At 73.1% G+C, this 54,193-nt stretch carries 68 protein-coding genes (2 of these 68 cut by a window edge); 11 read left to right on the top strand and 57 right to left on the bottom strand.

Annotation, left to right across the window (positions count from 1 at the left end):
* The 3 genes in view from tsaD to tsaB are tightly spaced (each overlapping or abutting the next) and all read right to left on the bottom strand, a layout consistent with a single transcriptional unit that may run on beyond the window.
* A protein-coding gene (gene tsaD / locus LY71_RS01825; protein ID WP_106275254.1) for a tRNA (adenosine(37)-N6)-threonylcarbamoyltransferase complex transferase subunit TsaD crosses the window boundary here: on the bottom strand, positions 1-225 show its 5' end (the start). 810 nt of this gene lie to the left of the window's left edge; only the first 225 of its 1,035 coding nucleotides appear in the window; the start codon lies at positions 223-225; the stop codon falls past the left edge of the window.
* Positions 222-686 carry a ribosomal protein S18-alanine N-acetyltransferase gene (gene rimI / locus LY71_RS01830; RefSeq protein WP_211297086.1) on the bottom strand — a complete coding sequence of 155 codons (465 nt, stop codon included), beginning with the start codon at positions 684-686 and terminating at the stop codon, positions 222-224. The genes tsaD and rimI overlap by 4 nt, the downstream gene beginning before the upstream one ends.
* Positions 683-1,321, bottom strand: coding sequence for a tRNA (adenosine(37)-N6)-threonylcarbamoyltransferase complex dimerization subunit type 1 TsaB (tsaB, locus tag LY71_RS01835; protein ID WP_106275255.1), 639 nt, complete (start codon positions 1,319-1,321; stop codon positions 683-685). The genes rimI and tsaB overlap by 4 nt, the downstream gene beginning before the upstream one ends.
* 66 nt (positions 1,322-1,387) lie before the next feature.
* On the opposite strand from tsaB, the gene LY71_RS01840 reads away from it, so the two are divergent.
* Positions 1,388-1,609, top strand: coding sequence for an antitoxin (locus LY71_RS01840; RefSeq protein WP_106275256.1), 222 nt, complete (start codon positions 1,388-1,390; stop codon positions 1,607-1,609).
* Positions 1,610-1,615: 6 nt separating this feature from the next.
* Positions 1,616-2,032, top strand: coding sequence for a TA system VapC family ribonuclease toxin (locus tag LY71_RS01845; protein ID WP_106275257.1), 417 nt, complete (start codon positions 1,616-1,618; stop codon positions 2,030-2,032).
* A gap of 129 nt (positions 2,033-2,161) precedes the next feature.
* Here LY71_RS01845 and tsaE read toward each other — a convergent pair whose 3' ends face one another.
* Positions 2,162-2,611: a tRNA (adenosine(37)-N6)-threonylcarbamoyltransferase complex ATPase subunit type 1 TsaE gene (gene tsaE / locus LY71_RS01850; RefSeq protein WP_106275258.1), complete on the bottom strand. Its 450-nt coding sequence runs from the start codon at positions 2,609-2,611 to the stop codon at positions 2,162-2,164.
* The gene (locus LY71_RS01855; RefSeq protein WP_106275259.1) at positions 2,608-3,249 is read right to left on the bottom strand and encodes a uracil-DNA glycosylase; all 642 of its coding nucleotides are present in this window, start codon (positions 3,247-3,249) and stop codon (positions 2,608-2,610) included. Before LY71_RS01855 ends, tsaE begins: the two co-directional genes overlap by 4 nt.
* A 70-nt stretch (positions 3,250-3,319) precedes the next feature.
* On the opposite strand from LY71_RS01855, the gene LY71_RS01860 reads away from it, so the two are divergent.
* Complete coding sequence (locus tag LY71_RS01860; RefSeq protein WP_281261576.1) at positions 3,320-3,904, top strand: TIGR04222 domain-containing membrane protein; 585 nt, start codon at positions 3,320-3,322, stop codon at positions 3,902-3,904.
* Positions 3,905-3,907: 3 nt separating this feature from the next.
* Here the strand turns inward: LY71_RS01860 and LY71_RS01865 are convergent, their stop codons facing one another.
* The 9 genes from LY71_RS01865 to LY71_RS01905 all read right to left on the bottom strand — a co-directional run bounded on the left by LY71_RS01865 (position 3,908) and on the right by LY71_RS01905 (position 13,093).
* Positions 3,908-5,113, bottom strand: a complete 1,206-nt coding sequence (locus tag LY71_RS01865) for an alpha/beta fold hydrolase (protein WP_106275261.1) — start codon at positions 5,111-5,113, stop codon at positions 3,908-3,910.
* Positions 5,113-6,252, bottom strand: coding sequence for an alanine racemase (gene alr / locus LY71_RS01870; protein ID WP_211297087.1), 1,140 nt, complete (start codon positions 6,250-6,252; stop codon positions 5,113-5,115). Before alr ends, LY71_RS01865 begins: the two co-directional genes overlap by 1 nt.
* Positions 6,249-7,715 carry an NAD(P)H-hydrate dehydratase gene (locus LY71_RS01875; protein WP_211297088.1) on the bottom strand — a complete coding sequence of 489 codons (1,467 nt, stop codon included), beginning with the start codon at positions 7,713-7,715 and terminating at the stop codon, positions 6,249-6,251. The genes alr and LY71_RS01875 overlap by 4 nt, the downstream gene beginning before the upstream one ends.
* Positions 7,712-8,089: a holo-ACP synthase gene (locus LY71_RS01880; protein WP_106275263.1), complete on the bottom strand. Its 378-nt coding sequence runs from the start codon at positions 8,087-8,089 to the stop codon at positions 7,712-7,714. Before LY71_RS01880 ends, LY71_RS01875 begins: the two co-directional genes overlap by 4 nt.
* Positions 8,090-8,216: 127 nt before the next feature.
* On the bottom strand, positions 8,217-10,091 hold the full coding sequence (gene glmS, locus LY71_RS01885) for a glutamine--fructose-6-phosphate transaminase (isomerizing) (RefSeq protein ID WP_106275264.1): 1,875 nt from the start codon (positions 10,089-10,091) through the stop codon (positions 8,217-8,219).
* 98 nt (positions 10,092-10,189) lie between these two features.
* Positions 10,190-11,533, bottom strand: a complete 1,344-nt coding sequence (gene glmM, locus LY71_RS01890) for a phosphoglucosamine mutase (RefSeq protein WP_106275265.1) — start codon at positions 11,531-11,533, stop codon at positions 10,190-10,192.
* 11 nt (positions 11,534-11,544) lie between these two features.
* Positions 11,545-11,964, bottom strand: a complete 420-nt coding sequence (gene rpsI, locus LY71_RS01895) for a 30S ribosomal protein S9 (protein WP_106275266.1) — start codon at positions 11,962-11,964, stop codon at positions 11,545-11,547.
* Positions 11,961-12,404 carry a 50S ribosomal protein L13 gene (gene rplM / locus LY71_RS01900; protein WP_106275267.1) on the bottom strand — a complete coding sequence of 148 codons (444 nt, stop codon included), beginning with the start codon at positions 12,402-12,404 and terminating at the stop codon, positions 11,961-11,963. Before rplM ends, rpsI begins: the two co-directional genes overlap by 4 nt.
* A 203-nt stretch (positions 12,405-12,607) precedes the next feature.
* Positions 12,608-13,093 carry a beta-class carbonic anhydrase gene (locus LY71_RS01905; RefSeq protein WP_106275268.1) on the bottom strand — a complete coding sequence of 162 codons (486 nt, stop codon included), beginning with the start codon at positions 13,091-13,093 and terminating at the stop codon, positions 12,608-12,610.
* A gap of 163 nt (positions 13,094-13,256) precedes the next feature.
* Here LY71_RS01905 and moeA point away from each other — a divergent pair, with 163 nt between their 5' ends.
* The 3 genes from moeA (at position 13,257) to LY71_RS01920 (ending at position 15,488) form a co-directional block, all read left to right on the top strand.
* Complete coding sequence (gene moeA, locus LY71_RS01910) at positions 13,257-14,450, top strand: molybdopterin molybdotransferase MoeA (RefSeq protein ID WP_106275269.1); 1,194 nt, start codon at positions 13,257-13,259, stop codon at positions 14,448-14,450.
* 73 nt (positions 14,451-14,523) lie between these two features.
* Complete coding sequence (gene moaC, locus LY71_RS01915) at positions 14,524-14,994, top strand: cyclic pyranopterin monophosphate synthase MoaC (RefSeq protein ID WP_106275270.1); 471 nt, start codon at positions 14,524-14,526, stop codon at positions 14,992-14,994.
* The gene (locus LY71_RS01920; RefSeq protein ID WP_211297089.1) at positions 14,991-15,488 is read left to right on the top strand and encodes a MogA/MoaB family molybdenum cofactor biosynthesis protein; all 498 of its coding nucleotides are present in this window, start codon (positions 14,991-14,993) and stop codon (positions 15,486-15,488) included. Before moaC ends, LY71_RS01920 begins: the two co-directional genes overlap by 4 nt.
* A gap of 46 nt (positions 15,489-15,534) precedes the next feature.
* On the opposite strand, the gene fdhD is transcribed toward LY71_RS01920, so the two are convergent.
* Positions 15,535-16,368 (bottom strand): formate dehydrogenase accessory sulfurtransferase FdhD, encoded by an 834-nt coding sequence (fdhD, locus tag LY71_RS01925; RefSeq protein ID WP_106275272.1) that lies wholly within the window; start codon positions 16,366-16,368, stop codon positions 15,535-15,537.
* 41 nt (positions 16,369-16,409) lie between these two features.
* Here fdhD and mobA point away from each other — a divergent pair, with 41 nt between their 5' ends.
* Together mobA and LY71_RS01935 are read left to right on the top strand one after the other, a co-directional pair.
* Complete coding sequence (mobA, locus tag LY71_RS01930) at positions 16,410-17,030, top strand: molybdenum cofactor guanylyltransferase (protein ID WP_106275273.1); 621 nt, start codon at positions 16,410-16,412, stop codon at positions 17,028-17,030.
* Between the two features lie 10 nt (positions 17,031-17,040).
* Positions 17,041-17,703 carry an NAD(P)H-binding protein gene (locus LY71_RS01935; RefSeq protein ID WP_106275274.1) on the top strand — a complete coding sequence of 221 codons (663 nt, stop codon included), beginning with the start codon at positions 17,041-17,043 and terminating at the stop codon, positions 17,701-17,703.
* On the opposite strand, the gene truA is transcribed toward LY71_RS01935, so the two are convergent.
* The 37 genes from truA to rpsL all read right to left on the bottom strand — a co-directional run bounded on the left by truA (position 17,704) and on the right by rpsL (position 40,836).
* The gene (gene truA / locus LY71_RS01940; protein ID WP_106275275.1) at positions 17,704-18,618 is read right to left on the bottom strand and encodes a tRNA pseudouridine(38-40) synthase TruA; all 915 of its coding nucleotides are present in this window, start codon (positions 18,616-18,618) and stop codon (positions 17,704-17,706) included. It abuts the gene before it with no gap.
* Complete coding sequence (locus LY71_RS01945; RefSeq protein WP_106275276.1) at positions 18,560-18,940, bottom strand: hypothetical protein; 381 nt, start codon at positions 18,938-18,940, stop codon at positions 18,560-18,562. The genes truA and LY71_RS01945 overlap by 59 nt, the downstream gene beginning before the upstream one ends.
* A complete protein-coding gene (gene rplQ, locus LY71_RS24595; protein ID WP_106275277.1) occupies positions 18,937-19,599 on the bottom strand; it encodes a 50S ribosomal protein L17 in 663 nt (220 codons plus the stop codon). Before rplQ ends, LY71_RS01945 begins: the two co-directional genes overlap by 4 nt.
* A 176-nt stretch (positions 19,600-19,775) precedes the next feature.
* Positions 19,776-20,852 (bottom strand): DNA-directed RNA polymerase subunit alpha, encoded by a 1,077-nt coding sequence (locus LY71_RS01955; RefSeq protein WP_106275278.1) that lies wholly within the window; start codon positions 20,850-20,852, stop codon positions 19,776-19,778.
* 128 nt (positions 20,853-20,980) lie between these two features.
* Positions 20,981-21,607: a 30S ribosomal protein S4 gene (gene rpsD / locus LY71_RS01960; RefSeq protein ID WP_089402122.1), complete on the bottom strand. Its 627-nt coding sequence runs from the start codon at positions 21,605-21,607 to the stop codon at positions 20,981-20,983.
* 35 nt (positions 21,608-21,642) lie between these two features.
* Entirely contained in the window at positions 21,643-22,050 is a 408-nt protein-coding gene (gene rpsK / locus LY71_RS01965; protein WP_012950456.1) for a 30S ribosomal protein S11, read from the bottom strand.
* A gap of 94 nt (positions 22,051-22,144) precedes the next feature.
* Positions 22,145-22,525, bottom strand: a complete 381-nt coding sequence (rpsM, locus tag LY71_RS01970; RefSeq protein ID WP_091108654.1) for a 30S ribosomal protein S13 — start codon at positions 22,523-22,525, stop codon at positions 22,145-22,147.
* A gap of 14 nt (positions 22,526-22,539) precedes the next feature.
* The gene (gene rpmJ, locus LY71_RS01975) at positions 22,540-22,653 is read right to left on the bottom strand and encodes a 50S ribosomal protein L36 (protein WP_012950458.1); all 114 of its coding nucleotides are present in this window, start codon (positions 22,651-22,653) and stop codon (positions 22,540-22,542) included.
* Between the two features lie 73 nt (positions 22,654-22,726).
* Positions 22,727-22,948 (bottom strand): translation initiation factor IF-1, encoded by a 222-nt coding sequence (infA, locus tag LY71_RS01980; RefSeq protein WP_012950459.1) that lies wholly within the window; start codon positions 22,946-22,948, stop codon positions 22,727-22,729.
* 251 nt (positions 22,949-23,199) lie between these two features.
* A complete protein-coding gene (map, locus tag LY71_RS01985) occupies positions 23,200-24,003 on the bottom strand; it encodes a type I methionyl aminopeptidase (protein WP_106275479.1) in 804 nt (267 codons plus the stop codon).
* 70 nt (positions 24,004-24,073) lie between these two features.
* Positions 24,074-24,664: an adenylate kinase gene (locus LY71_RS01990; protein ID WP_425433018.1), complete on the bottom strand. Its 591-nt coding sequence runs from the start codon at positions 24,662-24,664 to the stop codon at positions 24,074-24,076.
* 8 nt (positions 24,665-24,672) lie between these two features.
* Entirely contained in the window at positions 24,673-25,983 is a 1,311-nt protein-coding gene (secY, locus tag LY71_RS01995; RefSeq protein ID WP_106275280.1) for a preprotein translocase subunit SecY, read from the bottom strand.
* A gap of 179 nt (positions 25,984-26,162) precedes the next feature.
* Positions 26,163-26,606, bottom strand: a complete 444-nt coding sequence (gene rplO, locus LY71_RS02000; protein ID WP_106275281.1) for a 50S ribosomal protein L15 — start codon at positions 26,604-26,606, stop codon at positions 26,163-26,165.
* A gap of 12 nt (positions 26,607-26,618) precedes the next feature.
* A complete protein-coding gene (rpmD, locus tag LY71_RS02005; protein ID WP_091108658.1) occupies positions 26,619-26,798 on the bottom strand; it encodes a 50S ribosomal protein L30 in 180 nt (59 codons plus the stop codon).
* Position 26,799: 1 nt separating this feature from the next.
* On the bottom strand, positions 26,800-27,414 hold the full coding sequence (gene rpsE, locus LY71_RS02010) for a 30S ribosomal protein S5 (protein ID WP_072919083.1): 615 nt from the start codon (positions 27,412-27,414) through the stop codon (positions 26,800-26,802).
* Between the two features lie 64 nt (positions 27,415-27,478).
* Entirely contained in the window at positions 27,479-27,886 is a 408-nt protein-coding gene (rplR, locus tag LY71_RS02015; RefSeq protein ID WP_106275480.1) for a 50S ribosomal protein L18, read from the bottom strand.
* Positions 27,886-28,425 (bottom strand): 50S ribosomal protein L6, encoded by a 540-nt coding sequence (gene rplF / locus LY71_RS02020; protein ID WP_106275282.1) that lies wholly within the window; start codon positions 28,423-28,425, stop codon positions 27,886-27,888. The genes rplR and rplF overlap by 1 nt, the downstream gene beginning before the upstream one ends.
* Positions 28,426-28,439: 14 nt before the next feature.
* Positions 28,440-28,844, bottom strand: coding sequence for a 30S ribosomal protein S8 (rpsH, locus tag LY71_RS02025; protein WP_425433019.1), 405 nt, complete (start codon positions 28,842-28,844; stop codon positions 28,440-28,442).
* A gap of 139 nt (positions 28,845-28,983) precedes the next feature.
* Positions 28,984-29,169 (bottom strand): type Z 30S ribosomal protein S14, encoded by a 186-nt coding sequence (locus LY71_RS02030; RefSeq protein ID WP_012950469.1) that lies wholly within the window; start codon positions 29,167-29,169, stop codon positions 28,984-28,986.
* A gap of 19 nt (positions 29,170-29,188) precedes the next feature.
* Positions 29,189-29,773, bottom strand: a complete 585-nt coding sequence (gene rplE / locus LY71_RS02035) for a 50S ribosomal protein L5 (protein WP_106275284.1) — start codon at positions 29,771-29,773, stop codon at positions 29,189-29,191.
* 2 nt (positions 29,774-29,775) lie between these two features.
* Positions 29,776-30,117 carry a 50S ribosomal protein L24 gene (gene rplX / locus LY71_RS02040; RefSeq protein WP_281261577.1) on the bottom strand — a complete coding sequence of 114 codons (342 nt, stop codon included), beginning with the start codon at positions 30,115-30,117 and terminating at the stop codon, positions 29,776-29,778.
* 2 nt (positions 30,118-30,119) lie between these two features.
* Complete coding sequence (gene rplN / locus LY71_RS02045) at positions 30,120-30,488, bottom strand: 50S ribosomal protein L14 (RefSeq protein ID WP_072919076.1); 369 nt, start codon at positions 30,486-30,488, stop codon at positions 30,120-30,122.
* A gap of 219 nt (positions 30,489-30,707) precedes the next feature.
* A complete protein-coding gene (gene rpsQ, locus LY71_RS02050; protein ID WP_106275285.1) occupies positions 30,708-31,007 on the bottom strand; it encodes a 30S ribosomal protein S17 in 300 nt (99 codons plus the stop codon).
* Positions 31,004-31,237: a 50S ribosomal protein L29 gene (gene rpmC, locus LY71_RS02055; protein ID WP_073421354.1), complete on the bottom strand. Its 234-nt coding sequence runs from the start codon at positions 31,235-31,237 to the stop codon at positions 31,004-31,006. The genes rpsQ and rpmC overlap by 4 nt, the downstream gene beginning before the upstream one ends.
* Complete coding sequence (rplP, locus tag LY71_RS02060; RefSeq protein WP_012950475.1) at positions 31,237-31,653, bottom strand: 50S ribosomal protein L16; 417 nt, start codon at positions 31,651-31,653, stop codon at positions 31,237-31,239. Before rplP ends, rpmC begins: the two co-directional genes overlap by 1 nt.
* A 3-nt stretch (positions 31,654-31,656) precedes the next feature.
* Positions 31,657-32,565 (bottom strand): 30S ribosomal protein S3, encoded by a 909-nt coding sequence (gene rpsC / locus LY71_RS02065; RefSeq protein WP_106275286.1) that lies wholly within the window; start codon positions 32,563-32,565, stop codon positions 31,657-31,659.
* Entirely contained in the window at positions 32,565-33,044 is a 480-nt protein-coding gene (gene rplV / locus LY71_RS02070; protein ID WP_106275287.1) for a 50S ribosomal protein L22, read from the bottom strand. The genes rpsC and rplV overlap by 1 nt, the downstream gene beginning before the upstream one ends.
* A 26-nt stretch (positions 33,045-33,070) precedes the next feature.
* A complete protein-coding gene (gene rpsS, locus LY71_RS02075; RefSeq protein WP_091108665.1) occupies positions 33,071-33,352 on the bottom strand; it encodes a 30S ribosomal protein S19 in 282 nt (93 codons plus the stop codon).
* 23 nt (positions 33,353-33,375) lie between these two features.
* Positions 33,376-34,209, bottom strand: coding sequence for a 50S ribosomal protein L2 (rplB, locus tag LY71_RS02080; protein WP_089402108.1), 834 nt, complete (start codon positions 34,207-34,209; stop codon positions 33,376-33,378).
* 44 nt (positions 34,210-34,253) lie between these two features.
* On the bottom strand, positions 34,254-34,556 hold the full coding sequence (gene rplW / locus LY71_RS02085) for a 50S ribosomal protein L23 (RefSeq protein WP_091108667.1): 303 nt from the start codon (positions 34,554-34,556) through the stop codon (positions 34,254-34,256).
* A complete protein-coding gene (gene rplD / locus LY71_RS02090; protein WP_211297090.1) occupies positions 34,553-35,359 on the bottom strand; it encodes a 50S ribosomal protein L4 in 807 nt (268 codons plus the stop codon). The genes rplW and rplD overlap by 4 nt, the downstream gene beginning before the upstream one ends.
* The gene (rplC, locus tag LY71_RS02095; protein WP_106275288.1) at positions 35,356-36,021 is read right to left on the bottom strand and encodes a 50S ribosomal protein L3; all 666 of its coding nucleotides are present in this window, start codon (positions 36,019-36,021) and stop codon (positions 35,356-35,358) included. The genes rplD and rplC overlap by 4 nt, the downstream gene beginning before the upstream one ends.
* A gap of 16 nt (positions 36,022-36,037) precedes the next feature.
* The gene (gene rpsJ / locus LY71_RS02100; RefSeq protein ID WP_014742859.1) at positions 36,038-36,343 is read right to left on the bottom strand and encodes a 30S ribosomal protein S10; all 306 of its coding nucleotides are present in this window, start codon (positions 36,341-36,343) and stop codon (positions 36,038-36,040) included.
* Between the two features lie 165 nt (positions 36,344-36,508).
* The gene (tuf, locus tag LY71_RS02105; protein ID WP_091108670.1) at positions 36,509-37,702 is read right to left on the bottom strand and encodes an elongation factor Tu; all 1,194 of its coding nucleotides are present in this window, start codon (positions 37,700-37,702) and stop codon (positions 36,509-36,511) included.
* Between the two features lie 88 nt (positions 37,703-37,790).
* On the bottom strand, positions 37,791-39,890 hold the full coding sequence (fusA, locus tag LY71_RS02110; RefSeq protein ID WP_106275289.1) for an elongation factor G: 2,100 nt from the start codon (positions 39,888-39,890) through the stop codon (positions 37,791-37,793).
* Between the two features lie 99 nt (positions 39,891-39,989).
* Positions 39,990-40,460, bottom strand: a complete 471-nt coding sequence (gene rpsG, locus LY71_RS02115; protein WP_091108672.1) for a 30S ribosomal protein S7 — start codon at positions 40,458-40,460, stop codon at positions 39,990-39,992.
* A 1-nt stretch (position 40,461) separates the two neighbouring features.
* Positions 40,462-40,836, bottom strand: a complete 375-nt coding sequence (rpsL, locus tag LY71_RS02120; protein WP_012950487.1) for a 30S ribosomal protein S12 — start codon at positions 40,834-40,836, stop codon at positions 40,462-40,464.
* A gap of 629 nt (positions 40,837-41,465) precedes the next feature.
* On the opposite strand from rpsL, the gene LY71_RS02125 reads away from it, so the two are divergent.
* The 3 genes from LY71_RS02125 to LY71_RS02135 all read left to right on the top strand — a co-directional run bounded on the left by LY71_RS02125 (position 41,466) and on the right by LY71_RS02135 (position 43,931).
* Complete coding sequence (locus LY71_RS02125; RefSeq protein WP_106275290.1) at positions 41,466-42,431, top strand: chymotrypsin family serine protease; 966 nt, start codon at positions 41,466-41,468, stop codon at positions 42,429-42,431.
* A gap of 135 nt (positions 42,432-42,566) precedes the next feature.
* Complete coding sequence (locus LY71_RS02130) at positions 42,567-42,797, top strand: hypothetical protein (RefSeq protein WP_106275291.1); 231 nt, start codon at positions 42,567-42,569, stop codon at positions 42,795-42,797.
* Positions 42,798-42,887: 90 nt separating this feature from the next.
* On the top strand, positions 42,888-43,931 hold the full coding sequence (locus tag LY71_RS02135; RefSeq protein WP_106275292.1) for an LLM class F420-dependent oxidoreductase: 1,044 nt from the start codon (positions 42,888-42,890) through the stop codon (positions 43,929-43,931).
* A 132-nt stretch (positions 43,932-44,063) separates the two neighbouring features.
* On the opposite strand, the gene LY71_RS02140 is transcribed toward LY71_RS02135, so the two are convergent.
* From LY71_RS02140 to rplA, 5 genes are all read right to left on the bottom strand, one after another.
* A complete protein-coding gene (locus LY71_RS02140; protein WP_106275293.1) occupies positions 44,064-47,969 on the bottom strand; it encodes a DNA-directed RNA polymerase subunit beta' in 3,906 nt (1,301 codons plus the stop codon).
* A gap of 99 nt (positions 47,970-48,068) precedes the next feature.
* The gene (gene rpoB, locus LY71_RS02145; protein ID WP_106275294.1) at positions 48,069-51,578 is read right to left on the bottom strand and encodes a DNA-directed RNA polymerase subunit beta; all 3,510 of its coding nucleotides are present in this window, start codon (positions 51,576-51,578) and stop codon (positions 48,069-48,071) included.
* A gap of 585 nt (positions 51,579-52,163) precedes the next feature.
* Complete coding sequence (gene rplL / locus LY71_RS02150) at positions 52,164-52,559, bottom strand: 50S ribosomal protein L7/L12 (RefSeq protein WP_073421315.1); 396 nt, start codon at positions 52,557-52,559, stop codon at positions 52,164-52,166.
* Positions 52,560-52,576: 17 nt separating this feature from the next.
* Complete coding sequence (gene rplJ / locus LY71_RS02155; RefSeq protein WP_106275295.1) at positions 52,577-53,185, bottom strand: 50S ribosomal protein L10; 609 nt, start codon at positions 53,183-53,185, stop codon at positions 52,577-52,579.
* 401 nt (positions 53,186-53,586) lie between these two features.
* On the bottom strand, positions 53,587-54,193 hold the 3' portion of the coding sequence (gene rplA / locus LY71_RS02160) for a 50S ribosomal protein L1 (protein WP_106275296.1). It continues 113 nt past the right edge of the window; only the last 607 of its 720 coding nucleotides appear in the window; its start codon lies off the right edge, out of view; it ends in the stop codon at positions 53,587-53,589.

Consider the following 54,193-nt stretch of genomic DNA (forward strand, 5'->3'; position numbering starts at 1 on the left):
GACGTCGGACGCCGCCACCCCGGCCCCGGCCAGCGCGCGGTGCACCGTCGGGATCATGGCCTCCAGGTGCGCCCGCGAGGCGATCTCGGGCACCACGCCGCCGAAGCGCTCGTGCTCGCCCACGGAGGTGGCCAGCGCGTCGGCCAGCAGCGTCTGCCCGCGGACGACGCCGACCCCGGTCTCGTCGCACGAGGTCTCGAACCCGACGACCAGCGGCTCGGTCACCGCCGCACCTCCCGCCTCATCACGACCGCGTCCGTCCCGCTCGGCTGGTAGTAGCGGGGCCGCCGGCCGATCTCGGTGAACCCGCGCCGCCGGTAGAGCCCCTGCGCCACGGGGTTGTCGGCGCGCACCTCCAGCAGCACCACGGGGCTGCGCCGGTCGGCCTCCGCCAGCAGCGCGTCGAGCAGCTGCGCGCCGATGCCCTCGCCCTGCCGGGCCCCGGCGACACCGATCGTGGCCACGTGCGCCTCGTCGGCGTAGGCGATCAGGCCCGCGTAGCCGACGACGGTCTGCCCGTCCCCGTCCTCGGTGTCGACGGCGACCAGGTAGTGCCGGGTGTCGGTGCGGGAGAGCTCGTCGCGGTACATCGCGCGGGTCCAGGTGTCCGGCGCGAAGAGCTCCTCCTCCAGCACCAGCACGGCGTCGAGGTCGGCCAGCCGCATCGGCCGCAGCCGGACGGTCACGACGTCGTCACCGGCTTGAACGACGTCGGCGGGATCGCGTCGGGCCGGCGCAGGTACAGGGGCACCAGCGGTCCGGCGGACGACGGGTCGTCGAGCAGCGGCCCGGCCGCGCGCAGCAGGCCGGCCGTCGTCACCTCGGCGGCTCCGACCGGGGTGCCCAGCCGGTCGGCGAACCGCGGGTCGCCGACCAGCGGGCCGTCCGCGGTCAGGTCCTCGGGGCGGACCACGCCGGGGCCGCCGGTCCGCGCGCCGGCCGCGTCGTAGGCGGCCCAGTAGACCTCCTTGCGGCGGGCGTCGGTGACCACCGTCCGCCGTCCCGAGCCGACCGCGTCGAGCGAGCAGACGCCGACGGCGGGGATGCCGCGGGCGTCCGCCAGCGATGCGGCGGTGACCACGCCGACCCGCAGCCCGGTGAACGGCCCGGGGCCGAGCCCCGCGACCACGGCGCCGACGTCGGCCAGGGCCACGCCGGCCGCGGCGAGCGCCTCGCGCACCGCGGGGACCAGCAGCTCGGCGTGCCGGTTGCCCGAGGGCACCGCCCGCTCGGCGAGCACCTCGGCGTCGCCGTCGGCCGAGCGGCGGGCGACCCCGGCGACCAGGGTGGGGGTCGCGGTGTCGAGGGCGAGGACGAGCACGGGACGTCAGGTTAGTCCTGGCGCCGGCAGGCCCGGTGTGATGCGCTGATGCTCTAGCATCAGGTCGTGCGGACGACCCTCGACCTGGACGACGACGTCGTCACGGCGGCGCGCGAACTGGCCGCGGAGCAGCGTCGCTCCCTGGGCTCGGTCGTGTCCGAGCTGGCCCGCCGGGGCCTGACCCCCGCGCGAGTGGAGACCGAGGACGGTCTGCCCGTGGTCCGCGTCCCCGCGGGGAGCCCGCCCATCACCGCCGCGATGGTGCGCCGGGCCCTCGACGAGGACTGAGCCGGCGTGGCGCTGCTGGACGTCAACGCCCTGGTCGCGCTGGCCTGGGACTCGCACGTCCACCACGGCGCCATCCGTTCGTGGTTCACCCGCAACGCTGCGGCGGGGTGGGCGACGTGCCCGGTCACCGAGAGCGGCTTCGTGCGCGTCTCGTCCAACGCGAGGGCCCTGCCGAGCGCGCTCCCCCCGGCGGTCGCCCGGGAGGTGCTCGCGGGACTGCGCCGGGCTCCGGGCCACCGCTTCCTCACCGACGACGTGTCGATGGTCGACGCCGACGTGCCCCCGGTGGCCGGGCACCGCCAGGTCACCGACGCCCACCTGCTCACCCTCGCCCGACGGCACCGGACGGGCGTGGTCACCTTCGACGCGGGTCTCGCCGCGCTGGCCGGTCAGCGGGACGTCGAGCTGCTGACCGCCCTGTAGCCCCGACCAGGCGCGCGACCGGGTCGGCGTGGTCCCGGACGTCGGGCTACCACCCGCGGCCCGGCGACCGGTGACCGAGCAGCACCCGCGGCCCCCGGACCAGCGCCCCGGCCACGACGTGGTGGGCGCTCACCCCTCCAGCCGCCGCTCCCAGCCCGGGCCGTGCGGCACGAGGACGGCGGTGCGGACGTCGTCCTCGCGCCGGTCGAGCCGGACCTCGAGGTGCTCGTCGGCGAGCTGCTCGACCAGCCCGGCCCCCCACTCGACGACGGTCACCGACTCCTCGGCCGAGGCGTCGAGGTCGAGGTCGTCGACGTCGGCCACGCTGCCCAGGCGGTAGGCGTCGACGTGCACCAGCGGCAGCCGCCCGTCGCGGTGCACCCGGGCGATCACGAACGTCGGCGAGGTGACCGGCTCGGCCACCCCCAGGGCCGCGCCGAGGCCCTGGGTGAGCGCGGTCTTGCCCGCGCCGAGCGGGCCGGTGAGCACCAGCAGGTCCCCGGGCCCGACGACGGCGGCCAGCGCGGCGCCCAGGGCCCGGGTGTCCTCGGGGCCGGGCAGGACGTGCTCGCGCCTCACCGCAGACTCGCCGCGACCGACGTCAGGTCCGCCAGCAGCCCGGCGCGCGGCGCCCCGGCCGGGCCGAAGCGGATCGCCGCCGAGGGGTGATAGGTGGCCCAGACGGCCCGGCCGTCGACGTCGTGCGGGCGGCCGCGGGCCTCGGCGAGGACGGTCCTGGGGCCGAGGAACCACTTGGCCGACGACAGCCCGAGCGCGACGACGACGGGCGGGTCGAGCAGCTCGAGCTGGCGGCGCAGCCAGCCGCTGCAGCGGGTGACCTCGGGGGTCTTCGGCGTCCGGTTGGCCGGCGGCCGGCACTTGACGATGTTGAGCACCGCGGCCTCCGCGCGGTCCAGGCCGGCCTCGGCGAGCAGCAGGTCGAGCAGCTGCCCCGACTTCCCGACGAAGGGCCGGCCGGACCCGTCCTCGGTGGCCCCCGGCGCCTCGCCGATCAGGGCGAACCGGGCCCGGCCACGCACCGGCGGGTCCCCGACGACGACGTGCTGCCGGGTCGCGGCCAGCTCCGGGCAGGCGACGCAGGGGGTCGCGGCCGCGACCAGCGCCGGCCAGTCGGCGGCCGCGGCGGCGGCGCGGGCGACCTCCTCGGCCGACTCCCGGGTCTGGGCGTCGGACCGGGGCGGACGGGGTGCGGCCACGTCCCGACCCTACGGGCGGGGGCAGATCCCGGCCCGCGGGCTTCCGCCGCCGGCCACGGGGTGCCACCGTGTGCGCACGAGCCCCGCGTCCCGAGGAGCCGTCATGACGCCGCAGCCGGACGTGTACGACGTGGCCTGCCTCGCCGGCGGGACGCAGCGGGTCGTCGACACCGCGCTCGTCGCCCTGGTGGTCACCGGCCGGGTGCGGGCCGTCGCCCCGGGCGAGCTGCAGGTCGCCGACGCGCGGCGCCGCCACCCGGTCGAGGCCGCCGTGCTGGACGCCGTCGGGACACGGGGCCGGCGGTCGGTGGAGACGGTCCGCTGGCGAGCGCTCGGCGACGACCGGGTGACCGGGGTGGCGCGGCGGCTGCGGCACGAGGGGCTGCTCGGCCGGCTCGTCGGTCCCACGGCCGCGGGCCGCCGGCTGCTGCGGGAGGCCCGGGCCGGCGTCGCCGACCCGGTGCGGCGGGTGGCCGTGGACGGCCTGCGCCGGCTGGACGACCCGGCGCTGCCGGTGGCGGTCCTGGACCCACCCCGCCGCCCGGTCGTGCCCGGCGTCGGGACGCCGTGGGAGCTGACCTTCGCCGACGGCTACGACGTGGCCCGCCGCACCCGCGAGCAGCTGCTCGCCCACCACCTCGAGGGACGGGCCTGACGGTCAGTCGCTCGGGCGCCCGGCGGTCTCGGCGGCGACCCGGCGCAGCAGCCCCGACAGCGCCCGGGTCACCTCGTCGGGCTTCTCCAGCGTCACGAGGTGGCCGGCGTCCGGGACGACGACGTACTCGGCGTCCGGGAGGTGCTCGACCAGGGTGTCGCTGTGCTCCTTGGGGATCATCCTGTCCGCGTCGCCGGTGAGCACCAGGACCGGCACCCGGCGCAGCGGCTCGAGCGCGCCGGTCTCGTCCAGGCCGACCAGCGCCGGGTAGAACTCGGCGATCACGTCGACCGGCGTCCCGCCGATCATCGCGTCGACGTAGCGGCCCAGCCGGGGGTCGACGTCGGTGGAGGCGAACGACAGCGAGCGGGTGGCGGCCGAGACGACGTCGGCGGCCAGCCGGCGGGTGCGCTCGGCGAAGGCCGGTCGGCGGCGCATCGTCCAGGCCGCGACCGGCAGGACGGCGGCGCGCACCCGGGTCAGGACGTCCGGCAGGCCGAAGTCGAGCTCGGCGATGTTGCCGCTGGAGGTCGACACCAGCGCCACGCCGACCACCTTCGGGCCGAACAGCTCAGGGTGGACGTCGGCCAGGCCCATGACCGTCATGCCGCCCATCGAGTGACCCACCAGCACGACCGGCCCGTTGGGCACCCGCATCTCCAGGACCGAGGCCAGGTCGCGGGCGAGCTGCTCGATCGTGGCGTGCTCGACCGGCCCGCGGGTGGACGAGCCGTGCCCGCGCTGGTCGTAGAAGACCAGCCGGGCGGCCGGCCGGTGGCCGTTGGCGGTGGCCAGCGCCGCGCCCAGCGACCGCCGCTGGTAGGTCCACGAGGCCATCGACAGCGTGTAGCCGTGCACGAAGACGACGGTCAGCGGCGCGTCGAGCGGGCCGACCTCCTCCACCGCCAGCAGCACGCCGTCGTCGGCCTGCACCAGCGCGGTGCGGTCGGCGCGGCGCGCGGACGGGCCGAGCGGGTCGTCCTCGCGCAGCTCGGCCTCGGTGGCGCCCTCCGGCAGCGCGCCGGTGGGGCTGAGCCGGTCGGCGCGCACCCGGCGGGTGGCGATCCGGGCGACGGTCACCCCCAGCGCGGCGGTCGCGGCGGCCAGGCCGACGACGGCGCCGGCACCGGCGACCACCGGGTGCCGCGCGACCGCCTCGGCCAGCCCCGAGTGCGCCGGCTGCTGCCGCGCCTCCTGCCTGCGCGCCATCAGACCGCCCCCGCGGTCCCGGTGTAGCGGCGGGTGAACCGCCCGCCGACCCGGGTGACCAGCTCGTAGTGGATGGTGTCGACGGCGTCGGCCCAGTCCTGCGCGGTGGGCTCGCCGGAGTCGCCGGGACCCCAGAGGACCACCTCGTCGCCGGGGCGCACCTCGTCGTCGCCGACGTCGAGCACGAACTGGTCCATGCACACCCGCCCGGCGATGGTGCGCCGCGCGCCCGCGGCCAGCACCGGCGCACGGTTGCCCCCCGCCCGCGGGACGCCGTCGGCGTAGCCGACCGGGACGAGCACGAGGGTGGTCTCGCGGTCGGGCGAGTAGGTGTGGCCGTAGGAGACGCCGACGCCGGCGGGCACGCGTTTGGTCAGCGCCGCCCGCGCCCGCACCGTCATCGCCGGCCGCAGGCCGTGAGCGGCCGCGTCGCCGCCGAGCGGGTCGAGGCCGTAGACGGCGATCCCCGGGCGGACCATGTCGAACCAGGTCCCGGGGAGCGCGACGGTGGCCGCGGAGTTGGCCAGGTGCAGCCGGGCGTCGGTCAGGCCGGCCCGCCGGGCGATCGCCACGGCCTCCTCGAACACGCGGACCTGCGCGCCGATCGTGGGGTGCGTCGGGGCGTCGGCGTAGGCCAGGTGGCTCCACAGCCCGACGACGGCGAGGTCGCCGTCGTCCTGGGCGCGCGCGGCGGCGGCCACCAGCCCGGGCCAGTCCGCCGGCCCGGCGCCCTCGCGCGACAGGCCGGTGTCGGCGCACAGGTGCAGCCGGGCCGGCCGGCCGGTGGCGCGGGCCGCGGCGACCACCTCGGCCAGCGCCCGGTCGGTGTTGACCGACACCTCGACGTCGGCGGCCAGCGCCGCGGCGTAGTCGCTGCCGGGCGTGTGCAGCCAGGCCAGCACCGGCGCAGTGATGCCGGCGGCGCGCAGCGCGAGGGCCTCCTCGAGCACCGCGACGCCGAGCTGGTCGGCTCCCCCGGCCAGCGTCGCGCGCGCGGCGGGGACCATGCCGTGCCCGTAGCCGTCGGCCTTCACCACCGCCATCAGCGGCCGGCCGACCCGCTCCCGCAGCACCGCGGTGTTGGCCGCGATCGCGTCGAGGTCGACGACCACCTCGGCCCGGGGCACTCGCTCGCTCACGCCCCCGAGTCTCGCAGGCTCCCCGTCGCGGACCCGCGCACCAGGCCGACGGCCCCGGGCAGGTGGCGCACCAGGTCGCTCGCGACGAGGGGGCCGCGGGCGGAGGCCAGCTGCCCGGTGCGGCCGTGCAGGTGGGCGGCGGCGGCGGCGGCGGTCTCCGCGGGCGGGGTGCCGGTGGCCAGCAGGGCGCCGAGGATCCCCGCGAGCACGTCGCCGGTGCCCGCGGTGGCCAGCTCGGCGGTGCCGGTGGCGTTGACGAACGCCGTCCCGTCGGGGCCGGCCACCACCGTGGCGTCGCCCTTGAGCAGCACGACGGCGCCCAGCTCGGCGGCCAGCCGGCGCGCGGCCCCGATCCGGTCGGCGCCCACCGGCACGCCGAAGCGCGCGAACTCGCGGTCGTGCGGGGTGAGCACGGTGGGCGCGCGCCGGTCGCGCACCAGGTCGGGCTCGCGGGCGGCCATCGTCAGCGCGTCGGCGTCCACCACCACGGGCAGGTCGGTGGCCAGCACCTCGGCGAGCGTGGCGCGGGCGTCGTCGTCGGTGCCCATCCCGGGTCCGGCGACCCAGGCCTGCACCCGGCCGGCGTCGGAGGGCCGGCCGTCGGTGACGATCGCCTCCGGCCAGGCGGCGCGCACGCCGTCGCCGGCCGTCCCGGCGTAGCGGACCAGCCCCGGCCTCGTGCGCAGCGCCGCCCCGGTGCAGAGGACGGCGGCGCCCGGGTACACCGCCGAGCCCGCGACGACGCCCACCACCCCGCGGGAGTACTTGTCGTCGCCGGGCTCGGGCGGCTGCAGGTGCGCGGCGACGTCGGCGTCGGTGAGCTGGTGCGCCCGCGGCGCCGCCAGGTGCGGGCCGAGGCCGATGTCGACGAGGTGGACGGTGCCGGCGCACCCGCGCCCGTCGCCCACGACGAGCCCGGGCTTGACCGCGCCGAAGGTCACGGTGTGCAGGGCGGCGAACGCCTCGCCGTCCACCGCGCCCGTGTCGGCGTCCACGCCGCTCGGGACGTCGACGGCGACGGTCACCCCCGGCCCGGCGGCCGCCCGCGCGGCCAGGTGCGCCGCCGGGGGCCGCAGCCCGCCGCGGCCGCCGGTGCCGACGACGCCGTCGAGGACGAGGTCGGCGCGGTCGAGCCCGTCGGGGCCCTCCGGTCCGGTGACGCGGCCGCCGGCGCGGCGCAGCGCGGCCAGGCCGGCCGGGTGGGCGCGGTCGGGGTCGAGCAGGACGGCGGTGACCCGGGCGCCGCGGGCGGCGAGCCGGGCGCCGGCGAAGAGCGCGTCCCCGCCGTTGTTCCCGGCGCCGACGAGTGCGGTGACGCGGGCGCCGTGGGCGCGACCGAGCAGCCGCAGGCAGACGGCGGCCAGCCCGGTGGCGGCCCGCTGCATGAGGACGCCCTCGCGGGTGCGGGCCAGCAGCACGTCCTCGGCGGCGCGGACCTCGGCGGCCGTGGACAGCCCGATCACGCCGGCGTCCCCTCGGCGACCACCACCGCGGAGGCGATGCCGCCGTCGTGGCTGAGCGAGAGGTGCCACGACTCGACGCCCAGGGCCTCCGCGCGGCGGGCGACGCTGCCGCGCACCTCCAGGCGTGGGCGGCCGTGGTCGCCGACGACGACCTCCGCGTCGTGCCAGCGCAGGCTGCCCGGGGCGCCCAGCGCCTTGGCCAGGGCCTCCTTGGCGGCGAAGCGCGCGGCCAGCGACTCCGCCGTCCGGTCCCCGCCCGAGGGGGTCACCTGCTCGGCCGCGGTGAACAGCCGGTCGCGCAGCCCGGGGGTGCGCACCAGCGACTCGGCGAAGCGGGCCACCGGCACCACGTCGATCCCGACCCCGACGATCACCGGGCCAGTCTGCCGTGCGGGCCGCTGCGGCGCCGTCCTACCGCACCGCAGCGCGTCCTCCCCGACCGTGCACCGTCGGGGAGGACGCGCCACGATCAGGTCACCTGATCGGGGCGCAGCCGTCCGGCTACTCGACGGTGACGCTCTTGGCCAGGTTGCGCGGCTGGTCGACGTCGTAACCGCGGGTGGCGGCGATCTCGCAGGCGAGCACCTGCAGCGGGACGGTGGTCACCACCGGCGCCAGCAGGGTGGGCGTGCGCGGCACCCGGATCAGGTGGTCGGCGTACGGGACGACGTCCTCGTCGCCCTCCTCGGCGATCACGATGGTCCGCGCGCCGCGCGCCCGGACCTCCTGGATGTTGGAGACGACCTTGCCGTGCAGCAGGCTGCGACCGCGCGGCGAGGGGGCGATGACCACCACCGGGGTGCCCTCGTCGATGACCGCGATCGGGCCGTGCTTGAGCTCGCCGGCGGCGAAGCCCTCGGCGTGGATGTAGGCGAGCTCCTTGAGCTTGAGCGCACCCTCCAGCGCCACCGGGAAGCCCACGTGGCGGCCGAGGAACAGGATCGTGCCGGCGTCGGCCATGGACCGGCCGAGCTCGCGCACCGGCTCCATCTGGGTGAGCACCTGCGCCACGGCCTCGGGCAGCTTCTGCAGCTCGCGGACGATGACGGCGACCTCGTCGGCGTACTTGATGCCGCGCACCTGGGCCAGGATCAGGCCGACGAGGTAGCAGGCGACGATCTGCGCCAGGAAGCTCTTGGTCGAGGCGACGGCGATCTCGGGCCCGGCGTGGGTGTAGAGCACGGCGTCGGACTCGCGCGGGATGGTCGAGCCGTTGACGTTGCAGATCGCCAGCACGCGGGCCTTCTGCTCCTTGGCGTGCCGCAGCGCCATCAGGGTGTCCATCGTCTCGCCCGACTGGCTGATGACGACGACCAGTGTCGAGCGGTCGAGCACCGGGTCGCGGTAGCGGAACTCGCTGGCCACCTCGACCTCGACCGGAATGCGGGTCCAGTGCTCGATGGCGTACTTCGCGATCAGCCCGGCGTGGTAGGAGGTGCCGCAGGAGACGACGAAGACCTTGTCGATGTCGCGCAGCTCCTGGTCGGAGAGGCGCATCTCGTCGAGGACGAGGTCGCCCTCGTCGCTCAGCCGGCCGAGCAGGGTGTCGGCGACCGCCTGGGGCTGCTCGGCGATCTCCTTGAGCATGAACCAGTCGTGGCCGCCCTTCTCGGCGGCGGCGGCGTCCCAGTCGACGGTGTAGGCGACCGGCTCGGCCGGGGCGCCGTCGAAGTCGGTGACGCTCAGCCCGCGGGTGCGGTCGATCTCGACGACCTGGTCCTGGCCGAGCTCGCGGGCCTCGCGGGTGTGCGCGATGAACGCGGCGACGTCGGAGCCCAGGAAGTACTCACCGTCCCCGACGCCGACCACCAACGGGCTGTTGCGGCGGGAGGCGACGAGCGTGTCGGGCTCGTCGGCGTGCGCGACGACCAGGGTGAAGGCGCCCTCGAGCCGGCGCGACACCGCGCGCAGCGCCTCGGCGAGCCGGCCCGGGCCCTCGGGCAGCTCCGGGTAGACGGCGGCCAGCAGGTGGGCGACGACCTCGGTGTCGGTGTCGGAGCGGAACTCCACGCCGGCGGCCTCGCACTCGGCGCGCAGCGCGGCGAAGTTCTCGATGATCCCGTTGTGGATGACGGCCACCCGGCCGTCGGCCGACAGGTGCGGGTGGGCGTTGCGGTCGGTGGGCCCGCCGTGGGTGGCCCAGCGGGTGTGCCCGATGCCGATGGTCGACTCGGGCAGCGGCTGGTCGGCGAGCACCTTCTCCAGGTTGGCCAGCTTCCCGGCCTTCTTTGCCGCGGCCAGTTCCCCGCCGTCGGGGCCGCCGACCCGGACGGCCACACCTGCCGAGTCGTAGCCCCGGTACTCGAGCCGGCGCAGACCCTCCAGGACGACGTCCAGGGCGTTCTGCGGGCCGACGTAACCCACGATGCCGCACATGTGGACCGAGGGTACCGGCGGTGCCGGACCGATCCGTCCTCCCACGGTGTGAAACGTGCGGACCGTCCCACCCGTCCCACCCCGCGGGAGGACGGCGCCTACCCGACGGCGGAGACGACCTCGGCCAGCCGCGTGGCGATCGCGTCGGCCTGCTCCTGCGTGGGCGCCTCGACCATCACGCGGACCAGCTGCTCGGTGCCCGACGGGCGCAGCAGCACCCGGCCGTCGTCACCGAGCTCGGTCTCGGCGGCGTTGACCGCCGCGGCGACCTCCTCGTCCTCGGCGACGGCGATGCGGTCGCGGACGGGGACGTTGACCAGCGTCTGCGGCAGCCGCTGCACCACGGAGGCCAGCTCGGCCAGCGAGGCGCCGGTGACCGACATCCGCGAGAGCAGGGCCAGGCCGGTCAGCAGGCCGTCGCCGGTGGTGGCGTGGTCGAGGAAGACCAGGTGGCCGCTCTGCTCCCCGCCCAGGCTCAGCCCCCGGGCGCGCAGCGCCTCGAGCACGTAGCGGTCGCCGACGGCGGTGGTGTGCACCGCGATGCCGGCGTCGCGCATCGCGTGGTGGAAGCCCAGGTTGCTCATCACCGTGGCGACGACGGTGTCCTGGGTGAGCTCGCCGCGCTCCTTGAGGCCGAGGGCGCAGACGGCGAGGATCGCGTCGCCGTCGACGACCTGGCCCTCCGCGGTGACCGCCAGGCAGCGGTCGGCGTCCCCGTCGTGGGCGATGCCGAGGTCGGCGCCCTGCGCCCGGACGGCCTCGGTGAGCGGGCCCAGGTGGGTGGAGCCCACGCCGTCGTTGGTGTTCCAGCCGTCGGGCTCGCCGCCGATCACGGTGACCTCCGCGCCGGCGCGGCGGTAGACGTCGGGCGCGCAGGTCGCGGCCGAGCCGTGCGCGCAGTCGACGACCAGGCGCAGCCCCTCGACGGGCGCGGGCAGCGTGGACAGCAGGTGGGCGGCGTAGTCGGCGGCGCCGCCGGGCAGGTCGCGCACGCGGCCGACGTCCGCCCCGGTCGGGCGGTGGCCGGCGCCGTCCCCGGTGAGCACGGTCTGCTCGATGGCGGCCTCGACGGCGTCGGGCAGCTTGTGCCCGCCCCGGCTGAACAGCTTGATGCCGTTGTCGGGCATCGGGTTGTGGCTCGCCGAGATCATCACGCCGAGGTCGGCGTCGGTGGACGCGGTGAGGAAGGCGACGGCGGGGGTGGGCAGCACCCCGACGCGGAGCACCTCGGCCCCCGCGCTGGCCAGGCCGGCCACCACGGCGGCCTCCAGCATCTCCCCACTGGCGCGGGGGTCACGGCCGACGACCGCGACGGGACGCGAGGTCCCGCCGCGGTCGGCGAGCACGCCGGCGGCCGCACGGGCCACCGAGAGGGCCAACTCCGGCGTGAGGTCGGCGTTGGCCCGACCCCGGACGCCGTCGGTCCCGAAGAGGCGACCCACGGGCGTACCGGTCAGCGCTTCGAGTACTGCGGCGCCTTGCGGGCCTTCTTCAGGCCGTACTTCTTGCGCTCCTTGACCCGCGCGTCACGGGTGAGGAAGCCGGCCTTCTTCAGGGCGGGACGGTCCTCGGCCTCGACCTCGATGAGGGCGCGGGCGATGGCCAGGCGCAGCGCGCCGGCCTGACCGGTGACGCCGCCACCCTTGAGGATGCCGATCACGTCGTACTGCTCGGTCTTCTCGAGGGTCACGAACGGCTCGCGGACGAGCTGCTGGTGCACCTTGTTCGGGAAGTACTGCTCGAGGGTGCGGCCGTTGAGGCGGAACTGGCCGGTGCCCGGCACGAGCCGCACGCGGACGATGGCCTCCTTGCGGCGGCCGACGGTCTGGACGGGACGCCCCTCGGCGTCGGTCACGGTCAGGGCGGAGGTCACTGGGCCACCTGCTTGATCTCGAAGGTCTGGGGCTGCTGGGCGGAGTGCGGGTGCTCCGGACCCGCGTACACCTTCAGCTTCTTGATCATCTGCCGGCCCAGGCTGTTGTGCGGCAGCATGCCCTTCACCGCGCGCTCGACGACGCGGTCGGGGTGGGTGCGCAGCTGGTCGCCGACGTTGATGGCGCGCAGGCCGCCCGGGTAGCCGGAGTGGCGGTAGGCGGTCTTCTGGTCGCGCTTGGAGCCGGTCAGGGCGATCTTGTTCGCGTTCACGACGACGACGAAGTCACCGACGTCGACGTGCGGGGCGAACTGGGGCTTGTGCTTGCCGCGCAGCAGGGTCGCGACCTGGCTGGCGAGTCGACCGAGCACCACGTCGGTGGCGTCGATGACGTGCCAGGCGCGGGTGACCTCGCCGGGCTTGGGTGTGTACGTGCGCACGGCGCTCGTGTCCTCCGTCGTCGTCGGGGGCGGCTGGTGGGATCGCCTCACCGAGCACGGGAGACGGGGACGGCACGCGCGCACCAGCCGGCGGCCGCGCACCAGCCGACGACGATACCAGCCGGTCCGCGGGGCCGACGCGGCCGAGCCGTCGACGGCGTCGCGCTGGGCGGTCCGGGCCGGTCACGCCCCGCGGTGCGGCCTCACTCGACCCGGCGCAGGCGCCCCGTCGAGACGTCGTAGACGGTGCCGCAGACGTCCTTCGAGAGGAGGAAGGGGCTCTCCTGCAGCAGCCGGATCGACTCGCGGACGTCCTCGTCGACGTCGGTGAAGGCGCGCGCCGGCCACGGCGGCCGGACGCCGGTGGCCTCCTCGACCAGCTCGGCGAAGGCGGCGTCGTCGGTCTTCTGCAGGCCGCAGTCGGTGTGGTGGACCAGCACGATCTCGCGGGTGCCGAGCAGGTGCTGGGAGATGGTCAGCGACCGGATGGTGTCGTCGGTGACGACCCCGCCGGCGTTGCGGATGACGTGCGCGTCGCCCACGGCCAGCCCCAGCAGCGGGAACAGCGGCATGCGCGAGTCCATGCACGCCACCACGGCGACCTTCCGCTTCGGTGCCACCGGCAGCTCGCCCGGGAAGCCCCGGGCCCACTCCTCGTTGGCGGCCAGCATCTGCTCGTACTCGGCCACGTGCGGCTCCTCTCGTGTCCAGGCATAGGAGGCTCTCCGCACGTCTGGGGGCGCGCGGACGTGGGGGAAGCCTCCTATGCCGCCCCGGCCCGCGCACGCGGCCGCCCGGCGGGGTCCCGGACACCCGCCAGCCGGCCGGCGGCGCATCCGCCAGGATGGCCCGGTGCGCACGGTCGAGGAACACCAGGCGGCGGTGGCCGCCCTGCTCGCGCCGCTCGGCGAGGAGGAGGTGCCCCTGGCCGCCGCGCACGGCCGCGTCCTGGCGCGCGACGTCGCCGCGAGCGTGCCGCTGCCGGGCTTCGACAACTCCGCGATGGACGGCTACGCCGCCCGTTCCTCGGAGTTGACCTCGCTCCCGGTGCGGCTCCCGGTCGCCGACGACGTCCCGGCCGGCCGCACCGGCGTCGTCCCGCTGGCGCCGGGCACCGTGCAGCGGATCATGACCGGCGCGCTGCTGCCGCCGGGGGCCGACGTCGTCGTCCCGGTGGAGCTCACCGACGCGGCCACCGACGTCGTCGAGATCCGCGACGCACCGGCCGCCGGCACGCACCTGCGCCACGCCGGGGAGGACATCACCGCCGGCACCGTCGCGCTCACCGCCGGCAGCCCGCTGGGCGCCGCGCAGCTCGGGCTGGCCGCGGCCGTGGGCGTCCGCACGCTGTGGGTGCGCCGCCGCCCGCGGGTGCTGGTGCTCTCTACCGGCAGCGAGCTGGTCGAGCCCGGCGAGCCGCTGCTGCCCGGGCAGGTCTACGAGTCCAACTCGCTGCTGCTGTGCGCCGCGGTCGAGGACGCCGGCGGCACCGCCCGGCGGCTGCACTTCGTGCCCGACGACGTCGGCCAGTTCCTCACCACGGTGCGCGCCGAGCTGGCGGGGGCCGACCTGCTGGTCACCAGCGGCGGGGTGAGCGCCGGCGCCTACGAGGTGGTCAAGGACGCGTTCCGCACGCTGGGCACCGTCGAGTTCGGCAAGGTCGCCATGCAGCCGGGCGGCCCGCAGGGGGCGGGCACGGTCGACGGCGTCCCGGTCGTCACCCTGCCGGGCAACCCGGTGAGCTCGTTCGTGTCGTTCGAGGTGTTCGTGCGCCCGGCGCTGCGGCGCGCCCTCGGCCACGCGGCGCCCGACCGGCTGCGGGCCCCGGCCACCCTGACCGCGCCGCTGCGCTCCCCCGCCGGCCGGCGCCAGTTCCTCCGCGGCCGCTACGACGCGGGCCAGGTGTCCCAGGTCGGCGGGCCCGGCTCGCACCTGGTCGCCCACCTGGCCCGGGCCAACTGCCTGGTCGTCGTGCCCGAGGACGTCACCGAGCTGCCCGCGGGCGCCGCGGTCGACGTCGTCCTGATCGAGGGAGCGCTCCAGTGAGCGAGCGCGCGAGCTCACCCGATGACACGGCACCGCCGGGCACGAGCCCGACGAGCGCCGGCGAGGAGGACGCGTGACCGACCGCCTGACCCACGTCGACGAGTCCGGGGCCGCCCGGATGGTCGACGTCTCCGCCAAGCCCGTCACCGCCCGCGAGGCCACCGCCGCCGGCCGCGTGCTGGTCAGCCCGGAGGTGGTCGCACTGCTGCGCGGCGAGGGCGTGCCCAAGGGCGACGCCGTGGCCGTGGCCCGCATCGCCGGCATCGCCGGGGCCAAGCGGACGCCGGACCTCGTGCCGCTGTGCCACCCCATCGCGCTGCACGGCGTCACCGTGGACGTGACGGTGGCCGACGACGCCGTGGAGATCGTCGCCACCGCTCGCACCGCCGACCGCACCGGCGTGGAGATGGAGGCCCTGACCTCCGTCGCGGTCGCCGGCCTGACGGTGATCGACATGGTCAAGGCCGTGGACCCGCGGGCGTCGGTCACCGACGTCCGGCTGCTGGCCAAGTCCGGCGGCAAGAGCGGGGAGTGGCGGCGGTGAGCCTGCCGGAGGGCGCGCGGGCCGTCGTCGTCACCGCGTCCAACCGCGCCTCGGCCGGCGTCTACGAGGACCGCAGCGGGCAGGTGCTGGCCGAGGGGCTGCGGGAGCTCGGGTTCGCCGTCGAGGGGCCGCACGTGCGCCCGGACGACGTCGAGGCGCTGGCCGCGGCGATCCGCGAGGCGGTCGCGTCCGGCGCCGACGTCGTCCTCACCACCGGCGGCACCGGCCTGTCCCCCACCGACGTCACGCCCGAGGCCACCCGCGCGGTGGTCGAGCGCGAGGCGCCGGGGCTGGCCGAGGCGGTGCGCCGCTTCGGGGAGCCGCAGGTGCCGACGTCGGTGCTCTCGCGCGGGATCGCCGGCACCGCCGGGCGGACGCTGGTCGTCAACCTGCCCGGCTCCACCGGCGGGGTGCGCGACGGGCTCGCCGTCCTCGGCCCGCTGCTGCCCCACGTCGTGTCCCAGCTGAGGGGCGGCGACCACCCCCGGGCATAGGAGGCTCTCCCCACGTCCCGGGCGCCCGGGACGTGGGGAGAGCCTCCTATGCCTCGTCCAGGACGAGGCGGTCGGAGCGGGTGTAGACGTTGCAGCCGTCGCCGCGGAGGAAGCCGACGAGCGTGATGCCGACGTCGGCGGCCAGCTCCACCGCCAGTGACGACGGCGCCGAGACCGCGGCCAGCACCGGGATGCCGGCCATCGCCGCCTTCTGGGTCAGCTCGAAGCTCGCCCGGCCGCTGACCATCAGCACGTGCCCGGCCAGCGGCAGCCGGCCCTCGCGCACCGCGTCGCCGACGACCTTGTCCACCGCGTTGTGCCGGCCGACGTCCTCGCGCAGCGCCACCAGCTCGCCGTCGGCGGTGAATAGCCCGGCCGCGTGCAGTCCGCCGGTCTTCTCGAACACCTGCTGGGCGGCCCGCAGCCGGTCGGGCATCGCCAGCAGGGTGGCGAGCTGCAGCCGGGTGCCGTCGGCGGCGACGTCGTGCCGGGTGCGGGTGCGGATGGCGTCGATGCTCGCCTTGCCGCACACCCCGCACGAGCTCGACGTGAGGAAGTTGCGGTCCAGCGCGGTGTCGGGCGGCTCCACACCGGGCGCGAGGTCGACGTCGACCACGTTGTAGGTGTTGCGGCCCTCGTCGTCGACGGAGTTGCAGTAGCGCAGCCCGGCGACGTCCTCGATGCCGGCGATGACGCCCTCGGTGGCCAGGAAGCCGTGCACGAGGTCGAAGTCGGCGCCCGGCGTGCGCATCGTCACCGCGAGCGGCGAGCCGTCCAGCCGGATCTCCAGCGGCTCCTCGGAGGCGACCGTGTCGGGTCGGGTGGTGCGCACGGGACCCCGGATGCGCAGGACCGGGGTGCGGCTGGTGACTCGTCCCACGAGGGGCGACGGTACCCACGCCCGGCCCCTACGGTCGGGGCGTGACCGCGCCGGAGCTCCCGCCCTACGCGGCCGTGGTGCTCGCCGGTGGCCGCGCCGCGCGGCTGGGCGGGCGCGCCAAGCCCCAGCTGGAGGTGGGCGGGCGGACCATGCTGGCCGCCGTCCTGGCCGCCGTCGGCGACGCCGTCCCGCGGGTCGTCGTCGGCCCGCCGCAGCGGGTACCCGAGGGGGTGCGCGTCGTCCGCGAGCAGCCGCCCGGCGGCGGCCCGGTGGCGGCGATGCGCGCCGGGCTGGACGCCGTCGACGCCGACGTGGTGGCCGTGCTGGCCGGCGACCTGCCGTTCGTGACGGCGTCGCTGGTGCGCGACCTGCGCGAGCGGCTCGCCGGCGACGGCGTCCTCGTCGTCGACGACGCCGGCCGCGACCAGTACCTGCTCGGCGTCTGGCGGACCGCGCCGCTGCGCGCCGCGCTCGCGGACGTCGCGGGGCCGGCGCCGGTGCGCCGGGTGCTCACCCGCCTGGCGGTCACCCGCCACCGCCCCGCGCGCACGCCCGGCCGGCCCCCGCCGTGGACCGACTGCGACACCCCGGCCGACCTCGAGCGGGCGCGCGCCGCGGCCCGGGACCCCGACCGGGGGGTGACCCCGCCCGGCGACGGGTAGGGCAGCGGCCGTGCGCGTCGCCATCGCCGGAGCCCACGGACAGGTCGCCCGCCGCCTCGGCCGCCTCCTGGCCCGCCGGGGGGACACCGTCCTCGGACTGGTCCGCAACCCCGACCACGCCGCCGACCTCGAGGCCGACGGCGTCACCCCCGTCGTCCTCGACCTGGAGTCCGCGTCGGTCGACGAGGTCGCCGACGCCGTCCGCGGGTCCGACGCGGTGGTCTTCGCCGCCGGCGCCGGGCCCGGCAGCGGCGAGGCCCGCAAGCACACCGTCGACCACGGCGCGGCCGTGCTGCTCGCCGACGCCGCCGAGCGCGCCGGCGTCCGCCCCTACCTGCTGGTGTCCTCGATGGGCGTCGAGCAGGCCCGCCAGGGGACACCGCAGGGGATGGACCCGGTGTTCGCCGTCTACCTGCAGGCCAAGCTGCGGGCCGAGGACGTGATCCTGCCCCGGCCGGGCCTCGACACCGTGATCGTGCGGCCGGGGCGGCTCACCGACGACCCGGGCACCGGGCGGGTCACCCTGGCCCACGGCGTCGAGTACGGCGAGGTGCCCCGGGACGACGTCGCCGCGGTGCTGCTGGCCCTGCTCGACGCCGGCACGACCGACGCGGTCGTGGAGCTGGTGAGCGGCGAGACGCCGATCGCCGACGCCGTCGCCGCCCTGCCCTGATCACGTCCGGCGCGCGCGGGTGACCTGCGCGCGGGCGGCGAGGTCGGCGTCGGGCGGGTAGTCGACGCGCAGGAGGGTCAGCCCGCCGGGCGGGGCGACGAGGACCTCCCCCGCCCGCTCGCGGCGGGTCAGCAGCGCGGCCGGCCAGTCCGGTGCCCGCCGGCCCTCACCCACCGCGAGGAGCGCCCCGACGAGGCTGCGGACCATGGAGTGGCAGAAGGCGTCGGCCGACGCGCTGACGGTCACCAGGGCCCCCTCGCGGGCCACGCCCAGCGCGAGCAGGGTGCGCACCGTGGTGGCGCCCTCCCGGCGCCGGCAGAAGGCCGCGAAGTCGTGCTCGCCGAGCAGCAGGTCGGCCGCGCGGTCCATGGCCGCGGCGTCGAGCCGGCGGGGCCAGCCGACGGTGTCGACCCGGCGCAGCGGCGGGGGCCCGGAGTCGGCGTCGGTGAGCCGGTAGGCGTAGTGGCGGGCCAGCGCGCCGAAGCGGGCGTCGAAGCCGGGGGGCGCCTCCGTGACCCCGGGGACGGCGAGGTCGGCCGGCAGCACGCCCCGCAGCCGCCGGACGAGCCGCTCCCGCTGCTCCTCCCACGCCGCTCGGGGGACGTCGGCGTGCGCGACCTGCCCGGTGGCGTGCACGCCGGCGTCGGTGCGCCCGGCGACGGTCAGGTCGACCGGGCAGCGCAGCACCGTGGCCAGCCCCGACTCGAGCTCGCCCTGCACGGTGCGCCGGTGGGGCTGGCGGGCCCACCCGGAGAAGGCGGTGCCGTCGTAGGCGATCGACAGCCGGAGACGGACGAGCCCGCCACCGGGTGCGGTGGCGGGCTCGTCGTGCGGGTGCGTGTCGGTCAGCGACCGCTCACTTCGGGTCGGGCGCGGACTCGCCGCCCGGGGCGTGGGTGCCCGCGGTCGCGGCATCGCCGATCTCGGCGGCCTCGACCTCGGCGGCCGCGGCGGCGGCCACGTCCGGCGGGAGGGTCGGGTCGTCGACCACGGCCAGGTTCTCGGCCCGCGGCTCCGGGGTCACGGCGCCGTCGTCCTGCCGGTCCCCGTCGGGGTTGAACAGGTCGGTGACGACCCGCTGCGCCTCCGGGTCGACGTCGCCACCGACGACCGCGGGCGAGGTGTCGCCGCCGGGGCCGGTGGTCTCGCCCTCGAACGTCGCGCCCTGGTCGCCGCCGCCGGTGCGCACGCCGGCAGCGCCGGCGTCGCCGTCCTCGCCCGGCTGCCGCTCGGTCACCGGGCGCCGCCGGTGTCCTCGGCGTCGGTCGGGTCGGTCGTGGCCTCGGCGGTCGTCGCCTCGGTCGCCCCGGCCTCGGCGGGCTCCGCGTCGGCCTCGGCGGCCTCGGTGGCGTCGACCTCGTCGGCGACCGCGGTCTCGGTGTCGGCGTCGGCGGTGTCGCTGGCCGGCGCCTCGTCGGTGGCGGCGGCCTCGACGGCGTCGGCGGTGACCTCACCGGAGGCGGCGGCCGCACCGGCGCCGGCGGCGAAGCGGGTGCCGCGGGCGCGCTCGGCCTCGCCGACGGCCTGCTGGGCCACGGTCAGGGCCTCGACGAGCTCGATGACCGCCATGGGGGCGTTGTCGCCCTTGCGGGAGCCGACCTTGGTGATGCGGGTGTAGCCGCCGGGCCGGTTCTCGAAGCGCGGGCCGATCTCGGCGAACAGGTGGTGGACGACGTCCTTGTCCCGGATGACCGTCATGACCTGGCGGCGGGCGTGCAGGTCACCGCGCTTGGCGAAGGTCACCAGCTTCTCGGCGAACGGGCGCAGCCGCTTGGCCTTCGCCTCGGTGGTGGTGATCCGCCCGTGCTCGAACAGCGAGGTGGCCAGGTTCGCCAGCATCAGCCGCTCGTGCGAGGCGGACCCGCCGAGACGGGGGCCCTTGGTGGGGGTGGGCATGTCGGTCCTTCCTCAGGCGGCCGGGGGCGTCTGCCGGCTGCAACCAGGTGGTGCTGTCGTTCGCTGGATCGAGTGTGGCGGGCGCTCCCGCCCGGACGGGCGGCGGGTCTCCCCGCCGCCCGGCCCGGTCCCGCTGCCCTCCGCCACGACAGCGGCGGGGGCAGCGGGGTCCCTGCTCAGAGCTGCTCGGTCTCCTGGTAGGAGCCGTCGTCGTACTGGACCTGCCCGTACTCGGCGCCGTACTCGCCGGTGCCGTGGTAGGCGTCGGTCTCGTAGCCCTCGTCGTAGCTCTCGACGGAGGTGGGGATGAACCCGGGCGGGCTGTCCTTGAGCGCCAGGCCCATGGCCGCCAGCTTCATCTTGACCTCGTCGATCGACTTGGCCCCGAAGTTGCGGATGTCGAGCAGGTCGGCCTCGGAGCGGGTGACCAGCTCGCCGACGGTGTGCACGCCCTCGCGCTTGAGGCAGTTGTAGGACCGGACGGTCAGGTCCATGTCCTCGATCGGCATCGAGAAGTTCGCGATGTCGGCGGCCTCGGCCGGGCTCGGGCCGACCTCGATGCCCTCGGCGTCGACGTTCAGCTCGCGCAGCAGGCCGAACAGCTCGACGAGGGTCGAGCCGGCGGAGGCGATGGCGTCGCGGGGGGCGATCGAGGGCTTGGTCTCGACGTCGACGACCAGGCGGTCGAAGTCCGTGCGCTGCTCGACGCGGGTCGCCTCGACGGCGTAGGTGACCTTGAGGACCGGCGAGTAGATCGAGTCGACCGGGATGCGGCCGATCTCCTGGCCGGGCTGCTTGTTCTGCGGCGCGGGCACGTAGCCGCGGCCCCGCTCGACGACCAGCTCGACCTCGAGGCGGCCCTTGCCGTTCAGCGTGGCGATGTGCAGGTCGGGGTTGTGCACCTCGACACCGGCCGGGGGCGCGATGTCGGCGGCGGTGACCTCACCGGGGCCCTGCTTGCGCAGGTACATGGTCACCGGCTCGTCGGAGTCGGAGCTGACGACCAGGCCCTTGAGGTTGAGGATAATCTCGGTGACGTCCTCCTTGACCCCGGGCACGGTGGTGAACTCGTGCAGGGTCCCCTCGATGCGGATGCTGGTCACGGCAGCACCGGGGATCGAGGACAGGAGCGTGCGGCGCAGGGAGTTGCCGAGGGTGTAGCCGAAGCCGGGCTCCAGCGGCTCGATGACGAACCGCGAGCGCTGCTCGGAGATGGTCTCCTCGGTCAGCGTGGGGCGCTGTGCGATGAGCATTGCGGTGTTCTCCTAGGTGTCCTCCGGCGCCCGCCATATGACGCCGTGAGGGGGGTGGTGCAGGCCCCGGCGGACATCCGTCCGCCCGCCGGGGCCGGGTGGTGCTGGTGGTGCTGTGCCGCGAGCGCCTACTTGGAGTAGAGCTCGACGATCAGCTGCTCCTGGACCGGGGTGTCGATCACCTGGCGGGCCGGGACGCTGTGCACGACGGCGCGCAGCTGGCCGCTGATGACCTCCAGCCACGGCGGCACGGGCCGCTCGCCGGCGCGGGCCTGGGCGATCTCGAAGGGCACCATGCGCCGCGACTTCTCCGCGACCTCGATGATGTCGTTCGCGCTCACCCGGTAGGACGGGATGTCGACCTTGCGGCCGTTCACGCGGATGTGGCCGTGCTTGACCAGCTGGCGGGCCATGTCGCGGCTCTCGCCCCAGCCGGCCCGGTACACGACGTTGTCCAGGCGGGACTCGAGGATCTGCAGCAGGACCTCACCGGTCTTGCCGGTCTTGCGGTTGGCCTCCTCGTAGTAGCCGCGGAACTGCTTCTCGAGGACGCCGTAGATGCGGCGGGCCTTCTGCTTCTCGCGCAGCTGCAGGAGGTACTCGCTGTCCTTGCTGCGGCCCCGGCCGTGCTCGCCCGGCGGGTAGGGCCGGATCTCGATCGGGCACTTCGGGGACTCGCACTTGCTGCCCTTGAGGAACAGCTTCATCTTCTCGCGCCGGCACATGCGGCAGTCGGCTCCGGCGTAACGGGCCACGTCAGGTACTCCTCGTTCTTCTCGTCAGTGGCCGGTCAGACCCGGCGGCGCTTCTTCGGGCGGCAGCCGTTGTGCGGCTGCGGGGTCACGTCCTGGATCTGGCCGACCTCGAGGCCGGTGGCCTGCAGCGACCGGATCGCGGTCTCGCGGCCCGAGCCCGGGCCCTTGACGAAGACGTCGACCTTGCGCATGCCGTGCTCCTGGGCCTTGCGCGCGGCGTTCTCGGCGGCCATCTGGGCGGCGAACGGCGTGGACTTGCGCGAGCCCTTGAAGCCGACGTGGCCGGCGGAGGCCCAGCTGATCACGTTGCCGGTGGGGTCGGTGATCGACACGATCGTGTTGTTGAACGTGCTCTTGATGTGCGCGGCGCCGTGGGCGACGTTCTTCTTCTCCTTGCGGCGGACCTTCTTGGCACCAGCCGCGGCGCGAGCCCTGGGAGGCATGTCTCTCCGGTTTCCTTCTGATCGTGGCCAGATGCAGCACGGGGCGTGCCGCCGCTCCCGCCCTCACGGGTCGCCGCGGCGGCACGCCCGCGGCTTACTTCTTGCCGGCCTTCTTCTTGCCGGCGATGGTCTTGCGCGGGCCCTTGCTCGAGCGCGCGTTGGTGCGGGTGCGCTGACCGTGGACGGGCAGGCCGCGACGGTGCCGCAGGCCCTGGTAGCAGCCGATCTCCACCTTGCGGCGGATGTCGGCGGCGACCTCGCGCCGCAGGTCACCCTCGACGCGGAAGTGCTCGTCGATGTAGTCGCGCAGCCTCAGCAGGTCCTCGTCGCCGAGGTCCCGGACGCGCAGGTCGGGGCTGACGCCCGTCGCGGCCAGGGTCTCCTTGGCGTGGGCCTTGCCGATGCCGTAGATGTAGGTGAGCGCGATCTCCATCCGCTTCTCGCGGGGCAGGTCGACGCCAGCCAGTCGTGCCATGTCCAGGTACTCCCTCAGCCCTGCCGCTGCTTGTGGCGGGCGTTGTCGCAGATGACCATGACCCGGCCGTGCCGGCGGATCACCTTGCACTTGTCGCAGATCTTCTTCACCGACGGCTGGACCTTCACCGGTGCCGCCCCTCATTCCTGTCGATCGATGGCCGCCCGCGCGGCACCCTCGGGTGCCCCGCGCCGGCGGCGGTCACTTGTAGCGGTAGACGATGCGACCGCGCGTGAGGTCGTAGGGCGAGAGCTCCACGACGACGCGGTCCTCGGGCAGGATGCGGATGTAGTGCTGGCGCATCTTGCCGCTGATGTGGGCGAGCACCCGGTGTCCGTTCTGCAGCTCGACCCGGAACATCGCGTTGGGCAGCGGCTCGACGACGCGACCCTCGACCTCGATGGCCCCGTCCTTCTTCGCCATGCCCGACACGGCCTCCCTGACTCGGTGGTGCTGGTGGTCTGGTGCTCCATCCGCGTGCGACCATGCCGGGGCCCGGCAGGGGTCGTACTCGGTGGGTGCAGAACAGGTGGTGCAGGCGCTCCCGCGAGGGCGTCCCGGGCCGTGCGGCCACAGCACGACGACAGGACGGCGCGAACGCCGTCGTTCACTGTACCCCGCTGTCGCGGGGCGCTCCAACCCGGTCCCGGTCACACTCGGCCCGGTCCGGTCGCTCAGGTGCGCGGCGTGATCCCGAACGGGGCCAGGCCCGCGACGCCGCCGTCCTCGGCCGTGAGGACCCAGGGGCCCTCGGGCGTGATGGCGACGGTGTGCTCGAAGTGGGCGGCCCGTGAGCCGTCCTTGGTGACGACGGTCCACCCGTCCTCGAGCTCGGCGGTGGCCGGGTCGCCCACGGTCACCATCGGCTCGATGGCCAGCGCCAGGCCCGGGACCAGCCGCGGTCCCCGGCCGGGCCGCCCGTAGTTGAGGACGTGCGGGTCCTGGTGCATCTCGGTGCCGATGCCGTGCCCGCCGTAGTGGTCGACGATCCCGTAGGGGTGCGCCTCGGCGGTGATCGCCGACTCGACGGCGGCGCTGATGTCGGTCAGCCGCCCGCCGGCGACGGCGCGGGCGAGACCCGCCCACATCGACCGCTCGGTGACGTCGATGAGCGCGGCGTCCTCGGCCGACGGCGGCCCCACGGTCACCGTGACGGCGGAGTCGCCGTGCCAGCCCTCGAGGATCGCACCGCAGTCGATCGAGATGTTGTCGCCCGCGGCGAGCACCCGCCGGGGGTCGGGGATGCCGTGCACGACCTCGTCGTTGATCGAGGCGCAGATGCTGCCGGTGAACCCGTGGTAGCCCAGGAACGAGGGGATGGCGCCCGCCGACCGGATGGTGTCCTCGGCGATCGCGTCGAGCTCACCGGTGGTCACCCCCGGCCGGACGGCCGACCGCACGGCCGCGATGGCCCGGGCGACGACGAGGCCGGCACCGCGCATCAGCTCGATCTCGTGCGGCGTCTTGATCTGGATCATGCGTCCACTCCACTTGGCGATCAGCGGGAGGCGGCTCAGGATCCCGGCCGACATCGGCGGCGCCGTCCCCTCAGCTGTCGTTCGACTGCCGGGACCGCTCCAGGGCGGCCATCGCGCGGCCGGTGACCTCCTCGATCGACCCGATGGCGTCGATCTGGGCGAGCAGTCCCTCGGACTGGTAGAAGCCCGACAGGGGCGCGGTCTGTTCCCGGTAGACCTCCAGGCGGTGCCGGACGGTCTCGGGCTTGTCGTCGTCGCGCTGCACCCACTCGCCGTCGACGAGCATGCGGCGCCCCGACAACCGGCGCACCAACTCCTCCTCGTCGACGACGAGCTCGAGCACGCAGTCGAGGTGCTGGCCGAGGTCCTCGAGGGAGCCGCGCAGCTGCTCGCCCTGGGCGATGGTCCGCGGGAAGCCGTCGAGCAGGAAGCCGCCCTTGGCGTCGTCCTCGGCCAGCCGGTCCTTGACCATGGCCACGGTGATCTCGTCGGGCACCAGGTCGCCGGCGTCCATGTAGGACTTCGCCTGCTGGCCGAGCTCGGTCTTCCCGCTGACGTTGGCGCGGAAGATGTCGCCGGTCGAGATGGCCGGCACCCCCAGCTGGCCGGCGATGATCTGGGCCTGGGTCCCCTTGCCCGCCCCCGGGGGGCCGAGCAGCACGACGCGCACTACTTCAGGAACCCTTCGTAGTTGCGCTGGTTGAGCTGCGTCTCGATCTGCTTCACGGTCTCCAAGCCCACTCCCACCATGATGAGCACTGCCGTCCCGCCGAACGGGAAGTTCTGGTTCGCTCCCTGCTGGGTGATCGACAGGAAGAAGTTGGGCAGCACCGCGACGATCCCGAGGTAGATCGACCCGGGCAGGGTGATCCGGGACAGCACGTACTGCAGGTACTCGGCCGTCGGCCGGCCCGGGCGGATGCCGGGGATGAAGCCGCCGTAGCGCTTCATGTCGTCGGCGCGCTCCTCCGGGTTGAAGGTGATCGACACGTAGAAGTACGTGAAGAACACGATCAGGCCGAAGTACAGGGCGACGTGCACGGGGCTGCTCTGGTCGATGACGTAGTTCTCGAAGAACTGCCGGACCGGGCCGGTCTCGTCCCCCTGCAACTGGGTGATCAGCTGCGGCAGGTAGAGCAGGGACGAGGCGAAGATGACCGGGATGACGCCGGCCTGGTTGACCTTCAGCGGCAGGTAGGTCGACGTCCCGCCGTACATGCGGCGGCCGACCATGCGCTTGGCGTACTGCACGGGGATGCGCCGCTGCGCCTGTTCGACGTAGACGACCGCGCCGATGATCAGCAGGGCGAAGGCGCAGACGACGGTGAAGACGACGCCGCCGCGGGTCTGCAGGATGGACCCGCCCTCGGCCGGGATGCGCGCGGCGATCGAGGTGAAGATCAGCACGGACATGCCGTTGCCGATCCCCTTCTCGGTGAGCAGCTCGCCGAGCCACATGATGACGGCGGTGCCGGCGGTCAGGGTGACGACCAGGACGATGGTCGACCAGATGCTGTCCGACGGGATGATCTCCTGCTGGCAGCCGGGGAACAGCTGGCCGCTGCGGGCCAGCGCGATGATGCCGGTGCTCTGCAGGATCGCCAGGGCGATCGTCAGGTAGCGGGTGTACTGGGTCAGCTTGGCCTGACCCGACTGGCCTTCCTTCTTCAGCTGCTCGAAGCGCGGGATGACCACCACCAGCAGCTGCACGATGATGCTGGCCGTGATGTAGGGCATGATCCCGAGCGCGAACACCGACAGGCGCAGCAGCGCTCCGCCGGAGAACAGGTTGACCAGCGAGTAGACGTCGCGCTGGGACCCGGCCTGCGCCTGTTCCAGGCAGCTGTTGATCGCCTCGATCGACACCCCCGGCCCGGGCACCGAGGCCCCCAGCCGGTAGACGGCGATGATCGCCAGGGAGAACAGCAGCTTGCGCCGGAGGTCTGGCGTCCGGAACGCCGCGGCGAACGCCTGCAGCACGTGCCCTCCCCTAGTCGGTCGAGTGAGATTAGCAACGGCGGAGGACCGCCCCGCTCCCCGCCACTCGCGAGCTGGCGGCGGGGCCCTGCGGGGAGGCCGGACCCGGCCCGCGCAGATCGTGGCGGACCGGGCAGCAGACGACCCCCGGGGCGCTGGTGCGTCCCGGGGGTCGTCGGCGGTCAGATGCGGGTGGTGCTGCCCCCGGCCGCGGCGATCTTGTCGGCCGCGGAGGACGAGAAGGCGTGCGCGTGCACGGTGACCTGCACGCCGCCGAGCTCGCCGGTGCCGAGGACCTTGACCGGCTGGCCACGCCGGACGGCGCCGGCCGCGGCCAGCGAGTCGGGGTCGACGTGCCCGCCCTGCGGGAACAGCGCCGCGATCCGGTCGAGGTTGACGACCTGGAACACGACCTTGTTCGGGTTCTTGAAGCCCGACATCTTGGGCAGCCGCATGTGCAGCGGCGTCTGACCGCCCTCGAAGCGCGCGGAGGTGTTGCCGCGCGCCCCGGTGCCCTTGGTGCCGCGACCGGCGGTCTTGCCCTTGGAGCCCTCACCCCGGCCGACGCGCGTCTTGGGGGTGTGGGCGCCCGGGGCCGGACGCAGGTGGTGGACCTTGATAGCCATGTGAGTCCCTGCTCAGATCTCTTCGACGGCGACGAGGTGCGTCACTGCCGCGACCATCCCGCGGATCTCGGGACGGTCCTCCTGCACGACCGAGTCGTTGATCCGCTTGAGGCCCAGCGAGCGCAGCGTCTGCCGCTGGTTGGGCTTGGTGCCGATCGCCGACCGGACCTGGGTGACCTTCAGCTGCGCCACGTCAGACCCCCTGACCCGCACGCGCCCGCAGCATGGCGGCCGGGGCGACGTCCTCGAGGGGCAGCCCGCGGCGGGCGGCGATCTCCTCGGGGCGGACGAGGTCCTTCAGCGCCTGCATGGTGGCGTGCACGATGTTGATCGGGTTCGACGAGCCGAGGCTCTTCGACAGCACGTCGTGGATGCCGGCGCACTCGAGGACGGCACGCACCGGGCCACCGGCGATGACACCGGTACCGGGGCTGGCCGGCTTGAGCAGCACGACGCCGGCCGCCGCCTCACCCTGCACGGGGTGCGGGATGGTGCTGGCGATGCGCGGCACCTTGTAGAAGTGCTTCTTGGCCTCCTCGACGCCCTTGGCGATCGCCGCGGGTACCTCCTTGGCCTTGCCGTAGCCGACGCCCACGGTGCCGTCACCGTCGCCGACGATCACCAGCGCGGTGAAGCTGAAGCGCCGACCGCCCTTGACGACCTTCGACACGCGGTTGATGGCCACCACGCGCTCGATGAAGTTGCTCTTCTCGGCAGGCGCGCCGCCGGGCCCCCGCCCGCCGTCACGACGGTCGCGGCGGTCGTTGCCGCCGCCGGCGCCGCCGCCGCGTCGCTGTGGTCCTGGCATCAGACGTCCCTCTCGATCTTCTGGTCGGCCGGGTGGCCGGCCGCGTGGTGGGTCAGGCTGCTCATCAGAAGTCCAGCCCGCCCTCTCGCGCACCGTCGGCGAGCGCGGCGATGCGGCCCTGGTAGCGGTTGCCGCCACGGTCGAAGACGACCTTGGTGATGCCGGCGGCCTGGGCGCGCTCGGCGACCAGGGCCCCCACCCGGCGGGCGAGGGCGGACTTGTCGCCCTCGGCGCTGCGCAGGCTGGCGTCCAGCGTCGAGGCACTGACCAGGGTACGGCCGACGGTGTCGTCGACGACCTGGACGTGGATGTGCCGCGAGCTGCGGTTGACCACCAGGCGCGGACGCTCCTGCGTACCGGCGACCCGCTTGCGGAGCCGGTTGTGGCGGCGCAGCCGCGAGACGCGGCGCGCGGTGCTGATGTCGGTGCCGACGGGCGTGTGCACCCGAGCGGTCTTCTCGGTCTGAGCCATCACTTACCCGTCTTCCCGACCTTGCGCTTCACGATCTCGCCCTGGTAGCGGACGCCCTTGCCCTTGTACGGGTCGGGCTTCCGCAGGCCGCGGATGTTGGCGGCCACCTGGCCGACCTGCTGCTTGTCGATGCCGGTGACGCGCAGGCGCGTGGGCGACTCGACGGTGAAGGTGATGCCCTCCGGGGCCCTGACCGGCACCGGGTGGCTGTAGCCGAGGGCGAACTCGAGGTCGCTCCCCCGGGCCTGGACGCGGTAACCGACACCGACGATCTCGAGGGTCTTGGTGTAGCCCTCGGTGACGCCGGTGATCATGTTGGCGATCAGCGTGCGGGACAGGCCGTGCAGGGCACGGCTCTCGCGCTCGTCGTCGGGGCGCTGCACCGTGAGGACGCCGTCCTCGGCCTTCGCGACCGTGATCGGCGCGGCGACGGTGTGCGACAGGGTGCCCTTGGGCCCCTTCACGCTGACCGTCTGCCCGTCGACGGCGACGTCCACGCCCCCGGGCACGGTGATCGGCAGTCGTCCGATCCGTGACATCTCGCTCGCTCCTCTTACCAGACGTAGGCGAGGACTTCCCCGCCCACGCCCTTCTTGTTCGCCTGCCGGTCGGTCAGCAGCCCGGTCGAGGTGGAGATGATCGCCACCCCGAGGCCGCCGAGCACCTTGGGCAGTGCGGTCGACTTCGCGTAGACCCGCAGGCCCGGCTTGGACACCCGGCGCACCCCGGCGATGCTGCGCTCGCGGTTCGGGCCGTACTTCAGGTCGATCACCAGCTCCTTGCGGGTGGTGCCGTCCTTCTCGACCTCGTCGACGCGCCAGCCGGCGATGTAGCCCTCCTGCTGGAGGATCTCGGCGATGTGCGTCTTGAGCTTCGACGACGGCATCGCCGCCGAGTCGTGGTAGGCCGTGTTCGCGTTGCGCAGCCGCGTGAGCATGTCCGCGATCGGGTCGGTCATCGTCATGGGTGTCGTGCCTCTCTCACCGCGGTTCCGCACGCGTCCTTCGCGTGGGCCTCTCGGCGTGGTGACGTACTGGAACGGCCCCCTCGCAGGGCCCCGCCGCGAGCCTGCGAGCGGTGGGGGGCGAGGGGGTCCTTCACCAGCTGGACTTGCTGACGCCGGGCAGCTCGCCGGCGTGTGCCATCTCCCGCAGGCAGATCCGGCACAGGCCGAACTTGCGGAAGACCGAGTGCGGGCGACCGCACCGCTGGCAGCGGGTGTAGCCGCGGACCGCGAACTTGGGCTTGCGGGCCGCCTTGTTGATCAGCGCCTTCTTGGCCATCTGTCTCTCCTGCCCCGGCTCAGCGGGTCGTGTTCACGACGGTCTGGCCGGCGAAGGGGAAGCCGAGCAGGCGGAGCAGCTCGCGACCCTCCTCGTCGGTCGTGGCGGTGGTGACCAGCGTGATGTCCATGCCGCGGGGACGGTCGATCTTGTCGACGTCGATCTCGCGGAACATCGACTGCTCGGTCAGCCCGAAGGTGTAGTTGCCGTGGCCGTCGAACTGCTTGGCGTTCAGGCCGCGGAAGTCGCGGATGCGGGGCAGGGCCAGCGCCAGGAGCCGGTCGAGGAACTCCCACATGCGGTCGCCGCGGAGGGTGACCTTGGCGCCGATGGGCATGCCCTCGCGCAGCTTGAACTGGGCGATGGACTTGCGGGCCCGGACGACGGCCGGCCGCTGGCCGGTGATGGCGGTGAGGTCGCGGACCGCGCCGTCCATCAGCTTCGCGTCACGGGTGGCCTCGCCGACGCCCATGTTGACCACGATCTTGGTCAGCCGCGGGATCTGCATGACGTTCTCGTAGCCGAACTCCTCCTGGAGGGCCGGCAGGATTGAGTCCCGGTAGTGGGCCAGCAGGCGGGGGAGCTCGCGGGTGGGAGCAGTCATCGTCACAGGTCCTTACCGGTCCGCCGCGACACCCGGATGCTGCGGCCTTCCTCGTCCTTGCGGTAGCCGACCCGGGTCGGCTTGCCCTCGGAGTCGACCACCATCACCTTGCTGACGTGGATCGCAGCCTCCTGGGTCACGATGCCGCCCTGCTGCGCGCCCCGCTGGTTCGAGCTGATGCGGGTGTGCTTCTTGACGCGGCCGACGCCCTCGACGAGGACCTTCTGCAGCTTGGGGTAGGCGGCGATGACGCGGCCCTTGGCGCCCTTGTCGCGGCCGGACAGCACCACGACGGTGTCGCCCTTCTTGACCTTCATCGACGGCGTCTTGTTCGTCTCGGCCATGGTCAGAGCACCTCCGGGGCGAGCGAGATGATCCGCATGAAGCGCTTGTCGCGCAGCTCCCGGCCGACGGGGCCGAAGATGCGGGTCCCGCGCGGGTCGCCGCTGTCGCGGATGATGACCGCGGCGTTCTCGTCGAAGCGGATGTAGGAGCCGTCGGGACGACGACGCTCCTTGGCCGTGCGGACGACGACGGCCTTCACGACGTCGCCGCGCTTGACGCCGGCGCCGGGCAGCGCGTCCTTGACGGTCGCCACGATGACGTCACCGATGCCCGCGTAGCGCCGCCCGGAGCCGCCGAGCACCCGGATGCAGAGGATCTCCTTCGCACCGGTGTTGTCGGCGACCCGGAGCCGCGACTCCTGCTGGATCACGTCCTACTCCCAATCTCAGTGGTGACAGCCGGGCCGGAACGGTGAACCGGCTGTCCGGCACCCACGTGCGGACGCACCGGCGGCGGGGCCGCCGGTGCGTCCGACACGGGTACCGGGATGCGGCGCGCACCCGCAGGGGCGCCAGTCGTCCAGGGTACCCGGTCCCGTGTCGCGGCCCCGAGGGCGTGCGTCACAGGTGCCGGACGACCCGGACGGTCGTTACTTGGCCTTCTCGAGGACCTCGACCAGCCGCCACCGCTTGGTGGCCGACAGCGGCCGGGTCTCCATGATCTGCACGCGGTCACCGATGCCGGCGACCCCCTGCTCGTCGTGGGCCTTCAGCTTGCTCGTGCGCCGGAGGACCTTGCCGTAGAGACCGTGCTTCACGCGGTCCTCGACCTCGACGACGATGGTCTTGTCCATCTTGTCGCTGACCACGAGGCCCTCGCGGACCTTGCGGTAGCCGCGGCCGGCCAGGCCGGGACCGCTGGCGACGGCGGCGTTGTCGGGCTCGGTCATGCCACACCCTCGTTCGGGGCGGCCGAGAGGCCCAGCTCGCGCTCGCGCATGATCGTGTAGATCCGGGCGATGTCGCGGCGGACCGTCTGCAGTCGCCGGTTGTTGTCCAGCTGGCCGGTGGCCACCTGGAACCGCAGGTTGAACAGCTCTTCCTTGTGCTCACGCAGCCGCGTGGCGAGCTCGTCGGCCGAGAGCTCGCGCAGCTCCGGAGCGGTCAGGCCGGCGGCCATCACACCTCTCCTTCACGCGTGATGAAGCGGCACTTCATCGGCAGCTTGTGGATGGCGCGGCGCATGGCCTCGCGGGCCACCGGCTCGGCCACGCCCGACAGCTCGAACATGATCCGGCCGGGCTTGACGTTGGCCACCCACCACTCGGGCGAGCCCTTGCCGGAACCCATGCGGGTCTCGGCGGGCTTCTTGGTGAGCGGACGGTCGGGGTAGATCGAGATCCACACCTTGCCGCCACGGCGGATGTGCCGCGTCATGGCGATACGGGCGGACTCGATCTGCCGGTTCGTCACGTAGGCCGGCTCGAGGGCCTGGATGGCGTACTCACCGAAGTTGATCTCGGTGCCGCCCTTGGCCCGACCCGAGCGGCTCGGGTGGTGCTGCTTGCGGTGCTTGACGCGCCGGGGGATCAGCACGTGTCAGCCCTCCGTCTGGGTCTCGGTCGCCGTGCTCTCGGCCGCCGCGGTCCCCTCGGGACCGGCGGCCTGGGCGACGGTCTGCTCGGGCGCGACCTCGCCGGAGGTCACCGCCACGGTGCTGTCGGCGGTGTCCGGGCCGGTGGTGCCCTCGGCTGCGGCGCGGCCGGCCTCGGTGCCGCCGGCGGTCGTGCCGCTGGAGCCCGAGCGGCGGGGCCGCTGCGGGCGCTCACGGCGCTGCTGCCGGGCGGCGAGGGCCTCGAGGGCCTCCCGCTCCGCACGCGAGCCGCTGACGTCGCCCTTGTAGATCCACACCTTCACGCCGATGCGGCCGAAGGTGGTGCGGGCCTCGTACAGGCCGTAGTCGATGTTCGCGCGGAGCGTGTGCAGCGGCACCCGGCCCTCGCGGTAGAACTCCGACCGGCTCATCTCGGTGCCACCGAGGCGCCCGGAGCACTGCACCCGGATGCCCTTGACCTGCGGGCTGCGCTGCGCCGACTGCATGGCCTTGCGCATCGCGCGGCGGAAGCTCACCCGGCTCGACAGCTGCTCGGCCACGGCCTGGGCCACCAGCTGGGCGTCGGCCTCGGGGTTCTTGACCTCGAGGATGTTGAGCTGCACCTGCTTGCCGGTCAGCTTCTCCAGCTCACCGCGGATGCGGTCGGCCTCGGCGCCGCGGCGGCCGATGACGATGCCCGGCCGGGCGGTGTGGATGTCGACGCGGACCCGGTCGCGGGTGCGCTCGATCTCCACCTTGGAGATGCCGGCCCGCTCCATGCCCTTGGTCATGAGCTTGCGGATGGCCACGTCTTCCTTGACGTAGTCCTTGTAGAGCTTGTCGGCGTACCACCGGGACTTGTAGTCGGTGGTGATGCCCAGGCGGAACCCGTGCGGGTTGACCTTCTGACCCACTAGCGGGTCCCTCCCCTCGTGTTGGAGCGCTGCTGCGTGCCCTGCTGCTGCGCGGCCGGGCCGGACTGGCCGGTGCGGCGGCGCGCCGTGCGCGACTTGCCGGCGAGCTCGGCGCTGGCGCCGACCTCGGTCACCTCGACGGTGATGTGGCTCGTCCGCTTGTTGATGCGGTAGGCCCGGCCCTGCGCCCGCGGACGGATCCGCTTGAGCGTGGGGCCCTCGTCGACGTAGGCGGCGCTGACGACGAGCGCGGCCGGGTCCAGCCGCAGGTTGTGCTCGGCGTTGGCGACCGCGCTGGCGACGACCTTGGCCACCGGCTCGCTGGCCGCCTGCGGCGCGAACCGCAGGAGGGCCAGGGCCTCGTCGGTGGGCAGGTAGCGGATCAGGTCCACCACCCGGCGTGCCTTCATGGGGGCGACGCGGACGAACCGGGCGGTGGCCCGGGCGACCTGCGTCTCCTCTCCCAGCTGGGAAGTCATCTCGTGTCTCTCTCTCCCGGGACCGGTCAGCCCCGCCGCGACCGGCGGTCGTCCTTGACGTGGCCCCGGAAGGTCCGGGTGGGGGCGAACTCGCCGAGCTTGTGCCCGACCATCGCCTCGGTCACGAAGACCGGGACGTGCTTGCGCCCGTCGTGCACGGCGATGGTGTGGCCGAGCATGTCCGGGATGATCGTCGAGCGGCGGGACCAGGTCCGGATGACCGTCTTGGTGCCCTTCTCGTTCTGCGCGTCCACCTTGGCGAGCAGGTGGTCGTCGACGAACGGGCCCTTCTTGAGGCTGCGTGGCATGTCTGTCGGACTCCTCTACCCGCTCAGCGCTTCTTGTTGGTGCGGCGACGGCGCACGATCAGGGCGTCGCTGGCCTTGCGCTTGCGCGTGCGGCCCTCGGGCTTGCCCTTCGGGTTCACCGGGTGGCGACCACCGGAGGTCTTGCCCTCACCACCACCGTGCGGGTGGTCGACCGGGTTCATGGCGACACCGCGGACGGTGGGGCGCTTGCCCTTCCACCGCATGCGGCCGGCCTTGCCCCAGTTGATGTTCGACTGCTCGGCGTTGCCCACCTCGCCGACGGTGGCGCGGCAGCGCACGTCGACGTTGCGGATCTCGCCCGAGGGCATGCGCAGCTGCGCGAAGCGGCCCTCGCGGGCGACCAGCTGCACGCTGGTGCCGGCCGAGCGGGCGATCTTCGCCCCGCCGCCGGGGCGCAGCTCGATCGCGTGCACCACGGTGCCGACCGGGATGTTGCGCAGCGGCAGGTTGTTGCCCGGCTTGATGTCGGCCGAGGGGCCGCACTCCACCGTGTCGCCCTGCTTCAGGCGGGCCGGCGCGATGATGTAGCGCTTCTCGCCGTCGGCGAAGTGCAGCAGCGCGATGCGCGAGGTGCGGTTCGGGTCGTACTCGATGTGCGCGACCTTGGCCGGCACGCCGTCCTTGTCGGCCCGGCGGAAGTCGATGAGCCGGTAGGCGCGCTTGTGCCCACCGCCCTGGTGCCGCGCGGTGACCTTCCCGTGGACGTTGCGCCCGCCGCGACCGTGCAGCGGCCGGACCAGCGACTTCTCGGGATGGTCGCGGGTGACCTCGGCGAAGTCGGCGACGCTGGAGCCGCGGCGGCCCGGCGTCGTCGGCTTGTACTTGCGGATAGCCATTGCTGACTCAGTTCCTCTGTCTCTGGTCCGAACGGTCGCGGCGCTCAGGCGCCGGGACCACCGAAGATCTCGATGCGGTCGCCGGGGGCCACCGAGACGATGGCGCGCTTGGTGTCCTTGCGCTTGCCCAGCCGGGTGCCACGGCTGCGCTTGCGCTTGCCCTGGCGGTTGACCGTGTTCACGGACAGGACCTTGACGTTGAAGACCTGCTCGACAGCGATCTTGATCTGGGTCTTGTTCGCCTCGGGCAGCACCACGAACGTGTACTGGTTGTCGTCCAGCAGCCCGTAGCTCTTCTCCGAGATGACCGGCGACAGCAGGACGTCCCGGGGGTCGCGGACGCTCACGCCTTCTCCTCGGTGGTGTCGGTGGTGGTGTCGGCGTCGGTGGTGCCCTCACCCGCGGCGGGCGCGATCGAGGGGACCTCGCCGGGGATGTCCGCCGTCGTCAGGTCGGGCTTGACCAGCGAGGTGGTCCGGCCGGCACCGGCGCGCGGGCCGGCCACGAACTCGGCGAGCGCGGTCTCGGTGAAGACCACCTCGTCGGCGACCAGGACGTCGTAGGTGTTGAGCTGGCCGGCCTCGAGCAGGTGCACGCGCGGCTCGTTGCGCAGGCTCACCCAGTTGAGGACGTCGTCGCGGTCGAGGACCACGAGCACCCGCTTGGCCGAGGTGACGGCGTCCAGGGTGGCCAGGGCCGCCTTGGTCTTCGGGGCGTCGCCCTCGACGAAGGTGCTCACGACGTGCACCCGGCCCTCGCGCGCCCGGTCGGAGAGGGCACCGCGCAGGGCGGCGGCCTTCATCTTCTTGGGGGTGCGCTGCGAGTAGTCGCGCGGCTGGGGGCCGTGGACGGTGCCACCGCCGGTGAACTGCGGCGCGCGGATCGAGCCCTGGCGGGCGCGGCCGGTGCCCTTCTGGCGGTAGGGCTTGACGCCACCGCCGCTGACGGCGCCGCGGGTCTTGGTGGCGTGGGTGCCCTGGCGGGCCGCGGCCAGCTGCGCCACGACCACCTGGTGCAGGAGCGCGACGTTGGCGGTCGCGTCGAAGAGGTCACCGGGCAGCGTGACGCTGCCGGAGGTCTCCCCCGCCGGCGTGCGGACGTCGACCTGGCGGTCGGCGCGCGCGCCCTCGGTCACGGTGGACTGGGTCACTTGCTGTCACTCCCCACGGGACCGCCCTTGACCGCCGAGCGGACGAGCACGAGCCCACCCTTCGGGCCGGGGACGGCGCCCTTGATCAGGATCAGGCCGCGCTCGGTGTCGACCTTGTGGACGACCAGCGAGAGCGTCGTGGTCTTGACCGCGCCCATGCGGCCGGCCATCTTCAGGCCCTTGAAGACGCGGCCGGGGGTGGACGCGCCACCGATCGAGCCGGGCGAGCGGTGCTTGCGCTGGGTGCCGTGCGCAGCGCCCAGGCCACGGAAGCCGTGGCGCTTCATGACGCCGGCGGTGCCCTTGCCCTTGCTGGTGCCGATGACGTCGACCTTGGCCACGCCGTCGAACACCTCGGCGGTCAGCTCCTGGCCGACCGTGTAGTCGCCGGCGTCCTCGGTGCGGAGCTCGACCACGTGGCGGCGCGGCGTGACGCCGGCCTTCGCGAAGTGGCCACCCTCGGGCTTGTTGACCTTGCGGGGGTCGATCTCGCCGAAGCCGAGCTGGAGGGCGGAGTAGCCGTCCACCTCGGGGGTGCGCACCTGCGTCACCACGTTCGGGCCCGCCTTGACGACGGTCACCGGCACGATGCGGTTGTTCTCGTCGAATACCTGGGTCATCCCCAGCTTCTCGCCGAGGAGCCCGCGGAACGTACTCGCCATGACTGGTCTCGGTCCCTTACTGGATGTTCACGTCGACCGAGGCCGGCAGGTCGATGCGCATGAGCGCGTCGACCGTCTTCGGCGTCGGGTCGAGGATGTCGATGAGCCGCTTGTGCGTGCGCATCTCGAAGTGCTCGCGCGAGTCCTTGTACTTGTGCGGCGAGCGGATGACGCAGTACACGTTCTTCTCCGTCGGCAGCGGCACCGGGCCGACGACGCGCGCACCGGTCTTGGTGACCGTGTCGACGATGCGCCGCGCCGAGGCGTCGATCGCCTCGTGGTCGTAGGCCTTCAGCCGGATGCGGATCTTCTGTCCCGCCATCGCTGTCTTCTGCTCCTGCCGATCGGTGTTCGTTCGTAGCTGGGGAACGCCGGGTGGTCGCGACCGTCATCCGGTCGGCCCCAGCGGTTCGGGTGGCGTCGCGCACAGTGCGGCCACCCGGGGACGGGCGGCGGTGCAGGGGTGCACCGCCGCCCGTCGGGGGTGTTACTTGATGATCTTGGTGACGCGACCCGCGCCGACGGTGCGGCCACCCTCACGGATGGCGAACCGCAGGCCCTCCTCCATGGCGATCGGCTGGATCAGCTCGACCGTCATCTCGGTGTTGTCGCCCGGCATGACCATCTCGGTGCCGGCCGGCAGGGTCACGACGCCGGTGACGTCCGTCGTCCGGAAGTAGAACTGGGGACGGTAGTTGTTGAAGAACGGCGTGTGACGGCCCCCCTCGTCCTTCGAGAGGATGTAGACCGAACCCTCGAAGTTGGTGTGCGGGGTGATCGAGCCGGGCTTCACGACGACCTGGCCGCGCTCCACGTCCTCGCGCTTGATGCCGCGCAGCAGCAGGCCCACGTTGTCGCCGGCCTGGCCCTGGTCGAGCAGCTTGCGGAACATCTCGACGCCGGTGACGGTGGTCGAGGTCGAGTTGGGGCGGATGCCGACGATCTCGACGGTCTCCGACACCTTGACGATGCCGCGCTCCACGCGACCGGTGACGACGGTGCCGCGACCGGTGATGGTGAAGACGTCCTCGACGGGCATGAGGAACGGCTTGTCGATCTCACGCTCGGGCTCGGGGATCGCCGTGTCGACGGCGGTCATGAGCTCCATGAGCTTGTCGCCCCACTCGGCGTCGCCCTCGAGGGCCTTGAGCGCCGAGACGCGGACCACGGGGACGTCGTCGCCCGGGAACTCGTACTCGGACAGCAGCTCGCGGACCTCCAGCTCGACGAGCTCGAGGATCTCCTCGTCGTCGACCATGTCGGCCTTGTTGAGCGCCACGACGATGTAGGGGACGCCGACCTGGCGGGCCAGGAGGACGTGCTCCTTGGTCTGCGGCATCGGGCCGTCGGTCGCGGCGACCACCAGGATCGCGCCGTCCATCTGGGCGGCACCCGTGATCATGTTCTTGATGTAGTCGGCGTGCCCGGGGCAGTCGACGTGCGCGTAGTGCCGGTTCTCCGTCTGGTACTCGACGTGGGCGATCGAGATCGTGATGCCGCGGGCCTTCTCCTCGGGCGCCTTGTCGATCTGGTCGAAGGCCGACGCCTCGTTGAGGTCCGGGTACTTGTCGTGCAGGACCTTGGTGATCGCCGCGGTCAGCGTGGTCTTGCCGTGGTCGATGTGCCCGATGGTGCCGATGTTGACGTGCGGCTTGGTCCGCTCGAACTTGGCCTTGGCCACTGGGTTCCTCTCCTCGTGGTGTCGCAGTCGTGCGTGACGCTGGGGTGGGGTTGCTGGGGGCCGGGCGGGGCGGTACCCCGCCCGGCGGTCACTCGCCGGTGGCCTTGGCGATGATCTCCTTGGCCACGTTCTGCGGGACCTCGGCGTAGGTGTCGAACACCATGGTGTAGCTCGCCCGCCCCTGGGTGCGGCTGCGCAGGTCGCCCACGTAGCCGAACATCTCCGAGAGCGGGACCAGGGCCCGGACGACGCGGGCGCCGGAGCGCTCCTCCATCGCCTGGATCATCCCGCGCCGGGAGTTCAGGTCGCCGATGACGTCGCCCATGTAGTCCTCGGGCGTGACGACCTCGACGGCCATCATCGGCTCGAGCAGGGCCGGGCTGGCCTTGCGCGCGGCCTCCTTGAAGACCATCGAGCCGGCGATCTTGAAGGCCATCTCCGAGGAGTCGACCTCGTGGTACTGGCCGTCGACGAGGGTCGCCTTGACGCCCACCATCGGGTAGCCGGCGAGGATGCCGTACTGCATGGCGTCCTGCATGCCCTGGTCGACCGAGGGGATGTACTCCCTCGGGATGCGACCACCGGTGACGGCGTTGACGAACTCGTAGGTCGGGCCGTCGGCGGAGACCTCGAGGGGCTCGATGCTCACCTGCACCTTGGCGAACTGGCCGGACCCACCCGTCTGCTTCTTGTGGGTGTAGTCGACCTTCTCGACGGCCTTGCGGATCGTCTCGCGGTAGGCCACCTGCGGCTTGCCGACGTTGGCCTCGACGCGGAACTCGCGCCGCATGCGGTCGACGAGGATCTCCAGGTGCAGCTCGCCCATGCCGGAGATGACCGTCTGGCCGGTCTCCTCGTCGAGCCGGACCTGGAAGGTCGGGTCCTCCTCGGCCAGCTTCTGGATGGCCGTGCCGAGCTTCTCCTGGTCGCCCTTGGTCTTGGGCTCGATGGCGACCGAGATGACCGGGGCGGGGAAGGTCATCGACTCGAGGATCACCGGGTTCTGCGGGTCGCAGAGGGTGTCCCCGGTCGTCGTCTGCTTGAGGCCGACGACGGCGACGATCTGACCGGCGCCCACGCCCTCGCGCTCCTCGCGCTTGTTCGCGTGCATCTGGTAGATCTTGCCGATCCGCTCCTTGCGGTCCTTGGTGCTGTTGAGCACCGGGGACCCGGAGGAGAGCCGGCCCGAGTAGACCCGGACGTAGGTCAGCTTGCCGAGGTGCTGGTCGGTCTGGATCTTGAAGGCCAGCGCCGAGAACGGCTCGTTCTCGTCGGCGTGCCGCAGGACCTCGGTCTCGCCGTCCATGGCGGTGCCGACGATCGCCTCGATGTCCAGCGGGCTGGGCAGGTAGTCGGTGACCGCGTCGAGCAGGGGCTGCACGCCCTTGTTCTTGAACGCCGTGCCGGTGAGCACCGGGTTGACCTGCGCGGCGATGGTCGCCTTGCGGATCGCGGCCTTCAGCGTCTCGACGGAGATCTCCTCGCCGCCGAGGTAGGCCTCCATGAGGTCGTCGTCGGTCTCGGCGATGGTCTCGAGCAGCTTCTCGCGGTACTCGGCGGCCTGGTCGGCGAGCTCGGCCGGGATCTCCTCGACGGCGTAGTCCTCACCCATGGCGGTCTCGCCGCGCCAGGTGAGGGCGCGCATCTGCACCAGGTCGACGACGCCGATGAAGTCGGCCTCGGCACCGATGGGCAGCTGCAGCACCGCGGGGTTGGCGCCGAGCCGCTCGACCATCATGTCGACGCAGCGGAAGAAGTCCGCGCCGGTGCGGTCGAGCTTGTTGACGAAGCACATGCGCGGGACGCCGTACTTCTCCGCCTGCCGCCAGACCTGCTCGGTCTGCGGCTCGACGCCGGCGACACCGTCGTAGACGGCCACGGCACCGTCGAGCACGCGCAGGGACCGCTCCACCTCGACGGTGAAGTCGACGTGCCCCGGGGTGTCGATGATGTTGATGTCGTAGCCGTTCCAGGAGCACTTCGTCGCGGCGGACGTGATGGTGATGCCGCGCTCCTGCTCCTGCTCCATCCAGTCCATCGTGGCCGCGCCGTCGTGGACCTCACCGATCTTGTAGTTGATACCGGTGTAGAAGAGGATGCGCTCGGTCGTCGTGGTCTTGCCCGCGTCGATGTGCGCCATGATCCCGATGTTGCGGGTCTTGGCGAGCTGGGCCTGGGTGTCGGCCATGGGTCTCTCCTCTTTGGATCGGGTCCGCGTGCGGTGTTCCGGGTGGTGGCCCGGAACACCCGCCGGCCGCGGGGGCTGGCGGAGCCAGCCGGGGTGGCACTACCAGCGGTAGTGCGCGAAGGCCTTGTTCGACTCGGCCATCTTGTGCGTGTCCTCGCGGCGCTTGACCGCGGCACCGAGGCCGTTGCTGGCGTCGAGCAGCTCGTTCATGAGGCGCTCGGTCATCGTCTTCTCGCGGCGCGCGCGGCTGTACTGGATCAGCCAGCGCAGGCCGAGCGTGGTGCTGCGGGAGGCGCGGACCTCGACCGGGACCTGGTAGGTCGCACCACCGACGCGGCGGCTGCGGACCTCGAGGGCCGGCTTGACGTTGTCTAGCGCACGCTTGAGCGTGACCACCGGGTCGGTGTCGGTCTTGGTGCGGCAGCCCTCGAGGGCGCCGTAGACGATCGACTCGGCGACGGAGCGCTTGCCGTCGACCAGGACCTTGTTCACCAGCTGGGTGACCAGCGGGGACTGGTAGACCGGGTCGTTGACCAGCGGACGGCGCGGCGCGGGGCCCTTGCGCGGCATGTCAGCTCTTCTCCTTCTTCGCGCCGTACCGGCTGCGAGCCTGCTTGCGGTTGCGGACGCCCTGGGTGTCCAGCGAGCCGCGGATGATCTTGTAACGCACACCCGGGAGGTCCTTCACGCGGCCGCCGCGCACGAGCACCATCGAGTGCTCCTGCAGGTTGTGGCCGACGCCCGGGATGTAGGCGGTCACCTCGATGCCACTGGTGAGGCGGACGCGAGCGACCTTCCGCAGCGCCGAGTTCGGCTTCTTCGGCGTCGTCGTGTACACGCGGGTGCACACGCCGCGACGCTGAGGGGAGCCCTTCAGCGCCGGGGTCTTGGTCTTCTCGACCTTGTCCTCGCGGCCCTTGCGGACCAGCTGGTTGATCGTGGGCATGGGTGGCCTGGATCTCCTACCTGCGCTGGGTCGTGCTTGTGGACGGTGCTGCTGTCGTGTCGCCGGTGCCGGTCCTGCCGGGGCCGCCTGGTCCGCTCGCCAGCCACCACCGGCCCCCGCGGTCGGGCGTGTCGCCGTCCCCAGGACCGGCCGGTGTGTCGAACCGGACAGGTCGCCCCCCGCGACTCGGCGCCGCCACCTCCGGTCGCCGTCCTGTGCTGGACGGCCGGCCGGGGCGGACCCGCGGCCTGGAGGACGGACCTCCGGACACCCAGGCGCACCGCGAACGGGAGCAGGCCCAGGACACCCTGGGCACGGCTGACCACGATACCCGCGTGCTGGGAGGCGGTCAAAGCCGGGTCCCGGGCGCCGGACGGGCAGGTGGAGCCTGCCCCCCGGGTGGACCTGTCGGGCACAACCGCCGGGGCGTCCCGGGCATTCCGGGACCGCACTCCGAACGGTGCGCCGGGGCACCGCCCCAGGGGTGGCGAGGACTGTACCGCGACGGGGCCCGGGCGCCAGGGTCCCGGACGGCGGGTTCTCCGGTGGCGCGTCGGCGCACGCGCGACTGTCACCCCCTCCCCCTACGGTCGGTCGCAGCATTGCCACCCACAGCGACGGAGGTCACCGTGCTCATCGACTCGGCGCGCGAGCTGAAGGCGCGCCTGTCCGCCCGGCTGGCCGAGGGCTTCCCGGCGGTCACCGCGAGCGGGCTGGGCGGCCGGCTGTGGACGCGGCCGGCCATCGGGCTGGCGCCCGTGGCACCCGGCCGCGTCCACCTGGCCATCCGCGTGGCGGCCCCCGACGACGCGCGCATCCTGCTCACCGGCCTCGACGACGCGGTGCGCCGCGAGGTCGACGTCCGGGTGACCGGTCCGATAGTGCCCCTGTCCGCCCCCTCCCCCGGCCGGCTGCGGGCACGGACCCGGCCGCTGGTCCCCGGGCTGTCGGTGGCCCACCCCGCGGTGTCCGCGGGGACGCTGGGCGGCTTCGTCCGGCTCGACGGGCGGCTGGCGGCCCTGTCCAACAACCACGTGCTCGCCGCCGCCGACGCGGCGACGGTGGGCGACGCGGTGCTGCAGCCCGGCCCCGCCGACGGCGGCACGCCCGCCGACCGGGTGGCCACGCTGGCCGCCGTCGCGCCCCTCACGGGAGGGACCGGCCGGGTGGACGCCGCCGTGGCCACCCTCGACGAGGGCGTGGCGGCCGACCCGGGCGGCTTCCCCGGCGGGCCGCTGGCCGCCACGGTGCCCGACGGCCTGGAGGTGGAGCCCGACGAGGAGGTCGAGAAGGTCGGCCGCACCACCGGCCACACCCGCGGCCGGGTCAGCGCGGTCGAGGTGGACGGCGTGGCCGTGCAGTACGACGACGGGGTGCACGTCTTCGACGACCAGATCGAGATCGAGGGCCTGGCCGGCCCCTTCTCCGCGGGGGGTGACAGCGGGTCGGTGATCTGGCGCAGCGCCGACCGGGCGCCGGTGGCGCTGCTGTTCGCCGGCAGCAGCCTGGGCGGCACCCACGGCGCGGGGCTCACCTTCGCCCACCCGCTGTCGGCCGTGCTGGCCGCGCTCGGAGTGGAGTGGGTCGCCTCCTGAGGTCCACTCCCTGGTCAGGGGGATGTCGCTCCGGGCGGGGACGGGGCACCATGGGGAGGTGACCGAGCCCGCGCGGCCGCCCGGGACCTCCCTCGCCCCGGGCACCCGGCCGACGGGCGTCAGCGAGGAGCCCTCGTGACCGACCGTGCCGCCGCCCGCGCCGCCAAGAACGCCCTCGCCGACCGGCTGTCGGCCCAGTCGGGGGTCGTCGGGATCGGCCTGGCGCGTCGCGACCGGGGGTACGTCGTGAAGGTCGACGTCGCCGACGCCGACGCCGCCGGCCGGGTGCCCCGCGACGTGGACGGCGTGCGGGTGGTCACCGAGGTCGTGGGCGCCATCCGCCCGCTGCGCAGCCGCACCGCCTGAGCGCCCCACCGCGGCCGCACGGACCCCTCCGGCGCACCCGCTACGGTCGCGCTGGCGCCGACGCGGGCGCCGCCGACCAGAGGAGTGCAGGTGCGCATCGGCATCCAGGCCAGTTACGCGGGGGGCTTCCAGGAGACCGCGGCGGAGATCGTCGACCTGGAGGCCGCGGGTCTCGACCTCGCCATGTGCGCGGAGGTCTACACCTTCGACGCGGTGAGCCAGCTCGGCTACCTGGCCGCCGTCACCCAGCGCGTCGAGCTCATGAGCGCCATCCTGCCGATCTACAGCCGCACCCCGGCGCTGACGGCGATGACCGCCGCGGGCCTGGACTTCGTCTCGGGCGGGCGGTTCACCCTCGGGCTGGGTGCGTCGGGTCCGCAGGTGATCGAGGGCTGGCACGGCGTCCCCTACGACGCCCCGCTGCAGCGCACCCGGGAGGTCGTCGAGATCTGCCGCCAGGTGTGGCGGCGGGAGCGGCTGGTGCACGAGGGCCCGAAGTACACCGTGCCGCTCCCCGCCGAGCAGGGCACCGGGCTGGGCAAGCCGCTGAAGCTGATCAACACGCCGGTCCGGGAGCGGATCCCGGTCATGCTGGCCGCGCTGGGGCCGAAGAACGTCGAGCTCGCCGCCGAGATCGCCGAGGTCTGGGAGCCGATCTGGTTCATGCCGGAGAAGGCCGACGCGGTGTGGGGCGACTCGCTGCGCGCCGGGAAGGCCAGGCGCGGCGACGAGCTGGGCGAGCTGCAGGTCATCTGCGGCGTCCCGGTGGCCATCGGGGACGACGTCGACCACCTGCACGACCAGGTGCGGCCGCACCTGGCGCTCTACGTCGGCGGCATGGGCGCCAAGGGCAGAAACTTCTACAACGACCTCGCGCGGCGCTACGGCTACGAGGAGGCGGCCGAGACCGTCCAGGAGCTCTACCTGGGTGGGAGGAAGGACGAGGCCGCCGCCGCCCTGCCCGACGAGTTCGTGCGCAGGGTCTCCCTCATCGGCCCCGAGGGCTACGTCGCCGAGCGGGTGGCCGCCTACGCCGAGGCCGGCGTCACGACCCTCGCGCTGCAGCCCCTCGACGACAGCCGCGAGGGCCGGCTGCGGACCGTGGAGACCATGCGGCGCCTGGCCGACCGGTAGGACGCGGATTGCGTCACGTGACGCTGTCGTCGTCCTACCGCGCACCGCAGCGCGACCTGATCGTGGCCGCCAACGCGGAAGGGCCCCGCAGGTCTCTCGACCTGCGGGGCCCTTCTCACGTGCTACCGGGGATCAGCCCCGCCAGTCGTACTCCTCGAGGCGCACGGCCTCACCGGAGCCCGACCCGAAGACGTCCGGGCTGTAGTACTGCCCGTCGTCGTACCCGGCCATCGTGTAGACGGCGGCGCGGGCCTCCTCGGTCGGCTCGACCGTGATGTTGCGGTAGCGGCTGATGCCCGTACCCGCCGGGATCAGCTTGCCGATGATCACGTTCTCCTTGAGGCCGAGGAGCGAGTCGCTCTTGCCCTGGATGGCGGCGTCGGTGAGCACCTTGGTCGTCTCCTGGAAGGAGGCGGCCGACAGCCACGACTCGGTCGCGAGCGAGGCCTTGGTGATGCCCATGAGCACCGGACGGGCCGAGGCCGGCTCGCCGCCCTCGGCGACGACGCGGCGGTTCTCGGTCTCGAACAGCGTCCGCTCGACCAGCGCGCCCGGGAGGAACTCCGTGGCACCCGAGTCGATGATGGTCACCCGCTTGAGCATCTGGCGGATGATCACCTCGATGTGCTTGTCGTGGATCGACACGCCCTGGCTGCGGTAGACCTCCTGGACCTCGCGGACCAGGTGCAGCTGCACCTCGCGCGGGCCCATGATCCGCAGCACCTCGTGCGGGTCCACCGCACCCTCGGTGAGCTGCTCGCCGACCTCGACGTGGGCGCCGTCCTCGACCCGCAGCCGCGACCGGCGCGACAGCTTGTCGTAGACGACCTCGTCGGAGCCGTCGTCCGGGGTGATGGTCAGCTTGCGGAACTGCTCGCCGTCCTCGATCCGGACGGAGCCGGCCAGCTCGGCGATCGGGGCCTTGCCCTTGGGGACGCGGGCCTCGAAGAGCTCCACCACACGCGGCAGACCGTGGGTGATGTCCTCACCCGCGACACCACCGGTGTGGAAGGTGCGCATCGTCAGCTGGGTGCCGGGCTCGCCGATCGACTGGGCGGCGATGATGCCGACCGCCTCGCCGACGTCGACGAGCTTGCCGGTGGCCAGCGAGCGGCCGTAGCAGGTCGCGCAGGTGCCCAGCAGCGACTCGCAGGTCAGCACGCAGCGGACCTTGACCTCCGCGACACCGGCGTCGACCAGCGCGCTGATGAGCACGTCCCCGAGGTCCTCGCCGGCCCGCGCCACGACCGTGCCGTCCTCGGCCACCACGTCGGCGGCCAGGGACCGGGCGTAGACGCCGGTCTCGACGTGGGCGTCCCGGGTCAGCTGACCGTCGACCACGGTCGCGATCGGCATGACGACGCCGCGCTCGGTGCCGCAGTCCTCCTCGCGGATGATGACGTCCTGGGAGACGTCGACCAGCCGCCGGGTGAGGTACCCGGAGTCCGCGGTCCGCAGGGCGGTGTCGGCCAGGCCCTTGCGCGCACCGTGCGTGGAGATGAAGTACTCCAGCACGGACAGACCCTCCCGGAAGTTGGCCTTGATCGGCCGCGGGATGATCTCGCCCTTCGGGTTGGCCACCAGGCCGCGCATGCCGGCGATCTGGCTGATCTGCATCATGTTGCCTCGGGCGCCCGAGTTGACCATGACCCAGACCGGGTTGGTGGTCGGGAAGTTGTCCACCATCGCCTGGCTGACCTCGGCCCGCGCGCGGGTCCAGATCTCGATCAGCTCGCCACGACGCTCGGCGTCGGTGATGACACCGCGCTCGTACTGGCGCTCGATCTGCCGGGCCTCGGCCTCGTGCCGGTCGAGGATCTCCTGCTTGGCCGGCGGGGTGACCACGTCGTCGATGGCGATCGTGACACCCGAGCGGGTGGCCCAGCGGAAGCCGGCCGACTTGAGGGCGTCCAGCGTCGCCGCGACCTGCACCTTGGGGTAGCGCTCGGCGAGGTCGTTGACGATCGCCCCGAGCTCCTTCTTCGGCACCTGGTAGTTGACGAAGCGGTAGTCCTCGGGCAGGGCCTCGTTGAACAGCACCCGGCCGAGGCTGGTCGACACCAGCGCCGGCGCACCCGGGGTCCAGTCCGCGGGCTGCTCCCACGCGTCGTTGACCTTGCCGTTGTCGACGCCGAACACCTCGTCGAGGCGGATCAGCGCACGCTCCTGCAGGCCCAGCGCGCCCTTGTCGAACGCCATGATCGCCTCGGCGGTCGACCCGAAGGCCGCCGGCCGGCCACCGTCGGCCTCGTGGCGGCTCGCCACGAGGGTGGTCAGGTGGTACAGGCCCAGGACCATGTCCTGGGTCGGCGCGGTGATCGGGCGGCCGTCGGCCGGCGACAGGATGTTGTTCGAGGACAGCATCAGGATGCGGGCCTCGGCCTGCGCCTCCGCCGACAGCGGCAGGTGCACGGCCATCTGGTCACCGTCGAAGTCGGCGTTGAACGCGGTGCAGACCAGCGGGTGGATCTGGATGGCCTTGCCCTCGACCAGCTGCGGCTCGAAGGCCTGGATGCCCAGGCGGTGCAGCGTCGGCGCCCGGTTCAGCAGCACCGGGTGCTCGGTGATGACCTCCTCGAGCACGTCCCAGACGACGGGACGCGCCCGCTCCACCATGCGCTTGGCGGACTTGATGTTCTGCGCGTGGTTGAGGTCGACCAGCCGCTTCATGACGAAGGGCTTGAACAGCTCCAGCGCCATCTGCTTGGGCAGGCCGCACTGGTGCAGCTTCAGCTGCGGGCCGACGACGATGACCGAACGGCCGGAGTAGTCGACGCGCTTGCCGAGCAGGTTCTGCCGGAACCGGCCCTGCTTGCCCTTGAGCAGGTCGCTCAGGGACTTCAGGGGACGGTTGCCCGGGCCGGTGACCGGACGGCCGCGGCGGCCGTTGTCGAACAGCGCGTCCACGGACTCCTGGAGCATCCGCTTCTCGTTGTTCACGATGATCTCGGGCGCGCCGAGGTCGAGCAGCCGCTTGAGCCGGTTGTTCCGGTTGATGACCCGGCGGTAGAGGTCGTTCATGTCGCTGGTGGCGAAGCGGCCACCGTCGAGCTGCACCATCGGGCGCAGGTCCGGCGGGATGACCGGCACGCAGTCGAGCACCATGCCCATGGGCGAGTTGCGCGTCTGCTGGAACGCCGCGACGACCTTGAGCCGCTTGAGGGCCCGCAGCTTGCGCTGGCCCTTGCCGTTGCGGATGGTGTCGCGCAGCGAGGCGGCCTCGGCGTCGAGGTCGAAGTCGGACAGCAGCTTCTGCAGGGCCGCGGCACCCATGCCGCCCTCGAAGTACTCACCGAAGCGGTCGCGCAGCTCGCGGTAGAGGCCCTCGTCGGCGATGAGCTGCTTGACCTCGAGCTTGCGGAAGGTGTCGAGCACCTCCTCGAGGCGGTCGATCTCCCGCTGGGCGCGGTCGCGCAGCTGGCGCATCTCGCGCTCGCCGCCCTCGCGCACCTTGCGGCGGACGTCGGACTTGGCGCCCTCCGCCTCGAGCTCGGCCAGGTCGGCCTCGAGCTTCTGCTGACGGGCCTCGACGTCGGCGTCGCGCCGGTTCTCGAGGTTGTGCTTCTCCGCGCTGATCTCGGCCTCGACGGTCGGGAGGTCGCGGTGGCGCGCCTCGTCGTCGACCGAGGTGATCAGGTAGGCCGCGAAGTAGATGATCTTCTCGAGGTCCTTGGGCGCCAGGTCGAGCAGGTAGCCCAGGCGCGAGGGCACGCCCTTGAAGAACCAGATGTGGGTGACGGGTGCGGCCAGCTCGATGTGGCCCATCCGCTCGCGCCGGACCTTGGCGCGGGTCACCTCGACGCCGCAGCGCTCACAGATGATGCCCTTGAAGCGGACGCGCTTGTACTTGCCGCAGTAGCACTCCCAGTCCCGGGTGGGACCGAAGATCTTCTCGCAGAAGAGACCGTCCTTCTCCGGGCGCAGCGTCCGGTAGTTGATGGTCTCGGGCTTCTTCACCTCACCGTGCGACCACTGGCGGATGTCGTCGCCGGTGGCCAGACCGATGCGGAGCTCGTCGAAGAAGTTGACGTCGAGCACTGAGTGGACCCCTTTCCCGGGGCTCGTTACTGCACTTCTTGTCGGGTGGCTGGAGGGACGCCGGCCGGCTCGTCACACGACGGGCCGGCCGGCGGCCGATCACACGTCCTCGACGCTGGAGGGCTCGCGGCGGCTGAGGTCGATGCCCAGCTCCTCCGCGGCCCGGAACACCTCGTCGTCGGTGTCGCGCAGCTCGATCGCCTGCCCGTCGCCGGAGAGCACCTCGACGTTGAGGCAGAGCGACTGCAGCTCCTTGAGCAACACCTTGAACGACTCGGGGATGCCCGGCTCGGGGATGTTCTCGCCCTTGACGATGGCCTCGTAGACCTTGACCCGGCCGAGGATGTCGTCGGACTTGATGGTCAGCAGCTCCTGCAGCGCGTAGGCCGCGCCGTAGGCCTGCATCGCCCAGCACTCCATCTCACCGAAGCGCTGGCCACCGAACTGGGCCTTACCACCCAGCGGCTGCTGGGTGATCATCGAGTAGGGGCCGGTCGACCGGGCGTGGATCTTGTCGTCGACCAGGTGCAGCAGCTTGAGGATGTAGACGTAGCCGACCGAGATCGCCTCGGGGAAGGGCTCCCCGGAGCGGCCGTCGAACAGCCGTGCCTTGCCGGTCGGCTGGACCATCCGGTTGCCGTCGCGGTTCGGGGTCGTCGAGCCGAGCAGGCCGACGATCTCCTCCTCGCGCGCGCCGTCGAACACCGGCGTGGCGGTCCGGGTGCCGGGGGCCGCCGAGCGGGCAGCAGCGGGCAGGTTGGCCGCCCACTCGGGGTCGCCCTCGACCTGCCAGCCGGACTTGGCCACCCACCCGAGGTGGGTCTCCAGCACCTGGCCGACGTTCATCCGGCCGGGCACGCCCAGCGGGTTGAGCACGATGTCGACCGGGGTGCCGTCCTCGAGGAAGGGCATGTCCTCCTGCGGCAGGATCTTCGCGATGACGCCCTTGTTGCCGTGGCGGCCGGCGAGCTTGTCACCGTCGGAGATCTTGCGCATCTGGGCGACGTAGACCCGGATCAGCTCGTTGACGCCGGCGGGCAGCTCGTCGCCGTCCTCGCGCGAGAACACGCGGACGCCGATGACCTTGCCGGACTCACCGTGCTTGACCTTCAGCGACGTGTCGCGGACCTCGCGGGCCTTCTCGCCGAAGATCGCGCGCAGCAGCCGCTCCTCGGGGGTCAGCTCGGTCTCGCCCTTGGGCGTGACCTTGCCGACGAGGATGTCGCCGGGGACGACCTCGGCACCGATGCGGATGATGCCGCGCTCGTCGAGGTCGGCGAGGACCTCCTCGGAGACGTTCGGGATGTCCCGGGTGATCTCCTCGGCACCGAGCTTGGTGTCGCGGGCGTCGACCTCGAACTCCTCGATGTGGATCGAGGACAGGACGTCGTCCTGCACGAGGCGCTGCGACAGGATGATCGCGTCCTCGTAGTTGTGGCCCTCCCACGGCATGAAGGCGACGAGCAGGTTCTTGCCCAGCGCCATCTCGCCCTCGTCGGTGCACGGCCCGTCGGCGATGACCTGGCCGACCTCGACCCGCTGGCCCTCGTCGACGACGGGGGTCTGGTTGATCGAGGTGCCCTGGTTCGAGCGGCGGAACTTCAGCAGCCGGTAGGTCTGCCGGGTGCCGTCGTCGGCCATGACGGTGACGTAGTCGGCGGTGGAGTCCTCGACGACACCGGCCTTCTCCGCCACGACGACGTCGCCGGCGTCGACGGCGGCCCGCAGCTCCATGCCGGTGCCCACCAGCGGCGCCTCGCTGCGCAGCAGCGGGACGGCCTGGCGCTGCATGTTCGCGCCCATCAGCGCGCGGTTGGCGTCGTCGTGCTCGAGGAACGGGATCATCGCCGTCGCGACCGAGGTCATCTGCCGCGGCGAGACGTCCATGTAGTCGACGTTCTCCGGCGCGAGGTAGTCGACCTCGCCGCCCTTGGTGCGGACCAGCACGCGGTCCTCGGCGAACCGGCCCTGGGCGTCCAGCGGCGAGTTGGCCTGGGCGACGACGAAGCGGTCCTCCTCGTCGGCGGTGAGGTAGTCGATCGAGTCGCTGACCACACCGTTGTCCACCCGGCGGTACGGGGTCTCGATGAAGCCGAAGGCGTTGACCCGCCCGTAGGCCGACAGCGAGCCGATCAGGCCGATGTTCGGGCCTTCCGGCGTCTCGATCGGGCACATCCGGCCGTAGTGGCTCGGGTGCACATCGCGGACCTCCATGCCGGCCCGCTCACGGGACAGACCACCGGGGCCCAGCGCCGACAGGCGGCGCTTGTGGGTCAGGCCCGCGAGCGGGTTGGTCTGGTCCATGAACTGCGACAGCTGGCTGGTGCCGAAGAACTCCTTGATGGAGGCGACGACCGGCCGGATGTTGATCAGGGTCTGCGGCGTGATCGCCTCGACGTCCTGGGTCGTCATCCGCTCGCGGACGACGCGCTCCATGCGGGAGAGGCCGACCCGGATCTGGTTCTGGATCAGCTCGCCGACGGTGCGCAGGCGGCGGTTGCCGAAGTGGTCGATGTCGTCGACGCCGTGGTCGGGCTCGCCGGCGTGCAGGCGCACGACGTACTCGATGGTGGCGACGATGTCGTCCTCGGTCAGCGTGAGGGTGGCCTGGGGCACCTCGACGCCGAGCTTCTTGTTGACCTTGTAGCGGCCGACCTTGGCCAGGTCGTAGCGCTTGGGGTTGAAGAAGAGGTTCTCCAGCAGCGCCTGGGCGCTCTCCCGCGTCGGCGGCTCACCCGGCCGCAGCTTGCGGTAGATGTCGAGCAGCGCCTCGTCCTGCCCGGCGATGTGGTCCTTCTCCAGGGTGGCCAGGACCGTGGGCGACCACTGGAAGTGCTCGCGGATGCGGTCCTCGGTCCAGCCCAGCGCCTTGAGCAGCACGGTGACCGGCTGGCGGCGCTTGCGGTCGATCCGGACGCCGACGGTGTCGCGCTTGTCGACGTCGAACTCCAGCCACGCACCACGGCTGGGGATGACCTTGGCGCTGAAGACGTCCTTGTCCGACGTCTTGTCCAGGGTCTTGTCGAAGTAGACGCCCGGGCTGCGCACGAGCTGGGAGACCACGACGCGCTCGGTCCCGTTGATGACGAACGTGCCCTTGTTCGTCATGATCGGGAAGTCGCCCATGAACACCGTCTGCGACTTGATCTCGCCGGTGGTGTTGTTCATGAACTCGGCGGTCACGAACAGCGGCGCCGCGTAGGTCATGTCCTTGTCCTTGCACTCCTCGAGGGACGCCTTGACGTCCTCGAAGCGCGGGTTGGAGAAGGACAGCGACATCGAGCCGCTGAAGTCCTCGATCGGGGAGATCTCCTCGAGGATCTCGGCGAGGCCGCCGACGGCGCTCTGCTGCTCCTCGGGCGAGAGGGTGGCGCGCCACTCGGGGCTGCCGACCAGCCAGTCGAAGGAGGCGGTCTGCAGCGCCAGGAGGTCGGGGACCTCGAGGGGCTCGGAGATCTTCGCGAACGAGACGCGGAGCGGGGCGCCGGGGATCTTCTGCTGGTCGGCCTCTCCGGTGCGGGGGCCGGCCTGGGGAGTCTGGTTCTGCTGGCCGTAGCCGCCGGACTCGGTGGTGCTGGGGGCGATGCTGGTGGGGCGAGAGCCTGCCAAGATGCGTCCTTCCAAGGACATCACGACGTGCGGGCGGTGGGTGCGGTTCGTCCTGGGTCGTCGTCGGAGGTGGCGGCGCCGTCCGCGGCGTCCGGCCCGCCGGGTCGACGGTCAGGTCGACGGCTGGGACGCGGGGCGACCGGGATCCCGGGCACCCCGAGTGACCCGTCTCGGCGGGCAGGCAGTCAGAGGGCAGCGCAACAGGGAACCCTACCCCTGCTGGCGCGCGCTGTCCACGTCGGGGTGAGGGCGACGAGCGCCACACCCCCCGGGAAGGACAGCGTCGCGTCGTCCGGGCGGTTCCGCGCGGCCATGATGCCAGCCGGAGGGCCCCGGTGTCTCCGCCACGCCCACGGAAGGCGCGTCCCGCGCGCCGATCCGCCGTGCCGCGGACGCGGGTCACCGGACGCGACGGGGCCGCCCTCCCGGAGGAGAGCGGCCCCTGTGGCGTGCTCGGGTGGTGCGTTCCCCGGCTCAGGCCGGGGAGGGCGTCACGTGACGGTGACGTACCCGGCCTCGTGATCGGGCCGGGCGGGGGTCACGTGACGGTGACGTACCCGGCCTCGTGATGAAGCCGGGTGGGGGTCACTTGACGGTGACGGTGGCGCCGGCGCCCTCGAGGGCGGCCTTGGCCTTCTCGGCAGCGTCCTTGGCGACCTTCTCCAGGACCGGCTTCGGCGCGCCGTCGACCAGGTCCTTGGCCTCCTTGAGGCCGAGCGAGGTCAGGCCGCGCACCTCCTTGATGACCTGGATCTTCTTGTCGCCGGCGCTCTCGAGGATGACGTCGAACTCGTCCTGCTCCTCGGCGGCGGGGGCACCGCCGTCGCCGGCACCACCGGCGGCCGGGGCGGCCGCGACGGCGACGGGAGCAGCCGCGGTGACCTCGAAGGTCTCCTCGAACTGCTTCACGAAGTCGGACAGCTCGAGCAGCGTCATCTCCTTGAACGCGTCGAGCAGCTCCGTGGTGGAAAGCTTGGCCATGGTCGTCTCCTTCTGGGTCAGTCGGTGCTGGCCGCGGTGTCCGCGGCGTCAGCGGTGTCGGTGGTGGTGTCGGCAGCAGCGGAGTCGGCGGCGGGAGCGGCGGGGCCCTCGGCGGACTCCTTCTTCTCCTGCAGCGCCGCGGCCAGGCGGGCGACCTGCGACAGCGGGGCCTGGAACAGGCCGGCGGCCTTGGTCAGGTTGCCCTTCATCGCGCCGGCCAGCTTGGCCAGCAGCACCTCGCGCGGCTCGACGTCGGCCAGGGCGGTGACCTCGGCGGGGCTGACGGTGCGGCCCTCGACGACGCCGCCCTTGACGACGAGCAGCGGGTTGGCGCGCGCGAAGTCGCGGATGGCCTTGGCGGCCTCGACGACGTCGCCCTCGATGAAGGCGATCGCGGTGGGGCCGTTGAGCAGCGGGCCGAGGTCGGTGTGGCCGACCGAGTCCGCCGCCCGCTTCGTCAGGGTGTTCTTGACGACGGCGTAGCTGCTGCCCGCACCGAGGGAACGGCGCAGCTGGGTCAGCTGCGCCACGGTGAGCCCGCGGTACTCGGTGAGCACGGCCGCGCTGGACTTCTGGAACCGCTCGGTGATCTCGTCGATCACCGCGGCCTTCGCCTGCGTGGGCATGGGCCTCCTCTCGTCTGACGGGCGACCGCCCGTGCGCCGTACGAGCGCGGGCGATCCGGGCCCGGAGACGAGGAACGCCCCGGCGCAGGGCGCACGGGGCGAGGGACACGCGCACGGGGCGCCGCGTCGATCGAACCGTCCTCCTGCGCGGGCCGCCCGGGATCCGGGACCTTCGATCACACGCGGACGTGCGACGACCAGCGGTCGTGGGGGGAACAGGTCACAGCGTACGCCATGTCGCGGGGACGCCGTCCGTCACCCTCGTCACCTGGCGACGGCGCCGGACACGCCGAGGCCCCGCAGCGCGGTGCGCTGCGGGGCCTCGGGACCCGCTGGAACGGCCCTCTCGCAGGGGCCCGCCGCGAGCGTCAGCGAGCGGTGGGGGGCGAGAGGGTCCTTCCTCAGGCGGTGGTCTCGTCCACCGTGAGGTTGCGGGTGCGGTTCGGGTCGACGGGGATGCCCGGGCCCATGGTGGTGGAGATGGTGACCTTCTTCAGGTACCGGCCCTTGGCCGCGGCCGGCTTGGCGCGCAGCACCTCGTCGAGGGCGGCGGCGTAGTTCTCGACCAGCTTCGTGTCGTCGAAGGAGGTCTTGCCGATCACCAGGTGCAGGTTGGCCTGCTTGTCGACGCGGAAGTTGATCTTCCCGCCCTTGATGTCGGCGACGGCCTTGGTGACGTCGGGGGTCACCGTGCCGGTCTTCGGGTTCGGCATCAGGCCGCGGGGGCCGAGGATGCGCGCGATCCGGCCGACCTTGGCCATCTGGTCGGGGGTGGCGATCGCGGCGTCGAAGTCCAGGAAGCCCTCCTGGATGCGCGCGATCAGGTCGTCGGAGCCGACGACGTCGGCGCCGGCCGCCTCGGCCTCGGTGGCCTTGTCACCGGTCGCGAAGACGATGACGCGGGCGGTCTTGCCGGTGCCGTGCGGCAGGTTGACCGTGCCGCGGACCATCTGGTCGGCCTTGCGCGGGTCGACGCCGAGCCGCATGGCCACCTCGACGGTGGCGTCG

Origin of the sequence: Geodermatophilus tzadiensis (assembly GCF_003002915.1) — a bacterium.
In the GTDB taxonomy this organism is placed as follows: Bacteria; Actinomycetota; Actinomycetes; order Mycobacteriales; family Geodermatophilaceae; genus Geodermatophilus; species Geodermatophilus tzadiensis.

What these genes read in the sequence shown, in the direction of transcription:
- LY71_RS01865 (WP_106275261.1), bottom strand. Translation starts at nt 5,113, where the DNA reads ATGGCGCGCAGGCAGGAGGCGCGGCAGCAGCCGGCGCACTCGGGGCTG.
- glmS (WP_106275264.1), bottom strand. Translation starts at nt 10,091, where the DNA reads ATGTGCGGCATCGTGGGTTACGTCGGCCCGCAGAACGCCCTGGACGTC.
- truA (WP_106275275.1), bottom strand. Translation starts at nt 18,618, where the DNA reads ATGCCGCGACCGCGGGCACCCACGCCCCGGGCGGCGAGTCCGCGCCCG.
- rplQ (WP_106275277.1), bottom strand. Translation starts at nt 19,599, where the DNA reads ATGCCCACCCCCACCAAGGGCCCCCGTCTCGGCGGGTCCGCCTCGCAC.
- LY71_RS01955 (WP_106275278.1), bottom strand. Translation starts at nt 20,852, where the DNA reads ATGCTCATCGCACAGCGCCCCACGCTGACCGAGGAGACCATCTCCGAG.
- rpsK (WP_012950456.1), bottom strand. Translation starts at nt 22,050, where the DNA reads ATGCCTCCCAGGGCTCGCGCCGCGGCTGGTGCCAAGAAGGTCCGCCGC.
- rpsM (WP_091108654.1), bottom strand. Translation starts at nt 22,525, where the DNA reads ATGGCACGACTGGCTGGCGTCGACCTGCCCCGCGAGAAGCGGATGGAG.
- infA (WP_012950459.1), bottom strand. Translation starts at nt 22,948, where the DNA reads ATGGCGAAGAAGGACGGGGCCATCGAGGTCGAGGGTCGCGTCGTCGAG.
- map (WP_106275479.1), bottom strand. Translation starts at nt 24,003, where the DNA reads ATGATCCAGATCAAGACGCCGCACGAGATCGAGCTGATGCGCGGTGCC.
- rplO (WP_106275281.1), bottom strand. Translation starts at nt 26,606, where the DNA reads ATGGCTATCAAGGTCCACCACCTGCGTCCGGCCCCGGGCGCCCACACC.
- rpsE (WP_072919083.1), bottom strand. Translation starts at nt 27,414, where the DNA reads ATGCCAGGACCACAGCGACGCGGCGGCGGCGCCGGCGGCGGCAACGAC.
- rplR (WP_106275480.1), bottom strand. Translation starts at nt 27,886, where the DNA reads ATGGCTCAGACCGAGAAGACCGCTCGGGTGCACACGCCCGTCGGCACC.
- rplF (WP_106275282.1), bottom strand. Translation starts at nt 28,425, where the DNA reads ATGTCACGGATCGGACGACTGCCGATCACCGTGCCCGGGGGCGTGGAC.
- rpsH (WP_425433019.1), bottom strand. Translation starts at nt 28,844, where the DNA reads ATGACCGACCCGATCGCGGACATGCTCACGCGGCTGCGCAACGCGAAC.
- LY71_RS02030 (WP_012950469.1), bottom strand. Translation starts at nt 29,169, where the DNA reads ATGGCCAAGAAGGCGCTGATCAACAAGGCGGCCCGCAAGCCCAAGTTC.
- rplE (WP_106275284.1), bottom strand. Translation starts at nt 29,773, where the DNA reads ATGACTGCTCCCACCCGCGAGCTCCCCCGCCTGCTGGCCCACTACCGG.
- rplX (WP_281261577.1), bottom strand. Translation starts at nt 30,117, where the DNA reads ATGGCCGAGACGAACAAGACGCCGTCGATGAAGGTCAAGAAGGGCGAC.
- rpsQ (WP_106275285.1), bottom strand. Translation starts at nt 31,007, where the DNA reads ATGACCGAGCCCGACAACGCCGCCGTCGCCAGCGGTCCCGGCCTGGCC.
- rpmC (WP_073421354.1), bottom strand. Translation starts at nt 31,237, where the DNA reads ATGGCCGCCGGCCTGACCGCTCCGGAGCTGCGCGAGCTCTCGGCCGAC.
- rplV (WP_106275287.1), bottom strand. Translation starts at nt 33,044, where the DNA reads ATGACTTCCCAGCTGGGAGAGGAGACGCAGGTCGCCCGGGCCACCGCC.
- rpsS (WP_091108665.1), bottom strand. Translation starts at nt 33,352, where the DNA reads ATGCCACGCAGCCTCAAGAAGGGCCCGTTCGTCGACGACCACCTGCTC.
- rplB (WP_089402108.1), bottom strand. Translation starts at nt 34,209, where the DNA reads ATGGCTATCCGCAAGTACAAGCCGACGACGCCGGGCCGCCGCGGCTCC.
- rplC (WP_106275288.1), bottom strand. Translation starts at nt 36,021, where the DNA reads ATGGCGAGTACGTTCCGCGGGCTCCTCGGCGAGAAGCTGGGGATGACC.
- rpsJ (WP_014742859.1), bottom strand. Translation starts at nt 36,343, where the DNA reads ATGGCGGGACAGAAGATCCGCATCCGGCTGAAGGCCTACGACCACGAG.
- fusA (WP_106275289.1), bottom strand. Translation starts at nt 39,890, where the DNA reads ATGGCCGACACCCAGGCCCAGCTCGCCAAGACCCGCAACATCGGGATC.
- rpsG (WP_091108672.1), bottom strand. Translation starts at nt 40,460, where the DNA reads ATGCCGCGCAAGGGCCCCGCGCCGCGCCGTCCGCTGGTCAACGACCCG.
- rpsL (WP_012950487.1), bottom strand. Translation starts at nt 40,836, where the DNA reads ATGCCCACGATCAACCAGCTGGTCCGCAAGGGCCGCGAGGACAAGGTC.
- rplL (WP_073421315.1), bottom strand. Translation starts at nt 52,559, where the DNA reads ATGGCCAAGCTTTCCACCACGGAGCTGCTCGACGCGTTCAAGGAGATG.
- rplJ (WP_106275295.1), bottom strand. Translation starts at nt 53,185, where the DNA reads ATGCCCACGCAGGCGAAGGCCGCGGTGATCGACGAGATCACCGAGCGG.